The organism is Streptococcus sp. HMSC064H09, assembly GCF_001812625.1.
Taxonomy (GTDB): domain Bacteria; phylum Bacillota; class Bacilli; order Lactobacillales; family Streptococcaceae; genus Streptococcus.
Map to the genome: position 1 here is coordinate 1 of NZ_KV809620.1, position 46182 is coordinate 46182.

Consider the following 46182-nt stretch of genomic DNA (forward strand, 5'->3'; position numbering starts at 1 on the left):
ATTTTTTCTGTCTAACTTTTGGGGTGCAGTTCAGCTGACTTGGGTGTTTTTTGATTTTTAAAAGTTATTATACAGCTATTCATTGATTATGCGCTAAACATAATATTCTACAATTTAAAAATTTCAAATACCTTAGCTAAAACTTGTCTGTATTTCATAGTACTTTTCTATAACCATCCTTACCCACACTATATATAGAGGGTAAATGTTTATTTTTTGTTATTAATACCTATATATAGTGTTTTTTTGATATATAGAGAGAGATTTCTTCCTAAACCACTATATCTAGTGTTTTGTACAAAAAACAAACACAAGATATTGTATTTAATTAGGGTATTTTGCTTGATTTTTTTCTATAAAAATAATAGAATAAACACTGTCAAGGAAAGTTTTGAGCGCAAAAAAAAAGGACTGTCTCCACAATCCCTTATGCTCGAATGATTGTAGTCTCCATAAATTCAATCACCCAATTCCCAATTAGTATTCTACACTTTTATATCATAGAATGCAATAGATTGATTTGCTAAAAATTTAATTTGATGATATGAAGTAGATTTTCCAAAATTGAATTTTACTGATTACAGTCTTCCTTAATTTAACGAAAGGTGGACAACATATGTATTATGTAATCGTCATTTTACTACTGGTGTACTTAATCAAGAGTTGTTAAAGTAAGCTTAGTAAGCAAACAAAAAAGACTTGTTAAGTCTTTTTTGTTTTGCCCTGTTTTTCGTATTACCTAATAGTTACCATTAATTAACAGAACTCTCCAATGAACTTCGTAACCATTAACAATATTTAATCACTTCTTCTTATCTATCTTGATAACCCTATAATAGCCAGTTATATTCCTCCTCAAATACACTCACAACTTCGTGTAGTCCTTCTAGCGTTGATATTATATCAAAGTCCTTCTCTCTAGAGTTCCTCTCAAAAGAATACACTGATAGATTGAATAGCACTTCTTCAAACACACTTAATCCATTTTGTAAATATCTACTCATACTTACTATGGTAAAGCTTTCCTCTTTTAAGTGGTGTTCATTTAATGCTTCCTCTAAAACAGACTTTAATAACTTATAATCAATTTCTAGACTTTTAAAGAGTCCTTCTTCTCCCAATTTTAAATATATACTATCTGTAGAAAAACAATCTTTTGAAGGCTGCATTGTTTGAAACGTAGACAAGCTCCAAAACTGTTGATAGAACCTTTTTACATATTTTTCTGAATTGTCTTCATTCAAAGATATCAAATTTGAAAAATAATTTCTTGTCTGATTCCTAACAACTTCTTTAGGTCTCATAGTCTTCTCAATATCTCTTAGCCATAGCTTAAACGATATTTCATCCATATCGTATTGATTAATAAATGTTGACGCAATTGCAAGTAACGAAGTGCTTTCTAATATATCACCAAGATACTTCGCATTTCCCTCATTGTAAGTAAAATCAAATAAATCTTGATATCCATAGTCAATCATTTCAGCATAATCATAGAGCTTACCTACATTATTTTGTTCGAACCTCGTGAAGAATTTTTCGATTGCTTTGATCTCTTCTCTTTTTATTTCATTGAATAGCCACGGAATAAAATCATTTCCCTTATTAAAGCAGTTATATACCTTTTTTAGAAGAAGAATACAGTCTCTAAACAACAATCTCAAACTTAGATCTAACTCTTCGTTCTTATATAAAATAAGATAACCATCATCTCTAATTATTTGGTTTAATTTTTTATTAAATCCTAACACTTTCAAAAATTTTTTTAGGGTAGTAAAATACTTCTCTTTAAACTCATTAATTTCCATAACTAAACGTGGTGATTTTAAGAAATAACTATCAAAATTAATGCTTCCTGGCGAATACAAATATAACGGATCCTCAACCTTCCCAAATAAATTAGCAATTTTATTATGATTTTCATTTGTAGGATAATCCAACCCTTTTTTCCATCTTGAAATTTGAGCTTCACTTACTCCCAATATATTTGCCAAATTTTTCTGTACAGAATATCTTCTATTTTGATTTCGACTGATCAACCCCAAAACAATTAGATTATCAAAGATCTCTCTATGTTGATAATCGACTAACCATCTTTTACTACCTTGAATATTATCATAATCCAATATATAGTTTTGAGCCTTTTCGTTTAAATAATCAATAAATATTGAAAAATTTATACAAAACTTATATTTTCTTTCTCCAATAAGTTCAGAATCTATATGGGAAAAAGTCCCTCTCTTAGAAAGAACAGATTCGATATGGTTTTGTAAAACAAACACTATTTCTCTCAATTCTGCATCTTTCCTAACTATATTCTCCTGGAAATAATTAAAATCTTGTAAATAACATAAAAAATTGCATAATGGCTTTACATGAATTTTTGATCTCCCTTTTTTCCAATTTGTGATAGTATTTACCGATATACCCATTTCACTAGCAATTTGCTTACTTGTTATTTTATATCTTTTCTTCAAGATTAATAGGAATTGTTTAAATTTTAAACTAAATTGTTCATTCATATAAATATAATATCACTAAAATCACAAAAATAAAAAAACACTTAATTAGACTATAGTCTAATTTGTTAACATTTCTATTGATATGAAATATCAATAATATATATGTCCTACCTGATGCGCATCAAATGGACGGATTGAAACTCAAACATAGACTCATTTAATTGTCTCAATCTATGTAAAAAGTTTCACCGTTTTATTTGGTGTGCTTTTTCATACCTTTATCGGTCAAGCTCTACTAGTTTCTTTCCGTCCCTGGACGCAAAGGAAAGAAAAATGACTTACTCAAACGTAATTAAAAAACTCTACACTAAATTATTAGGGAAAGCTATTAAACAAAAAATGACAGATTTAAAAATCTTACAGAATCAAATTGCATATGACTACTCAGCTGATGATATCGAACTTCTTTCAGAAACAACTGTTGGTCAAATTATCAAGGGAAAAAGAAATCTTAGTTTCAATGCCTCGCTTGCCTTCCAAGTCTCTCTTAATTACAAAACACCAAAAGAATTGTTTTTCCCAAGCCAAGACTTTGAATTACAACTAATCGAAGCCATTATTATGACGGTTATAACAGATTCTTGTTTTGAGCAAACTATACTAAAGAAAACTCTAGTAAATAAACTCAATGGACAAATAAACCACTCAACTATATCTAAATTCATAAACATCTATCGAAAGCCATTATTACAATCATTGTCTCAATTTATTCCGGAATTTCCTGAAGAAGAAACTTCCTACCAAATCGCCGAAAAATTAACTGATTGGCTTTCAGAATTAGCGTGTCTTATATCATAACATCCATTATAAACTATCAAAAATTATGACAGTTTATCTAATTCAATTATTATAGACTATATTTGTTCTTAGCTAAGACAAAAATAACTATATAGAGGTAACACAAATGAAAACACGTAACAGAAAAACTGGCTACTCAGCCAACACTGCAAATGAATACATTGATAACAAACAGGCCATTTACTGCCTAAGTACTGAACTAGAACCACAGGTTAGATTTGAAGATAACCAACCAACTGGCGAGATAATCGCTTATAAGGCTTGGTTCACCCAGAAAGGACTCCCCCCTTTCACCGTGAAATTTGAATCTGAGGTAACACTTCCTTCCTACTTGAATATCGTTACCCTTGACAATCTTATGGCTTGCGAAGTTGGCTTCAATGTTTATTTTAAAGCAGACGGAATCACGGAGGTTAAGTAATGACAAAACGAGAACTAGAACAATACCTTCTCCAGAGTCTTAACATGGGGCTCGGTACTCTAATGCAAGGTGAGACAAGCTACACTAACAGTTTTGACTGCAAAATTATGGACGAAGGTTTTCTATTTCTTCCTCGCTTGCCTGCTGGCTATATTATCGACGATGAACTCTACCAAAAAATCTTCCTAATTGCTAATGCATCACTGTACCCACGATACACGCTATTAAAGCAAAACTCCGCTTATTTTATGGCTTTGGATACTGAAGATATTCATGTTCAACGTGGCTTATTTTTTCCTTGGAAAGTCGGAATATCTGAGCGTCTTATCATCTCTGATTTAGATGATTTTGCCAAAAAACATAATGGTGATATTATCCCAATCATGAAAAATTTGACACTCGATTACAATAAGGTTACTTCAATAGCTATTGCTGGAAACAGTGGCTCAGGAAAATCATATGCTCTTACTTATTTTCTCAGTCATCTAAAACAAATTTCCGAACTAATTATTATTGATCCAAAATTTGACACACCTTCACGCTGGGCAAGAGAGAATAATATAGCTATTATTCACCCTCAAAAGAATAGGTCTAAATCAGATTTTGTTTCTGAAATTAATGAAAATCTAAGTGCTAGTCTTAATATTATTCAACAAAGACAAGAAATATTATTTGATAATCCCAAACATCAATTTGAACATTTAACCATCGTCATTGATGAAGTGTTGGCATTATCTGAGGGAGTCAATAAAACTATCAAGGAGTCCTTCTTCTCTCTTCTATCTCAAATTGCTTTGCTTGGACGAGCCACAAAAATTCACTTATTTTTAGTTAGCCAGCGATTCGATCATAATTCAATCCCAATTTCTGTGCGAGAACAGCTAAATGTTCTAATTCAAATTGGTAATATTAACAAAAAAACCACTCAATTTTTGTTTCCTGACCTTGATCCGGAAGGGATTGTCATACCGATAGGAAATGGAACCGGACTAATTCAAATCATTGATAACGAACATCCATATCAAGTTCTGCCACTACTCTGTCCAACATATTACACTAAAAAAGGAATTCTATAGTTATGAAAAAAACATTCTTTCAAAAGTCCTATAACATTATCTCAAACCTCTCTCTTATTGGTCTAATAGGTATCATCTTTTACTTATTTTTAAGGATGCTTCATCAAGTTATTGAGTTATACGAACTACCACATTACAGTGATAAATTTATTCTCATTAATGAAAAGATAGAAATGGTTAAACAAATCATCTTTGTAATCTCAATTTCAATCTTAACCATTACGTTGACCCTACTTATCATCGAACTAAGTCATAGAATCGTCAAAGATTCCCCATGGAATTATTTCAAGTCAGTTTATCAAACCATACGTATTCGTCAGTTTCTAAAACAAGATGAACTCTCAGAGACTATTACATTCAATGAAAACCAGACTGTTACACGATTAAATCCCATCTTAAGAGAATTTAATCAATCTGTTTCTAAATGTAGCATAGACATTCATAGTGACGAAATAACAGTTTTCATGAAGATTCCAAGAACCCAACAATCACAAAAACTCTTAAAAGATATGGAAGAGCATATCAAGGAAGAAATTTCTAGTTATAATCCAAACTATTATTTTTCTACACCGGTAAGAGAGAGAAATAGTCTTTGGTTCAAAGGAACTAAAAGATAATAAAAAGGCGGTGCTGGGCTCACGTAGTGGAAGCCAATAGCATCGCCTTTTTAATAAAGAATCTTATCATGTAATGGGGCTACTACGACCCCCATTACATCAATAATCAATAATCATAAACTACCAAAATCAATTCTCCTAAAAGATAAGATATAAAGAAATGAGGTAATTGACTATGGCGAAAGAAAAACGGTCTAATAAATGGGCTTTTCTCCTCTATCAAGAAAGTGCACCTAAAAATTATATAGATATCCTTGAAAACTTGCATATTCCTTTTGTACTAAGCCCCTGGCATGATAAGGATATTAATAAAGAAACAGGTGAGTTCAAGAAGTCTCATAAACACGGTGCACTATTCTTCGACTCACTTAAAAGCTACTCACAAGTATCGGAATTATTAACAGAAAATCTTAATACACCTGCTCACGTGGAAATCGTTATGTCCCCTAAAGGATTGTATGATTATTTTATTCATGCCGAAAACCCTGAAAAAACACTGTATAACATCGAAGATGTAGAATCTGGATGTGGTTTTGAATTGGATAAATTTCTCATTAGCAATAACAACGATGAATTATTCTCAACTATTATTGATATCATTGAAGAATACAATTTTACTGAATTTAACAACCTTGTGAAATATGCGCGTGATGAAAATCCAACTCTCCTAGGATTAATTATCAATAAAACTTACTTTTTTGCTAAGTATCTTGACTCACGTCGCTACTCTGGAATTGGAAAATTGGAGGAACAATATGGAAAATAATGAAGTATCAAAACTAATTAAGATTGAACAACTGCTAAACTGCTTGCTCTCTATAATCAAAGATCAGCAAAATAACCACGGTCTTGTTACTCAAAAAGAATTGTTAGCAATCCTTCATGTATCTCCAAATACACTTAAATCATGGGAAAATACGGGGCTAAAAAGATTAGAACCACCGATTGAAGGAACACGTACAGTCTACTATAAAATGGATGACGTAATAAAATATTTAACTCCTTAATCTCAACATTGTGCTAAAATAAAACTATCACATAAAATATTTGTGAGGTTGTTATTTTAGCCTTTTGTATATCCGAATAAAAGAAGGCTAATATGCAAAAAGAAATTATCATTCATAATAATAAAAAAGTAACTAAAACAACAAAAAATAACGGTTCAATCAGTTTTACTCAACGTGGGGTATATATAGGAATTGATATAAAATCTGGAAAAAAAGTTACTGCTTCTATTACCGCGAAAACTTTAAGAAGTCTTGACCGAAAAATAATTCAGGCTAGACTTGATTTTGAAGCCAAAGGTTCTACCTTAAAAGAGACTTTTGTAATCAATAATTTTGAAGATCTAGCAGAAGCATGGTTTACAAGCTTTACAACATGGGTATCCTCTCAAAACACCATCAATCGTGTCAGAGGCTATCTTGACACCTACATTATTCCAAAATTTGGAGAATATAAACCTGAAGCAATCAAATCAGCTGATATTCAGTTATGGATTAATAAGCTTGCACAACAATCAAAAAAATCTGTTGAATCTGGCGTAAAAAAATCTAAAAAAGGTCATGCCAAGGATTTTGGAGCGGTTGTCTATAAATTGAGAGATATCTTTGATTTTGGTATCACTAATTTTGAACTCTCGGTTAATCCAGCGAGAACTATTAAAATCCCACCTAAACCAAAACCTCCCAAAGAACGAATTATGGTGCTTCATGAAGAAGATTTAACTACTTGGTTACATTTTCTGGATAACTTAGCTGATACTAGGGCTAACAGACGATTCAAAGTAATATGTGATACTCTCCTAGCTTCTGCTCTTCGGATAAGTGAACTCCTCGCTCTCACTATTCAAGATCTTGACTTTGATACCAATGAAATAATCGTCAATAAAACTCTGATGTGGAAGAGAGGAAGCAAGAAGTTAGGAATTAAAGGTGAGGTTATTTGTAAACATAGTGCTAAAACAGACTCAGGAAATCGTCGAGTTGCTGTTCCTAAACAGACTTTGAAAGATTTACAAGCATTTCACAATGAGATGAATCTTTATTTTGATAAACACAGCTTGCCTAAAACAGATTTGATATTCCCAACAATCTACGGAAATTATATGTGCGATAGAAATGAGCGTACCACACTGAAAAAGCGTCTTACTAGTCTAGGTTTACCAAATTATGGATTTCATCTTTTCCGCCATACACACGCTTCTTTAATGCTGAATGCAGGTGCTAACTGGAAAGAGCTACAAGCAAGGATGGGCCAGAAATCAATTAAGACAACTATGGATACATATGCTGAGCTTGCCCCTAAAATGAAATCAGAAGCTGTTGAAATCTATCTTAGGGAAATTTCCAAACTTACATCTTAATAAGATGACTACATTTTTGACTACATTTTCTGTTGAAGAATAACAAAACGTTGATATTACAGCGTTTATAGCATGCTAAAATAACAATACCAAACCTTTTACTGAGGTAAAATAATTGAATTAAAAACCATGAAAATAAGATTTTCATGGTTTTTCTATTACTCAAAGAGGATCTCCTATGACAAAAATAGAAACATTTAGATGGCGTATGTGGCATGTTTATCTCCTTATTTTTATCACTATTCTACTTACAGGTACATTCGTTCGCCATGGTTATAGAATTCAAGCCGCTTATTCCTTAGACGATAGACTTTACGACTATACTAACAAAAAAGTTACTGTAACATCCTTTCAAAACGTCAAAATTGGAAACTTTAACGTTTTAGGTGTTAAGTTTGAAAATGAAAAAGCACTGGAGAGAGGTCAATTAGCCGTCGGTCGAACCTATCTAGCCTTCCAAGAATCAAGGTATAAAATATCAAAACACAGGAAGGACTCTAAAAATTATGATATTATTCACTTTTATCAGCTTGGTAAAGACACTGGAAAAGGACACACTATTAATGTACTAGACCTTGCTAAGAAACTAGGATATGATAATCCCGGTTCCATGGATAATACCATGTACTCAGATGGTAAGGATGAGTTTGTGAAATTTTCATCCTATGATAACGAAAGAGTATTCTATGTCAATTTACGCACCCATGAGGCAACTAAAACCAAACCAGAAAGAGTCAGTCGATACCACGGATTTGCTAAACCTTACCGCTATCTCCTTTCAAAGGATAATTTTTCTATAGGTTATAAAGATGATCCCCTCACTATCAACTCCATGCCCCTTATCTGGACCAAAGAAAGAAATTTTGCTGATTACAAAAATCAAGATGACAACAAATACAGTGACCAATCGCTCAAAAAAAGATTTAGCTTAATCATCGTAACAACTGACTCACTTAATCTGGATGATGCTATTAAACTGCAAAAAGAGTTAACACCAGATAAGGAGGATATCTATTGGTATTTTACAAGCACTAACACAACTACTGGGCGCCTCGAGGAAGTTAAAAGTCAAAAAGATTACAACCTACTAGTTAAGGAGAGTCAGAACTAAGATGGTTAAAAATAGCTTCAAATACTTTAAAATTACTATGCCCTTGATTTTATTGTTGACCATGATTGCTATCTTTTTCTATTACAATGCTCAAGAAAATATTAAAGGTTTTTATAAAACTCGTGGATTTCAAGGAAAGATACAAATAACTGGTATCGGATGGGCAGATAAAATTACTTATCGTATGAATGAAGAAGATGAGGTTAAACATTACCTGATTTTCCATATTGATTATCAAGAGACTATTAATAACAAAACAGCACATGTAAAGACTCAACTGCCTCTCCATATTCAAGATTTACTCTATCCTTACATTGCCAGCCCAACAGAAAGCGACTCAGATTTTAATCGCCAAAATAGTGAATATAAGATTTTACCTGATGAAAGGGAATATTGGGACGATTTTGTTAAAAAGTCTATTAAAATCAACCCTAGAAATCAGAAATTCATCAATGATATCTCTGAAGCTCTAAGCACCGAGAAAGATTTAAAAAATATTATTGTTCAAATAGAACCTGTACCATACACGACGCTCTATACTTATGAAAGGGGACATTCTAAAGCACTAGGTGGCTATTATGATTTTTCACTTAAAGATGCTCTACGAAGCAAAAAACTTACTGTTCAATTGAGTTTTCCTTCTGGTTCCACGACTAAAGAAATTGACTTACATTCGCAATTAGAACAGGTACTTAAAAACTCTGAACTACCAGATGGATGGTATATCTTAAATCAAAATAACGACTTTCCAAAAGAGGTACATATTGATGGCAATCAAATTAGAATTAACTGAAGAAAAAACTCAGAGAGAATTATCTGAGGAAGAATGGGCTTTCCCTATTTGGAGATGGGCGGCTTTCTCACTATTTGACACCCTAATCCTAGTTAGTCCCTTGACAAGAGAATTGATTTATCCGGGGGGGAGTGATTCTCGTTTTTACCTAGGTAAATCATTGGGTAACTTGATGCTAGATGATACACAACGCTTCATCTTTATTATTATCATTCTAACTCTGTTACTACCTGCTTTTGCCTTAATCATAGAAAGCCTATTATTTTCAAAAGGATATCCTCTACTTTCAATAATATGTAGCTGTCTAATTTTTGTTAGTGCAACAGTCCTATTTGTCTATAGTCTCAGTATTGTCCCAGATTTTTGGAGCTTTACTATTTATAGTTATATGCTTTACCTTCTCTTCAACATAGGTAACTCCCTAAGAAAGATCAATAGAATCATCAATCTTAGGCAGAATAACACCAAAGCATAACAGCCTGTATCCACCTCCCCTTCTTTTTAGCATAGGAATGACACAAACGAAACAAAAAGTCATTGTCCACTCTGAATTTGACCACCTAGCTAAAAGCTTCGATATTAATTTTGAAAATCATTTTAGGAATACTCTAGACTCATGTCCCAGAAATAAATTTCACTCCTTTGGTACCAAATTAACAATTTAAATAATAGTAAAAAGATCAACATATTACCGTTGATCTTTTATTTTTACTCTAAGCCTTTTAAAATATCTGTAAATCTATGTGTAAACATAGCTGTCATCCCCCATATATTCTCTGTCAAGTTCCTGTAAAAAGGAATATGACGTTCACTGTACCCAAAATTATATTTTTCTCTATTTTTTACCAAGAAAAATGGGAAACCTTTCGCATCACTCAAAGTAGAAGTGACTTTGTAATAAACCGGATCTTCTGTCAACAACGTGTCAACACAAACTGTAAACAACCGTTTCACCTCTTCATTTGGATGAATATGCTCCCAATTTTCTATATTTATCTTTCCAACAAAGCAATGGATGGTTCTCCCCTGATGAATCAGATAATCAAGCTCTCCCCAAATGTCAATTTGATCAGGAACTAGGTTTAATTCTTCACAAGTTTCTCGTATAGCAGCTTCCTGAAAAGTCTCACCATTTTCGACACGCCCACCAGGAAAAGAGACCTCACCTGGTTGAGAAATATGCTCACTTCGTACTTGGTAAAGAATTTGATACTTATCAGTTTTTACATCATATATCAGGGGTAAAAGCACCGCATAGCGTCTTTTCTCCCCTAGTGGCTTCGGCTCGTAACGAGCTAGTTTATCTTTAATAGTCATAAGAACTCCTTGACTTCATATTATCATAAAAAAGAAGATATCCATATTATATAAAATTTTTATATATAAAATGTTGACATATATTTCTAAAAGAGATACACTCTATATGTAAAATAATTATATATATTTTTTATACATATCCTAGAAGCAAAGGAGCACACTATGTATTTTCCAACATCATCAATACTGATAGAGTTCTTAATATTAGCTATTATCGATAGAGAAGACTCTTATGGCTATGAGATTAGTCAAACAATAAAGCTTGCGGCTAATATTAAGGAGTCAACACTTTATCCTATTCTAAAAAAGCTTGAAAAAGCAGGCTATATGACCACCTATAGCCAAGCGTATCAAGGGCGTAAACGTAAATATTACAGTATTACCCAAGAGGGAAAAGAGCAACTTCAATTTCTTAATGAAGAATGGTTAACCTATAAAGAAACTCTGGACGGTATTCTAGAAGGGAGATTAAGACATGACAAAGACTGAATATATAGCCAAATTAACAAAATATCTACGAAAATTACCACAACAGGACTACGAAGAAGCTATAGAATATTTCATGGAATATTTTGAAGAGGCTGGACCTGAGAATGAAGCTCGGGTTATTGCAGAACTGGGTACACCTAAGGAAGCCGCACATGAAGTCATTAGTCGTCTTCTAGAAGAAAAGATTGTTGAGGACAAGAGCAGCTTACGCAATAAAACAACTATCCTTTGGATTGCGATTCTAGCTGTTTTAGCCAGTCCAGTCGCCTTACCAATTCTACTATTCTTCTTAGCTATGATAGTGACACTTCTTATGATTATTTTCGCAGTTATAGTGACTGCCTTAGCTCTTACTTTTGCTTTACTCATTAGTGGTGTTTACACTTTCTTTACAAGCTTCTCTCTCTTAAGTGTTTCACTAGCTTCAACACTGTTTGGAGGAGGTCTAGGTCTATTGATGTTTGGAGGAGCACTCTTACTACTTTTGATTTCGTTTGAAATCTGTAAACTTATTGTAAAGCTAATTACCCTATTGATTAAATGGCTCATCAAGAAAGGAAGAAAATCATGAAAACTTGGAAAAAGATCATCCTCGGAGTGTCCCTTATCTCTCTATTTTTAGGAGGAGGATTCGTAGCTTGGGGTTATAGCCAAGGTGGCTTAACAGATTTACAAAATCAAACTATAAGTGAGCAAGATTATGTCAAGAAAGAAGTTGAGGACTTCAATAAAATTGATATTAAAAGTAGTAGCTACAATGTGCTTATAAAAAATGGTGATGTTGACAAAGCAACGCTTTCTTACTACCAAAAAACAAAAAATCCAATTGACACATCTGTAAAGGATGGTCAATTGACTATCAATGATAGCAACTCTGAATTAGATTCAACTTCTAACAAACATATTAACTTTTTCGGATTAAAAGATTTAGTGATGCTTTCTACTCTCAACGAGGAAGTCAGAAAGAAAACCATTATCATTACACTCCCTAAAAAACAAACGATTGATTTTTTAAAGGTTGATTTAGCAACTGGAAATCTAGATTTAAGTAATAGCACCATCAAACAAGCAGATATCAATCTAAATGTAGGGGACCTAACTTTCACTAAAATGATTGTCAGCAACCTAAAAGCTAACCTTGATGTTGGTAGTGTTGATAGTAATCATACACTTTTTACTAACTCAGATTTATCTATTGCAATGGGAGATTACTCTGGAGATAACCTAATTTTCAATGGTCACAATAAACTTGATGTTACATCTGGTGATATTGAACTAGCTCTTAAAGATTACACGCTCAATGTTCAAGCCGATAGTCATTCAGGAGAGGTAGACATCACAAATAACCTTAAAATCTCAAAGGATAACTCACTAACCATTACCTCAGACCTCGGTGATATAACTGTTGAATAACATAAAAAGCCAGCTCACATTAGAGCTGGCCTTTAGTTTATTCATTTTCAGACTTTGGTCTATAAATAATAATACCTACAACTACAAAAATAAGTAAGAAAATGAATAACATACGTACTTGATCTGAGATCTGTCCTGTCATTGAAATAGTTTGACGAAGACCTGATACCGAGTAGGACATTGGTAAGAATGGTTGGACGACCTTAAAAAACTTAGGACTAAGTTCAATTGGATAAGTTCCTGCACTAGAACCTAACTGCAAAAGGAGTATAATCATGGAAGCAAATGCACCATATCTATCATCCCAACCCACAAGGGCTGTAACCAGCGCCATTAAAGTACATGCTGCAAGGAGAATCATACCAAATGTAGCTAATGGATGATTTGGTTCAACTCCCACAAATCGAATGGCAATATAAAGCGCAATAGCAGCCATAGTTGTAATAATACCATTGATAAGTAACTTATTCTTAGCCCAATCAAAACGGCCCGTAAATTTTCTTCCTGTCAAGCTCTTAGCAAAGATAACATTAGTTGAAAGAGCGACAACCATAAGAGAAACAGAAATCATATATGGAGCCATTCCCACACCATTAGTGTCAACCTTATCCTTATCAGTTTTCTTCTCTTTGAGCGGAGCACTCACCATTTTTGCATTGTCTGAGTTTACAGAAACAAGAGAGAGTTGCTGATTAGCTTTGTTTAATGAATCAGATAATGTAGAAAGGTTAGTTGACAGACTTGTCAAACCATTTGTTAAGGTGTTTCCTCCAGTTGCTAATTGTTGAGCACCTGCATTGAGAGCACTTGTACCACTTTGAAGAGTAGAAAAACCAGTCATTAAACTACTACTGTTAGCATCTAGAGTTTGAGCGCCATTAGCAATTGTTGACACAGCACCAGTATAAGTTGACAAACCAGTTGAAAGTGCGCTTGCACCTGTTGCTAGAGTACTTTGAGCGGTTGACACACCTGAAGCCACTTGAATTGCTCCTGGTGATAATTGATTGACAAGTACCGAATTGACATTAGCAATATTAGCTTGCATTGATGATACCGTTGATGAAGCTACAGGAAGAAGAGCATTCGCCGAACTTGCAATGCCTGAAATAGATGTTTGTAGAGAAGCTAAACTGCTTGAATCTCCGCTACTAGTTGTTGTCGTACCTGTCAAGCTAGATAAGGCCGTTGACATGCTTGACACTTCTGATGCAATAGTTGAAGCGTAACTACTAGCCGTAGATCCTGCGTTACTAATTGCCGATGTAATCTCTGCTTGTTGATCTGCCGTCAAGGTTTGATAAGCAGCTGTTCCTTGTACCGCAGCCAAATCGTTCGCTTTGTCAGTGGCACTAGCTGTAGCTATAGAACTAGCCGCAGAAGAAATATTTGAAAGATAAGTCGCTATCGAACTTGTATCTACTGATGTTGTTGATGTTCCACTAGGTAATGATGTGTTACTTACCGCTGTATTGAGATTTTGAATTGCTGTATTTAAATCGGTTAAATTAGTTGACAAGGTTGACAACTGTGCTTGCTGTTCTTCAGATAAACTTGTTGCCGTAGCCATTTGACTGAGTGCAGTTGACAAAGAATCTGCACCAGTAACTAAGGTACTCATAGCATCTGCTCCTGAAACAAATTGACCTGCAGCAGAATTAACAGCCTCAGAGTTAGCGTTTAACTGTGACAAAGCACCTGACAAAGTTGACACACCTGAAGTATAGGCAGATGCACCTGAACTCAAGGTATCAACACCTGTAGCCAATGTCTGTGTAGAACCAGCAAGAGTTCCTAGACCACTTGATAAAGTCTGACTCCCAGACTGAAGTGCGCCTGCACCTGCGTATAATTGACTAGCTCCATTCGCCGCAGTTCCCATACCACCCTGTAATTGAGTCATACTCTTAAAGACAGCTCCAACATAAGTTGACGTAATATTTTTAGAAACGGTATCCTTTAACTTAGACATGGCAGAATCGCTCATTTTTGAAGAAACGAAGCTATGCCCTGCTGTTGTCTGATAAGAAATTTCAAGTTTCTTAGGATCATTTGTCAAAAGACTTGCTGCATTACTTGAGAGATTTTCTGGAAAAGTGATTACCATATAGTAGTCACCATCATCAATTCCTTTTTTGGCTTCATTTTCAGTCACAAAATGATAGTCTAGATTTTTATTTTTAGACATATTGTCTACCATATCATGACCAATATTTAGAGTTTTATTCTGGAAACTAGCACTCTTATCTTTGTTCACTACGGCTACTGGCATATGCTTTACATTTCCATAAGGATCCCACATAGAAGATAAAAAGATTAGATTATATAAAGCGGGTATCAATGAGACACCAATAATAGTTATCCAGAGCTTTGGACTTTTAAGAAGCGCCTTTAATTCTGCTAACATATTTCTCCTTTTTAGACATTGTGTTTATTTTTATGATATAATCAATTATAAACTCATTTACATGAAAATCAATGTTAAATAATTAGTTTTTGGACACATAGTCTAAGAGTGTATAAAAGGAGATTTGTATGTCAAAAGATCAAAGGCGAGCTCAAACTAAAAAAGCTCTTTTAGATGCTTTAGTAATATGCTTAAAAGACCAAGATTTCAATGATATTACTACCATTCGTCTGGTTCAAACAGCTGGGATTAGCCGTTCGAGTTTTTATACCCACTACAAAGATAAGTATGAAATGATTGATAGTTATCAGAAAGAGCTTTTCCATAAACTAGAGTATATCTTCGATAAATACGAAGGAAAGAAAGAGGGAGCCTTCCTCGAAATCTTTGAATTTCTTACTCGTGAAAAGCTCCTATCAGCTCTATTGTCTACCAATGGATCAAAAGAAATTCAAGATTTTCTGATACATAAACTTCAGCGTATGATAGCTGAGGACTTCATTGTCCCTACTGCTGAAGAAAGATCTCTAAAAGGATTTGAGAAAGACTATACCAGTATTTATTTTGCGCACGCTATTTTTGGTGCTTGTCAAGCCTGGATAAATAAAGGAAAAAAAGAATCCCCCCGAGAAATGACAGATTTTCTTCTACGATTTATTCCACAATAAAACAACTTCAAAAGCATAAAAAGCTGCAAACCATTTCAACAGTTAAAGCAGCTTTTTCTTTTACAATAAAATCCTTAAAATAAGGAAATGATAAGTGAAAGTAAGGTCAAGATTGCGGGTCCACCTTGCGTTAAAATAATTTTCTTATTTGCAGTTATAGCACCATAAATAGCAGCAAAGAAAACATTGAGTACAAAAACAGTTACAAGTAGCTGACTACTTGTGAAAATCCCATACAAGAGGAATACAGCAATCAAACCATTGTAAATCCCTTGATTTTTAAATAAGTTTGTAACAGAATCACGTTGAAGTTCTTCTTTACTCATATTGAAAACATGACTAGTCGTGTCTGAATGTGTCGCAAAAGTTTCCAAATACATGATATAGAGATGCTCCAAAGCAACAATCCCAGCTAAGATTAGTGTAATAATAGACATAGTAGCCTCCTTCTTAAATAACTTTGACAGTATATCAAAAGTAAACTTTTAAAACAACATGTATGCTTCATACAATTTGAAATATGGTAAAATAAAGAATGAAAGAGAGGTTCTTATGACAAAGACAGAAGTAATCCAACGTCTCCAAAAAGATTTGGGAATTCCTAGATTTCAGGCTTATATAGAGGATAAAGATTACTCCGAAGAGGAGTACGACCAACTAAAAAAAGATTTTGAAAGCTACTTCACCAACTACGTTTCAAACGTTTCAGCAGATTTTGAAGGCGGATTGGATAATAAATAATTTATACCTCAAAATCATCTATCATCATGTTACGAATCCCTTAGTCACTTGTATCAGACTAGGGGTCTTTTTAATATTCGAAAACAAAAAAGCCCATAACAACGGGCTTTTCGATACAATAATCTTAAAATTAAAGCATTTTGTTGTAGAATTCAACGACAAGTGCTTCGTTGATTTCTGGGTTGATTTCATCACGTTCTGGAAGACGTGTCAATGAACCTTCAAGTTTTTCAGCATCGAATGATACAAATGCTGGACGTCCGATAGTAGCTTCTACTGCTTCAAGGATAGCAGGAACTTTAGCTGATTTTTCACGAACTGAGATTACTTGACCAACTTCAACGCGGTATGAAGGGATATCAACACGTTTACCATCAACAAGGATATGACCGTGGTTTACGAATTGGCGTGCTTGACGACGAGTAGTTGCAAGACCAAGACGGTAAACAACGTTGTCAAGACGACGTTCCAAAAGAACCATAAAGTTGAAACCAAGTGTTCCACCTTTAACTTTAGTAGCTTGTACGAACAAGTTACGGAATTGTTTTTCACCCAAACCGTATGAGAAACGAAGTTTTTGTTTCTCAGCCAATTGCAAACCGTATTCTGAAAGTTTTGAACGGTTGTTTGGACCGTGTTGACCTGGTACGTAGTTACGACGTGCCAATTCTTTACCTGTGCCTGTAAGTGAGAAACCAAGGCGACGTGATTGTTTCCATGATGGACCTGTATAACGTGACATTAATAATGTCCTCCTATAAAAAATATTTTTAGGAAATAACGTTTTAGATAAACCTGATTCGTTCAGAAAGACTTCGCCCAAACAGCAAAGGTTACTTTTCTAGCCGACTTCCTGTTGACGAGCTTCATTTTATCCTGCTATTATTTCACATACCTAAACATTTTACCACGAAAAAAAGCCCAAGTAAAGGCTTTTTCTTATTTATTTTCGATTTCAGCTTGTTCCTCATGACTCAAATAACGAATGAGAGTCTTCTCAGTCAAAATATCTGAATAAGTGTAAGATTCAACATAACTATTATTAATAGCTCCTGCTTGGGAACTGAAGTCTTGATATTCAACAATAAACAATGATGGATAAACTTCTGTCAATCGACCAATTTTATTCTTTTCACGTTTACGCCCATTCTCTAGGGTCAATTCTACTAGCTGACCTTCATGTGACTTAATAGCTTCCTTGATGTTTTTCATCTTAGCAACATCTGCAAATGCATCACTCATATATATATCTCCTTAAATCTGAAAATTATGATTCCTCAAACTGAGCAATCGATGAAAATTTATTGTATTCTTTTTGGAATAGTAACTTGACTGTTCCACGCGCACCAGCACGGTTTTTTTCTAGGATAACTTCGATGGTATTATCTTCAATCGCATTTTCTGGTTCTTCACCCTCTTTTCGATAGTAATCATCACGATACAAGAAGGCGACAATATCGGCATCCTGCTCGATAGATCCTGACTCACGGATATCAGATAATACTGGACGTTTGTCCTGACGTTGTTCAACCCCACGAGATAACTGACTCAAGGCAATTACAGGAACTTTGAGCTCCTTGGCCAGGATTTTTAACTGTCTTGAAATATCTGAAACCTCTTGTTGGCGATTTTCTGGTCGTGTACCTGTAATCAACTGCAAGTAGTCAATCACAATGAGACCAAGACCACCCTCTACTTCTTGTGACAATTTACGGGACCGTGCACGAATCTCAGTAATCTTTATACCAGGGGTATCATCTATGTAAATAGGTGCCTCAGCCAGTGCTCCTTGAGCAATCATAACATTATTCCAATCTTGCTCTGTCAATTGACCTGTACGTAAAGCATGAGAATCAATCATCCCTTCAGCTGCCAACATACGATCAACCAAGCTTTCTGCACCCATCTCTAATGAAAAGACTGCAACAGCTTTATTTTGCTTGGTGCCAACATTCTGAGCAATGTTCAACACAAAGGCTGTTTTACCAACTGCGGGGCGAGCTGCTAAAATAATTAATTGATCAGGGTGTAAACCTGTTGTAATCTTGTCAAGGTCACGGAAACCTGTTGGTAATCCAGTAACATCTGATGTTTGCTGGGAACGCATCTCCAAGGTATTAAAATTGACGTCAAGAACTTCAGATATTTTACGGAAACCACTACGATTACTATGCTCTGAAACATCAACCAAGGCTTTCTCAGCATTCGCAATAATTTCATCAGATTCCGTTGCGCCCTCATATGCTTGGTTGACAGTCTCTGTCAGCCTATTTATAATACGTCGAAGCATGGCTTTCTCAGCCACAATCTTAGCATAGTACTCAGCATTTGCGGATGTTGGGACACTATTGACCAAATCTACAAGATAAGAAATACCCCCTATATTTTGGAGGTCATCTTGGTCATCTAAAATGGTACGTACTGTCGTGGCATCAATGGCATCATTTCGATCCGACAGCGTTACCATTGCTTTAAAAATGACACGATGGGAATACTTGTAAAAGTCGTCTGCTTCGATAAATTCTCGAACTGTAATCAACTTTTCCGGGTTAATGAGAATAGCCCCTAGAACAGACTGTTCCGCTACTAAATCATGAGGTTGTACTCGTAATTCTTGAGCCTCTGCCACAATTATTCCCTCCTTTACAAGATTTACTTATAGTGTCAACGAATTACTCAGCACTATTTTTTATGTTAAGTTTAATTTGTGCGCTCACTTCTTTATGAAGCTTTACAGGAACCTCAATCAGACCAATCGCACGAATAGGATGTTCAAGTTCAATATGACGTTTATCAACTTTTATACCAAATTGTTTTTGAAGTCCTTCTGCAATCTTTTTGGCTGTAATTGAACCAAAAGTACGTCCGTCTGGTCCGACCTTCTCAGTAAATTGAAGACGATTTTCTTCTTTTTCAAGTTGCTCTTTAACTTGCTTCGCTTCAGCCAACAACTCTGCTGCATGTTTTTCTTCAGATTTTTGCTTGCCTTTCAACTCACCGATAGCTTGGTTTGTCGCTTCCTTAGCAAGATTCTTTTTAATCAAGAAGTTTTGAGCATAACCTGATGGTACTTCTTTAATTTCGCCTTTTTTACCTTTACCTTTAACGTCTTGTAAGAAAATAACTTTCATTTTAGTCCTCCTTGGGAGCCAACTCTCCCATAATAGTTTCAATCAATTTATTTTTTGCTTGAGCAACACTACAGTCTCGCAATTGGCAGGCAGCTAAGTTGAAATGGCCACCACCACCCATTTTCTCCATAATACGTTGTACATTAATCGTTTTATGACTTCGAGCAGAGATATTCACAGTAGAATCGCTTGTCCTAGCGACAACAAAAGTTGCTTCGATACCTGCCATGGAAAGCATCGTATCTGCTGCCTTAGAAATCACAACATTATTATAACATTTAGGATTATCACCTGAGGCAACAATGATATCATCTGTAATACGTTCACCTGCTAGAATTAACTCATTGATTCGTCGATATTCTTCAAAATCAGTAGCAGAGATTGTTTGGATTTCTCCACTATCACTTCCTAAACTACGTAGATAAGAGGCGACATCAAAGGTTCTACTAGTCACACGAGTTGAGAAATTTTTAGTATCCAGCATGATACCTGCCATAAGGATAGAGGCTTGGATTTTACTCAAACGTTCTGGGGCACCTTGGAATTGCAACAACTCCGTAACCAATTCACAGGCTGAGCTTGCCCCACTTTCAATAAAGGTCAAAACAGCATTTTCAGGAAAATCGTCATCTCGACGGTGATGATCTACCACAATAACTTCATTAAATCGATTATAAAAATCCTTAGACAAAGTTAAATTGATTTTAGAATGGTCAACCATAATTAGTAATGAATGTTGGTTGACTAACTCTTCAGCCTCTGAAAGTGTAATAAGAGGTGATTGACCATCTTCTTTTAAGCGTTCGACCGCACGCTCAATATCTGCATTCATAGCCGTATCATCGTAAACAGCATAGCTTTTTCGAACAATTTGACTAGCAAAATGAGCCATACCGACAGTGGCCCCTAGAGCATCCATATCGAGATTCTTATGTCCGACAACAAACACTTTTTCGACTGTTTTCAACTTATCTGAGATTGCAGTCATCATAGCCCTTGTTCTTGTACGAGAACGTTTTACTGTTGAGACAGATCCTCCTCCAAAATAAAGAAGTTCCTTGTGATCATCGTTTTCCTTGACAACAGCTTGATCTCCACCGCGAACTAGTGCGATGTTCAGATTCTGCAAGGCAACCTGACCGATTTGATCATGCTTAAGCGTACCGAACGAAATTCCCATGCTCAAAGTCAGTGGTAAACCACGCTCTTGAGCCTGCTGACGAAAGTCATCCAAGACAGAAAACTTTTGATCCATGAATTCTGTCAAGACACTGTAATTGGTGAAGAAGTAAAAACGATCGCCTTCAATACGTCGATAATGAATATGCTTAGCCTTAGCAAACTCAGAAATAAACCCTGCCACGAATGTGTTAATTTTTGAAACATCGGCATCGGGTAAACTTCCTGTCACATCGTCGTAGTTATCAACTGAAATAATACCGATAACAGGACGAGTCATATTTGGATCAGCATTTTCATCTTGATCATAAACATTGTCAATAAAATATGTCAACTTATTGTCAAAATCCACAAAAGCGGCATATTTATTGTCACCAACGGTTATCACATTCGAAGGCGAACCTTTTCGTTTCTGGGAAATAAAATCCGCAATCAACTGTTTATTGAAATTTCCATTTTCATCCGAAAGTACTAGCTTCGCATAGGGGTTGAACCATTCAATATGATCGTTCTCATCAAAAGTAATAACCCCAACAGGCATCTTTCCGAGAAGGGTCTTCAAAGAATCTTCAACATCCTGATTCAGTTCATCTAATTGCTCTATTTCTAAGGACTCATATGTTGTCTTTTGGTAATGCAATAAGGCAACAACTACTACCATAATAATAAAAAGCGCAAAAATGAGGGCAGACTCCGATTTTAGTACGCGAACAAAAATAGTAGCAATTCCAAAAAGAATTAACCCAATCATTATAAGATGAATCGTTGCAAAGTGAAATCTTTTCATATAAAACCTCTTAATCCAACAATTATAACATAAAAAAGCCTTAATTAAAAGGCTTTTAAACGTGTTACCACCGTTAATCTACTTTTCTGCGGGCCTTATTATTGCCTTCAAGATAAACCATCAGAATTGAGATATCTGCTGGATTGACCCCTGAAATACGACTCGCTTGACCAATGGTCTCAGGATTGATTTTCTTAAATTTTTGACGAGCTTCAGTAGCAATAGAATCAATAGCATCCCAATCAATATTTTTAGGAATTCTCTTTTCTTCCATACGCTTCATCTTAGCTACTTGATCCAAAGCTTTATTGATATAACCTTCGTACTTGATTTCAGTCTCAAGCAACTCTATAATCTTAGCGTCCAAATTTTCTGCAGCTGGACCCACAAACTGAGTAGCTGTGGCGTAATCAATCTCTGGTCTACGCATAAACTCTTTAGCTGTCATGGCATCTGTCAATGGCTTAAAGCCTAGAGCTTGAATTTTCTCATTCGTTTCTTTAATTGGTTTTAATTTTTCTTTTGACAAACGTGTCAACTCGCTGTCAAACTGATTTTTCTTAATTTCAAAGATATTCCAACGTTCATCGTCAACCAAACCAACTTCTCGACCAATAGGTGTCAAGCGCATGTCAGCATTATCATGACGTAATATGAGACGATACTCTGCGCGTGATGTCAATAAACGATATGGCTCCAAGGTTCCTTTCGTGACAAGATCGTCAATCATTACACCAATATAGGCATCACTACGTTTGAGAATAAGCTCAGGTTTACCTTGGACTTTCAGAGCTGCATTGATACCAGCAACTAGACCTTGACCTGCTGCTTCCTCGTATCCAGAAGTTCCGTTGGTCTGTCCTGCTGTAAAGAGACCTGAAATTAACTTCGTTTCAAGTGTTGCACGTAATTGATGAGGGAGCACGATATCATATTCAATCGCATAACCAGTTCGCATCATCTCTGCCTTCTCGAGACCTTTAATTGAGTGAATCAACTCTTTTTGAACATCTTCTGGCAGACTAGTTGACAGGCCTTGCACATAGACTTCTTCAGTCTCTCTTCCTTCAGGTTCAAGGAAAAGTTGATGGCGATTCTTATCGGCAAATCGGACAATTTTATCTTCGATTGATGGACAATAACGAGGTCCTACACCCTTGACAATACCTGAAAACATTGGTGCACGGTGTAAATTATTATTGATAATATCGTGGCTCTCTTGATTCGTATAAGTTAGCCAACAAGGTATTTGATCCTGAAGATAATCTTCATCTTTCGACAAGAATGAAAAATGATTTGGCTTTTCATCACCTGGTTGAATTTCAGTTTCTTCGTAATTAATTGATGATGCCTTAACACGAGGAGGGGTACCCGTTTTAAATCTTCCTATTTCAAGGCCAAGATCCCTCAGGTTATCTGCCAATGTAACAGATGCAAGGCTATTATTAGGACCTGAAGAATATTTGAGCTCACCTAGGATAATTTCACCACGCAAAGCCGTTCCTGTTGTTACAATAACCGCTTTTGCTCCGTATTTTTGATTTGTGGCTGTTCTGACACCAACTACCTTACCATCTTCAACAAGAATTTCATCAACCATTGACTGACGGAGAGTTAAGTTTTCCTGACGCTCAACTGTATGCTTCATCGTCATAGCATACAAGGCTTTATCTGCTTGTGCACGTAAAGCTCTGACAGCAGGTCCCTTACCAGTATTCAACATTTTCATTTGAATATAAGTTTTATCAATATTTTTACCCATCTCTCCGCCGAGGGCATCAATCTCACGGACAACAATACCCTTGGCCGATCCTCCAATAGAAGGATTACATGGCATAAATGCTAGCATCTCTAGGTTAATAGTCGCTAATAAAACCTTACATCCCATGCGGGCTGCAGCTAGGGAGGCTTCTACACCAGCGTGACCAGCACCAACAACAATTACATCAAAATTTTCATCAAACTCGTAAGACATTTTTTAGATTTATGCAGTGATTTACAATCAACTGCCCCATCCTTTCTTTATTTTTTTCCTACAAAAATAGCCAAAACTCCAGAAAACTGTACGCAAAAACGTACAATTCTCATGAGCTTTGACCATCATGACTATTGTTAAAGTTATTTTATCAAATCAAATCATTTTGTCAATGCAAATCACTATTTAATCAAGGTCTGCACACTGACGATAATCATCTGTATTCCTATCGAGAATAGTAAAAGTCCCATCATTTTCGTTATAATTTTCATCAAATTTTTTCCCAAGAAGCCTGCAATTTGTTTTGCACTTCTTAGTAGGAGATAAGTGATTACACATAGTATAGCAAAAGCAACTACGGTTATTAGTTGATTCCGCAAACCTCCATTAGCCAAGCTTAAGGCAGTTGTAATTGTTCCTGGTCCTGCAAAAAGCGGCATTGCAAGAGGAGAAATAGCAATAGACATTGGATCTGAATTTACTGCTTGCTGCTCCATTCCTTTATAGCTAGGTGAATGATTACCATTAATCATATGATAACCGATAACGGCCACTAATATTCCACCAGCAATTCTGAAAGAAACAATTGTAATTCCAAATACTTTAAAAATGAAATCTCCTGAAAAGATAAAAACAGTTACAATAACAAAGGCAATCAAAAGACTCCTAAAAGCAATTTTTCGTGAAATTTTTTGGCTATCATCTGCTACTAAAGCCATGTAAGCAGGAAGATTTGAAATTGGATTCATTATAGCGAAAAATGCCATAAATGCAAAAAACAATTGTGAACTCATCGTTATTACTTAACTCCAGTTAGATATACTGACAAACTTTTCCGTCTTTATACGCTTGGTCAATAATACCGCCGCCCAAACATTCTTGACCATCATAGAAAACAACAGCTTGACCAGGTGTAATAGCACGCTGAGGTTCAGCAAAAATAACCTCTGCTTTATCACCCTTAACCTTTACAGTAACTTTACTATCAGGTTGACGATAACGGAATTTTGCTGTGCATTCTATTTCAAATTCTTCTGGCATATCTCGAGTAAAGTGAATCATTGAAGCATCAAGTGAAGTTGACATCAACGACTCATGGTGGAAACCTTGACCCACGTAAAGAATATTTTTAGAAAGATCTTTCCCTACTACAAACCAAGGAGCATTATCTCCACCTTTTTGACCACCAATACCCATACCACCACGTTGACCAATGGTGTAATACATGAGTCCGTTATGTTCCCCCATATCACGACCATCGACAGTCATCATACGACCTTTTTGAGCTGGCAAGTACTGACTAAGAAACTCTTTAAAGTTCTTTTCACCAATAAAACAGATTCCTGTCGAATCTTTTTTCTTGGCTGTTGCAAGACCTGCACGTTCAGCAATCTCACGAACTTCTGGCTTTTGTAGATGTCCTAAGGGAAACATCGTTTTCTGCAACTGCTCTTGCGAAAGTTGACTAAGGAAGTAGGTTTGATCTTTATTATTATCTGCACCACGCAACATATGGACAATGCCGTCTTCATCGCGAACAACTTGAGCGTAATGTCCTGTAGCCACATAATCTGCTCCCAATGTCATCGCATAATCTAAGAATGCCTTAAACTTGATTTCCTTATTACACATAACGTCTGGATTAGGGGTACGGCCTGCACGGTACTCTGCTAAGAAATACTCAAATACACGATCCCAGTACTCTTTTTCAAAGTTGACAGAGTAATAGGGGATACCAATCTGATCAGCTACTGCTGCTACATCTTTATAATCTTCGGTTGCTGTACACACACCAAACTCATCTGTGTCATCCCAGTTTTTCATGAAAACACCGATTACATCATAACCTTGCTCTTTTAAAAGTAAGGCTGTCACTGATGAATCAACGCCACCACTCATACCGACAACAACACGTGTTTTTGAATTATCAGTCATAGATAACTCCTCCCATCAAATAAAAATTAACATAGACTTGAAGGGTCTAGTTATTCAAATATCGATTTGAAGGTCGATTTTGAAGCGTAAAAGCACGCAAGCTTAATTATATCATGATTAAGGAATAATGCAAAAAGGTTACCACTAGGCAACCTTTTTTATACTTATTTTTGTGTAAAGCCACTGTAAACCTATTACTCCCAGAACTATTATTGGAATCACTAACGCTACAAATAGCCATCCTGGCTCCTGATAACTTAACACAAGTTTATTCTGTCCTTTTTGTGATGAAACGGTCGGTGTACCAATCGTTGACAAACTATAGTCATCCTTGTCTAGTTCTTTACCATTTAGCGTCAAGATGGAATCTTTATAAACAACTATCGGTAGATTCAGTTCCTCCCCTTCAGCAGCTGGCCAAGTTAATACAAGATAACCATCTTCTACTAGCTTTTCTGCCTTCTGATTCGTAACGATATTTTTATAATAAAGATCGTAAGTATTCTGCTCACCTATTTTCCCATAAATCGGTACGTAATCTGGTGTGGGTTTGACAACTAAATTTAAAAACTGTGACAATTCACTGTCATTCATGGTAAGACTTATCGTCTGGTAATCTCCTTCAACGTAAGTATGTTTAACAATGGAAATAAGTTCACCATCTTGTGCCGCCGTTTTTACACGATCGGTAGTATCCATCATATTCTGAATAAGACCAACGCCCGCAAAGGCAAAGAGTAAAACAGCAATACTTTTTCGCCAGTTTACAAATCGCGTGACCGTTAACCCTGTAATTGCTAAAAGTAAAATAGTCGCAGGAACAAAAAATCTAAATGGAAATTGAATCAATTCAGCAATTGTATTTCCATTTTCTACTAGATACTGCCATGGAAAAAGACCTGTCGATAAGAAGAAAAAGATAAAATAAATAAAATGCAGTATTTTTTTCCATTTAGCAAATTTCTTCCAATTCAAAACAGCGTAAATAAACTGTAAAATGAGTAACACCATTAAGGAAATTGGGGTATATAGCCAGTATCTTGCCGTTCCATCTATCCCATTCTTACCTATTTCTCTATTTATAAATGGATCTAAAAGGTGATTAGACCCTCTCAAATATAGGAGTACTAACCAGACATTGACAGTCAGTAAGAGGAACAGAATGACTGCTATAACGACTTGCACGAAGGTTTCCTTTTTCTTTGCGATAGGAGACTTTACAAAAGTGTAAAGATAAAAAGGAAGATACATCATCACTAGCATCAAAGCACTAAGTACGTGAACCTGAAAAATCAATGCCATAGATAAGGCAAGTCTAATTGGTTCTACTTTTTGATAAAAGACATAGTGAATTGCTGGAATAAAACAAAAAGGTAGTAAAGCTGCTCCCCAACTAGAGAACCCCTGACGCATCGTCCAGTATTGAATAGAGAATGTTGTCGCATAGAGTAAACCTAGTGACAAGGCAATTGTTGTCTTAACTTTACACTGCTTGAGCAAAGCATACATTGAGGACTCAGACAGTATATGTAGTAATACCCTTGACACAATCTGATAACGAAACCAAGTGCCACTTATTAAAACAAGCCCTCCTTGTAAATAGGCAAAAAAAGGACCGTAAAGAGCATTGACAATGCGGCCTGACTGTTGGAATCCATATAAAGATAAAAAGTAAGAAAGGTTACCATTTTTTAGTTGCATAGCAGCTTCATAGAATCTGTTATAGTGAAAGATGGAATCTGAACCTAAAATGACTTTTCTTGTAAATAGTTGTGGTGTAACCAATAACACAGCAAAAGCTATAATAATAAGAGAAACCCACAACTTTTCTCTTGATTTAAAAATTTGTTTCATTGCTATACCTTTCATTCCTATTATAACAAAAAGCTCTATAAAACATATTACCCACATCCAAATTAAAAAGCTGAGAGTATGCTCCCAACTTCTATTAATATTAGTAATTCCAAGCTGACAAACCTTGTGCGTTATAGGCATTCAAGGCTGATTGAATTTGATCCTCAACCGTTGCAGTAGAGCCCCATCCAGGCATTGTCTGAAAAAGACCTGATGCACCTGAACCATTTGCTGCAGTATGGTCACCATTTGACTCACGCGCAATAATTGACTCCCAAGTTGACTGAGGAACACCAGTAGCAGCTGCCATCTGTGCCGCTGCATAAGAACCAACTTCTCCTGCAGTGTTACCATTTGAGAGAGCAACTGACCCACTACCACTTGCAGCAACCGAAGGAGCTGTCCCAGTATTTTGAGTCGACGTAGTATCAGTACTCGTTGTAGCAGTGCTTGTAGTAGCAGTATCTGACTGAGACTTTTCAGCTGCTTCTACCGCTTCTCCTGTTGTTTCTGACTGAGGCTTACTTTCTTCAACCTTTTCTTTATTAGCCTTATTATCTTTACTTGAGCTAATTTCTGTTGATTTTACTAAATCTGCTGTCGATTCTGACGTTGTTGATGCTGTTGAAGGCGCTGGTGTAACAGAATCTGAAAAGGCATTAACCAACCCTTTATTAATTAGTGTAGACAGTGATACTGCCAAAATGACAATAAAACTTGTTACAATTGCTACTGGTACCGCCAATGATTTCTTCGCTGCAAATTTGATACGGCGTCCCTTATAACTTTTTTTAAACATAAATCCCTCCTAGTTAATTCTAGTTACATTCATCATAACCTAGTAATATTACTGCCGATTATTTGTATTATGTCTAATATTACAATGATTTATCAATTTAATAAAAAAATGCCAAAAATCTGGCATTTTTCCCTTATTTGTATGAGGTTTTACTAGTTTTCCTCATAAGTCAGTAATAATGATTTAGTACCAACCATTAGCATTCCAGAAAGCAAGAGCTGCAGTCCATGAACCATAACGGCTTGCTACATAATTATCTGCTACTTTCTCTTGATTTTCAGGAGACAAGTCTCCATTCAAATATGATGATGCTAATTGGTAACGTCCATAATATTGCCCATTTTGAGCTGTATAGCTACCGCTTGACTCACGTTGTGCAATTTCTTCTTTGGCAGCTGCCTCTGAAGAAGAAAGATTTGTACTGGTTGCTTGAGTATCTTCACTTTGTGTAGACTCTGTTGATTGTGCTGATTGCGTTGATTCAGCAGTTGCTTCTGTTGTAACTGAAGGTTCTGTAGTTTCTTCAGTAGTTTCATTAATTGTTAAGTTTTGACCAATAGAAATCTTATTGGCATCTTGAATACCGTTTTTTGAAACGATTTCATCTACAGTCGTACCATTCTTCTTAGCAATAGCTGAAAGGGTATCACCTTTTTGAACTGTGTAAGTTTCTGCATTAGCTAAGGCTGTTGCTCCAAGTGTTGCTACTGTAACAAGTCCAAAAAGACCTAATTTTTTAGTGTTAGATGTATTCTTTTTTTGCATGATGATGCTCCTTTATCTATTTATAGTCCAATTCATATTAGTCAAAGATATTAAGTTATTTTATTGTTTATGACTAATAGGTAAATCAACGGGCTTATTCTATATAGGGATTTTTCAATCCAGATTAAGCTGAAGAACTATAACCATGTATCTATGATACCTTGGAAATATAACATCCCCTTGTTAGGGATATTAAAAATATTACAAGTAGGTTGGGATTAGACGAAAAAAGAACACCTACGTGGGCGTCCATCTAAAACTTCTAGGTCTTAAGACCTAGTTTTTATTTATCTCAACAAATTAACTCTTAAGATAAAAAAGCATTAATCCTAAAGCTAAAATAGCAATAATTGATAAGGTATCTCGACTATTCCATGAAAGTCGACGATATTTTGTTCGTCCTTCACCACCTTGATAGCCTCGTGCTTCCATAGCAATCGCCAGAGCATCTGCTCGTTTAAAGCTTGATGCAAACAAAGGAATTAAAATAGGTATTATTGACCGTACCTTCTGAATAATATTTCCTTCACCAAAGTCAACACCACGCGCCTTTTGAGCATTCATAATACGAGTCGTATCATCCATCAAAGTTGGTACAAAACGTAGACTCAAAGATAGCATTAAACCAATTTCATGTGCTGGCACTTTGAAAACAGTAAGTGGTTTTAAAAGTGATTCAACTGCATCAGATAAACTTAAAGGTGTTGTCGTTAGAGTAAGTAGGGTAGAAAAACTAATAATGAGGATAAATCTAAGAAATATCATCCAACCTTGATTTAAACCGACTTCCGTAATCTTTAAAAAGCCGATAGACCAAAGCACACTCCCTTTTGTATTGAAGAAAACTTGAAATAGGGTAGAAAATAAAATAATCCAAATCATTGGTTTAATTCCACCTAAAAAGAAACCAAGTTTTATTTTAGACAAGAAAACCAAGAAAAGTGTAAATAAAGTTATTACAGCATAAGTTAAAGGATTATTAGCCCAAAAGATAATAACAATATAAATCAACATGGCTAATAATTTACTTCTAGGATCTAATCGGTGTATAAAAGAGTCCCCAACAATATAACGTCCAATAATTAACTTATCCATGCGACAACACCTCTACGAATTCCTCGATTGTAATAGGGAGAGTTTCAAATCGATAACCTTTTTCTTGTAGCTGTAGTGCAAACTCTGTAATTTTAGGAACACCTAATTGCTTTTCTTTAAGAAAAGTAACCTTTTGAAAAACATCTTTAGGAGCTCCCGTCAACACTAGTTGCCCTTTTTCCATAACATTCACAGCTGTTGCATAATCGGCAACATCATCCATCAAGTGAGTAACTAAAACAATCGTCATTCCAGAAAGATGTAACTCCTTAAAGAGAGACATCAATTCCTTCCGGCCCTGTGGATCTAGACCTGCAGTCGGTTCATCCAGCACCAGAATATCTGGTTGCATAGCTAGAATCCCTGCAATGGCAACACGTCGCATTTGCCCTCCTGATAAATCAAAAGGATTCTGTCCATGAAATTCTTCCGGGAGTCCAACTAATTTTAGACTTTCAATAGCACGTTGTTCTGCTTCTTCCTTAGAAACTCCGAAATTTTGAGGTCCAAAGGCAACATCTTCTAAAACAGTCTCTGCAAATAACTGACTTTCTGGAAATTGAAAAACTAAACCTACTTTCTTACGAATTGGTTTTATGTCCTTGTTCTTTGATTGACTGGTTATGATAGTATCATCAACTTGAACCTGACCACTAGTTGGTATATATAGGCCATTCAAGAGCTGCATAATAGTAGATTTACCACTTCCTGTATGTCCAATAAAGGCTGTATATGAACCATCTTTTATCGTCGTTGTCAATTCAAAAAGGGCACGCCCCTCAAAAGGAGTACCCGCTTGATAGATATAACTTACATTTTCGAGAGAGATTCCCATAATTGTTCTACCAATTCCTTTTCTGTCAGATAGTCTTCACACTCTATCAGACCTTTATTTCTTAGCTTTTGAGTTAATAATGCACTAAAAGGGATATCCAAACCTAAGTCAACCAACTCTGTGCCTCTACTAAATAGTTCACGAGGACTTGAAACAGACTCCACTTTACCTTTTTTCAAAACCAAAACACGGTCGCTCAAAGCGACCTCATCGAGATCATGAGTAATTGATAAAACAGTCATTCCGTATTCTTTACGGATAGCTTTAATAGATTGAATCAATTCCTGGCGACCTTCTGGGTCCAGCATGCTAGTTGCCTCATCCAAAATCAAAATTGATGGTCTCATAGCTACAATACCTGCGATAGCCACACGTTGTTTTTGACCTCCAGATAATCTAGCTGGCTCTCTATCCTTAAATTCTGACATTCCTACAAATTCCAGAGCCTCTTGAACTCTTGAAGCCATTTCTTCATAGGGAACACCTTTATTTTCAAGACCAAAAGCAACATCGTCTTCAACAGTTGCCCCAACAAATTGATTATCTGGATTTTGAAAGACCATGCCAATCTTATCACGAATATCCCAGACATTCTCTTCTGTTAATTCTTGACCATCAACGATAATCTGCCCAGACTCTGCCACTAATAGTCCGTCAATAAGACGTGCTGTCGTGGATTTTCCAGAACCATTATGCCCTACAATGGATAGCCACTCCCCACGTTTCACGTGAAACGATACATCATCAAGAATATAGGATGGTTGATCTTGATGATATTTAAACTTTAAATTTTTTATTTCAATCATTTGTTTATCGTACTACTTGAAAGTATCCTTAAATAAGAAACCTGCACCTTTGAAATAATCATAGCCTGAGTAAATTGTAAAGAACAAAGCGATATAAAGCATAATTGTTCCAATAAAATGCAAATGACACAATAATAGAATGATAGATAACATCTGAGTCACTGTCTTAATCTTACCAGGCATAGCTGCAGCGAGAACTGTACCTCCGTTTTCCACTAATAAAAGACGAAGACCTGTGACTGCAAGCTCACGACAGATAATAACTGAAACTACCCAGGATGGCGCTTGATTAATACCTACTAGCATAATAAAAGCTGACATTACCAACATTTTATCCGCTAATGGATCTGCAAATTTCCCGAAATTAGTAACAACATGCCATTTTCGTGCCAAATAGCCATCCAAATAATCTGTAATACTGGCAACAGCAAAGACAACCGCCGCAGCAATATGCATGATATTACTTGACGCAAGTGATGTCATCAATAAAAAGATAGGAATCAAAATAATTCTAGCAAGTGTCAATAAGTTAGGTAAATTTTCTTTTTTAAACATTTCTTCTCGATTCTATTGGATTCTTAATGTTAGGTAGCTAGGTGTATTTTTATCTAATTGCGATAAATCAAGTGACTCCCCATTTACCTTTAGAGTTACTTTTGAAGATTGAGCAATAATAATTTGAGTGGGTTTCGTTTTATCAGAAAAATCTAAAGAGTATTTTGAATTTTTCGTTTTTGAAAGGAGGTAACTCTCTGAAGTCTCTGAATTATCTACTGAAAACCAGGTGTCATCATTATTTTCTGATAACTCTACATCTAAAACTACTGAAGAATTTACATTGGAGAAATCAACCATTAGCTGATTTCCTTGAGTTGTCGTTGTTACATTTGCCCCCGAAACGGTAACCTCAGAAATGCTTCGTGACGATTTAGCCTTACTAGCCGTTGATAGATGATTAACTGTAGAGATAGTATTCGGTTTTATCACCTGAGGTTGATTAGAAAGATGTCTAATAATAATATAACCTACTGAACAAATGATAAGTAACGAAACCGCACTAAGAATTAGTAAAGGTAGATAGTTAGACTTTCTTTTTTCTTCACGTTTATGCTTTAAAAAGCGTGACATAGGAGCTTTGGTAGCTAAGCTTTCTTCCTTACGTTCAACTGTTTTCTTTTCTTTTTTTAGTTTTTGCTCGTTCTGCCTCTGCTCCTCAAACAGACGCTTTCCATCTAAACCAACCGAAGTGGCATACTTTTCAAGCGCTTCTTGCTGAATGTCCTCTGGCAAAGCTTTAAGTTGATCCATTTCCATAGCCAGAAGAAACTGAGCTTCGACTCCAGAAATTTTTTCTACATCATATAAACTTAATTCTTTCTTTACACGTGCTGCACGTAATTGCTCACCTAGAGAGTGTAACTTCATTTTTCCCCTTTCTAATATTCTTCTTTGTTTTCGTGTCTCTATTATAGCAAATAATCACTTATTTAGGGAAGACAACAAAATCGGTAATCTCTATATTTGAGAGATAATGATTCAAAAAATCCTTCAAATCCTTGGAAGTAATGCTCATCAGTTCCTGACCAAAATCAAAGTATGTTTTATCATTCTCAAAATAAGCTAAATACTGACTTCCTAAATTCTGGATATTGTCTAGACTACGTAAAAATTCACCATACAAAGCTTTCTTTTGCAAATCCAATGCCTCATCCGTCAACAGTCTTTTTTTATCTGCCGACGTCATCACTTGACGAATTAAGCTTGACATACGGATAGGTTCTGCAGTGTCCATAGTCATAATGACAAATGAATATCGATTAGATACCTCGTATTCAATTGACACAGACTCATCTATTTTTCCTTCAGCATACCAATTTTGATAATAAGGAGACGTCCAGCCAAACAGTAAATTAAACAATAACTGTACCAGTATGTTTTCTCTCATACGATTATCAGTAAAAGGAACACTCTTAAAACCAATGGCTAGCTTTGAGATGAAAATCTCCATTTGAAGACTATCTAATTTTTGGATATCTGACTCAATAGGGTTCTTTTCTTTTTCAACTATTCTCTCAGGCAGTGTAAACTCGCTTTGTTTTTCCTTGACAAAAGTGTAAACATCTTCAACATCAAAATCACCTACCAAGACGAGATGACAGTTTGCTGGTCTGTAAAAGCAGTCAAAGTTATCTTTCAAATCCTTTACAGTAATTTTTTCAATGCTATCAACACTTCCAGCAATGTCTTGTCCTAATATAGTATTAGGATACAAACTTTGTAAGCAACCCAGATATACTCTATAATCAGAATCATCCTGATACATATTTATTTCTTGTTCAATAATTCTTTTTTCATGGTTGACAGCATCTTCGGAACTTGTAAACTTTGATGTAAACTTCAATAAAAGTTCTAAAGACTCCTCAAAGTGGTCAAGGGTAGAGAAATAATATGTTGTCTTATCCAAGGTTGTAAAAGCATTGACATCAGCTCCAAGCTTGACAAAATCCAATGTCACATCCCTTCCCTGCTCATCCTCAAATAGCTTGTGTTCCAGAAAATGAGCAATACCTGCTGGATAAGATTGTAACTCACCATCAATATAAAAGTGATTATCTAGCGCCCCAAAATTCGTTGACAGAAAGGCGGCTTTTTCTAAAAATCCTTTTTTCTTAATAATTGATAAAGACATACCATTATCTAAAATTGCTGAATAAACTTCTTCATCAATTTTTTGATAATAACGTTTCTTCAAAGCAGCCATTCTAAGACACTCCTTCTAAAAAGAACAAACTCTGTAGCTTAACTTGACGCGCTACACGGCAAACATCTTTTTTAGTAACCTTCTCAATCTCATCTAACCAATTCTCTAATGAAAGACTTTTATCGCCAAAAATCACCTTATTAAAACGTTGTTCCACCAATGTTAAGGCATGATCTTCAGAGAGTAGGGCATTCATTCGTATGATTTTTTTGGTTTGATTCAGGAGAGAACTTGAAAAACGTCCTAATTTAATGTAATTCAATTCTCTACTAATTCCTCGCATAGCCTGATTTCTATTAGATTTTTCAATTCCAGCGTAAACTTCTAGTAAACCTGTAAAGACATCAAATTGACTACTAATTGAATAAGCTAATCCTTCCTTTTCTCGAAGCGTTGTAAATAAAGCAGAGTGGGCAAATTCACCAAACATGGCATTGAATACAATTAAAGCAAAGTAATTTTTATCTCCATATTGACATGAAAATTGGTACCCTAATTGTAAAATAGATTGACTACTCTGCCTATGTTCTATCTTTTCTTTCACCACATTGACATAAGGTTGACTATAGCTAAACTGTAAATCAACTTGACGTCCCTCCAAAGGAAAACGATGTAAACCTTGGAGTACTTGATAATCATCAAATTCTCCAACCATAAAGATATCAATACGATCTCTTGTCAACATACTTTGAAATTCTTGATAAGCTGTAAACGAAGTCTCGGCTTCAACAAGTTCTGCTTGACCATATTTGGGAACTTTCAAGCCCTCATTTACAAAATAAAGCTCTCTTCCCTTAACTTCACTGTAATAGTAATTATTCTCTGTGTCAACATCAAGGTAGGTCTTTAAATTTTGTCTTTCTATATCAAATACTTTATTTTGGTATTGAGCTACTCTTGACAATGGCTTGTAAAGACACTCTTCCAAAAATCCTAGAACTTCCCAAAATAATCCATTATTCGTAGGGATAAAGGCATCTTTCAGGTATGTCAACTCTATGTCAACACTATGTGTCAACCCTTTAGTCAACACTCTAGTTGACAACTGTGTTCCATAAAGAGAAGCTAATCTCTCTTTAAAAGACTGTACTGTTGGATACGTCTGATTGGCTGTAGCCAACATTTGTGAAACCAGAGCTCGTTTAGCAATTGTTTGTTTATTCAAAGAACCTGTCATTCGAAAAACAATACGATTAGTTTTATATTTTTGTGTTGGAATGAAGTGTACATAGACACCATCAGCAATTTTCATTGATAACCTCTAAAAAGTTTATGCTTCCAATTATACCATTTTTATGCTATCTTATCTCAAGAGAAAGTTGAGGTACTATGGAATATAAATTATTTGATGAATACATCACACTGCAGGCACTTTTAAAAGAATTAAGTATCATTCATAGTGGCGGAGCTATTAAAGGTTTTTTAGCTAACAATACCGTTTTATTCAATGGTGAGGATGAAAAACGTCGTGGAAAAAAACTTCGTTATGGGGATGTTATTACTATTCCGTCTGAGGAACTTGAAATAACGATTATAGCTCCTACAACAAATGAAATTGAAGAGCATCAAAAAGAAGTCGCTGAAAAAGCACGTGTTGCTGCCATTGTAAAAAAAATGAATCAGGATAATAAAAAGAAACAAAAGGCACATCCGTCAAAAGAAGGCAATAAAACTAAACGAAAACCCGTTCGTTTCCCAGGAACCTAACTATGTGGCTCGAAAATATTGATATTCAACACTTTAGAAATTATACTGAAGCCTCTGTGAGCTTCTCACCTCATCTCAATATTTTTCTTGGTCGCAATGCTCAAGGAAAAACAAATATTCTTGAGGCCATCTATTTTCTAGCATTGACACGTAGTCATCGGACCCGTTCAGATAAGGAACTGATTCAATTTCAGCAAAATACTCTCAAACTGAATGGCATCGTGCATCGTCATAGTGGAAAGCTACCTCTGGAAATCAGTTTATCTAATAAAGGTCGCATAACAAAGGTCAACCACCTCAAACAAGCTAAATTATCCGATTATATCGGTCACATGACAGTGGTACTCTTTGCTCCTGAGGATTTACAACTTGTAAAGGGATCTCCAAGCCTAAGACGTAAATTTATAGATATTGATTTAGGACAGATTAAGCCTGTTTACCTTTCAGACCTATCAAGTTATAATCATGTACTCAAGCAACGTAATGCCTATCTCAAATCTACTGACAATGTAGACATTAATTTTCTCTCAGTGTTAGATGAACAGCTTTCCGATTTTGGAGCACGCGTTATCGAACATAGACTAGAATTTATCAAGCAATTAGAGGAAGAGGCAGATAGACATCATAGTAATCTCTCAAATCAGATAGAGCGCCTTAAAATCTCCTACGAATCTAATATCCCATTCGGGAATAACAAAGTTATTCGTGAATCATTTTTAACCACGTTAAAGCAAAATCACAAAAGGGATATCTTCAAAAAGAACACTGGTGTTGGTCCACATAGGGATGATTTGACATTTTACATTAATGACATGAACGCATCTTTCGGCAGTCAGGGGCAACAACGTAGTCTCATTCTTTCTTTAAAAATGGCTGAGATTGCTCTGATAAAAAAAGTAACAGGTGAATTTCCAATTCTTCTCCTCGATGATGTCATGAGTGAGCTTGACAATCACCGTCAACTCAAACTGTTAGAAAGTATTGACGAAGAGGTTCAAACCTTCATGACGACAACTTCACTTGATCATCTGAGTAACCTACCACCCGATTTAAAGACCTTCTTAGTCAAGAATGGTATTATTTGTGAAAAACAAGTCGATTAAGCGACTTTTTTCTGTTTTCTGTGCTTTACATATATGACAAGTGATGTTAATAAAGTGTAAACAGAAACTCACCCAAACCCTTTATTGACAATTTTGTTTGTGTAAATATATTGTAAACCCTAATGTAAACAAAAAGTACTTATCTGAGATAAGTACTTTTATGTTTTTTTAATGAGCTGAGTAGTTAGGCGCCTCGTTTGTAATTTGAACATCGTGAGGGTGACTTTCAATAAGTCCTGCACCTGACATTTCAACAAACTGAGCTTTGTCATGTAAAGCCTGGATATCTTCTGCACCTGTATAACCCATCCCTGCACGGATACCGCCAATCAATTGGAATACGATATCAGCAGCAGAACCCTTATAAGCTACACGGCCTTCAATTCCTTCTGGAACAAGTTTATTCGCTTCATTAACTGCACCTTGGAAGTAACGATCGCTTGATCCCTTCTTCATCGCTGCAATTGATCCCATACCACGGTAAGATTTGTATTTACGACCTTGGAAAATCTCAGTTTCACCTGGTGCTTCATCAGTACCAGCAAACATAGAACCAAGCATTACAGCATTACCACCTGCTGCAAGAGCTTTTACAATATCACCTGAGTATTTGATACCGCCATCAGCAATGATTGTTTTTCCGTATTCACGCGCAACACTAGCTGAATCGTAAATAGCAGTGACTTGAGGAACACCTACACCCGCAACCACACGTGTTGTACAAATAGAACCTGGTCCGATACCTACTTTAACAACATCGACACCTGCTTCATAAAGTGCACGCGCACCTTCAGCTGTTGCGATATTTCCTGCAATCAAAGTACGGTCTGGGAAGTGGGCACGAATTTCAGCAATTTTACGAAGAACACCTGCTGAATGACCATGTGCAGTATCAATGACAATAGCATCTGCGCCTGCTTCAAAAAGAGCTTCTGCACGTTCAAAGGTATCAGAAGTAACACCTACAGCACCTGCTACCAAAAGACGACCGAACTCATCCTTAGCTGCATTAGGAAACTCGATAACTTTTTCGATATCCTTAATAGTAATAAGTCCTGACAAACGACCTTCTTCATCAACTAGAGGTAGCTTTTCAATACGATGCTCATGAAGAATACTTTCAGCCGTTTCAAGATCTGTTTCAACTGGAGCAGTGACCAATTTCTCAGAAGTCATGTGTTCTGAAATTGGAGTATCGTAATTAGAGATAAAACGCATATCACGGTTTGTGATAATACCAACCAATTTACGATTTTCAAGTGTCTCAACAATCGGAACCCCTGAGATACGGTAACGTTGCATCAACTCTTCAGCTTCAGCAACTTTATTTTCAGGCGTTAGGAAGAATGGATCAATGATGACACCATTTTCAGAGCGCTTTACTTTTCGAACTTCTTCAGCTTGTTCCGCAATAGACATGTTTTTGTGAATGACACCCAAACCACCTGCACGAGCAATTGAGATAGCCATCTTACTATCTGTGACCGTATCCATGGCTGCAGTGATAATTGGGATATTTAATGTCAAATTTTTAGCCAATTTCGTCTTCAAGTTGACGTTGTTTGGTAGAACATGACTTTCCGCAGGAATAAGCAATACGTCATCAAAAGTGTAACCTTTTTTCAAGAATTTAGTGTCCCAATTTGACATTATAATCGTCCTCTTTTCTCAAAGTTTTGAGGTACAAAAACCCCAGCCTATTTTTTAATTGTTAATATCATATCATGCTAAAATGATTTGTCAACAGATTTCGCATAAGATTCTAAGAAAACCTTTTTCCAAATAAAAATAGGGCTCCAGATTATCTTGAGTCCCTACTTTTTATTTCTTAGAAATACTTAATTCCCATCGCTTCTTTTACTTCCGCCAATGTTTGTCCAGCAACTTCACGCGCTGCTTGACTACCTTTTTCAAGCATACGGAAAACTTCTCCCATATCCTTGGCATATTCTAAACGACGTTCACGAATTGGAGCCAACTCACGTTCTAAGATTTCTAGAAGATAACGTTTTGTCTTCACATCTCCTAAACCACCTCGTTGATAATGTTCTTTCATTTCAGCAATTGTAGTAACATCCTCTTCGCGACCAAAGATATCAAGATAATGGAAAACCATATTACCTTCAATTTGGCCTGGATCTTCCACACGAATATGATTTGGATCCGTATACATGCTCATGACTTTTTTACGAACAGTGTCTTCATCATCTGAAAGGAAGATACCATTACCCAAGGATTTTGACATCTTAGCATTTCCGTCTAGACCTGGAAGGCGTCCTGCAGCTTCATTTTTAGGGTAGATTCCCTCTGGCTCAACCAAAATATCACAATGATAAGTATGATTGAAGCTACGTGCAATTTCACGTGTCTGCTCAATCATTGGCTTTTGGTCATTACCTACAGGAACATAATTTGCTTTAAAGGCTGTGATATCAGCTGCCTGAGAAATTGGATAAACTAGAAAGCCTGTTGGAATAGATTCTCCGAAGCCTTTTTGAGCAATTTCCGTCTTAACCGTTGGGTTACGCTCTAAACGTGCCAATGAAACTAGGTTCATGTAATACATAGTCAACTCAGCCAACTCAGGAATCTGACTTTGAATGAAAATAGTCGACTTCGTTGGATCCAAACCTACAGAGAGATAATCTAAAGCAACATTCCCAATTGATTCTTTGATAATCTCTGACTCTTTGGCGTGATCCGTAAGGGCTTGCTGATCAGCCAAAAAGACAAACATGTTATATTTATCTTCGTTTTGTAAAAGGACACGATTTTTTAAACTACCAACATAGTGTCCTAGATGAAGTTTCCCTGTTGGACGGTCTCCCGTCAAAATAATAGGTTTCGTCATATAATTACCTCTCTAATACAAAAAAAAATCCCCACGCAAAAACATGCGTGAGGGCGTTAATCACTTTTGATACGCGGTACCACCTCAGTTGATAACTCTTTCTGAAGCTATCATCTCAAACCTTCTCAACAAAGAAGTTGCACGATAAGGGGTGCCAAACCTAACGTTTATGTGTTCACGTTAACCGTCAATTCTCTTCAGCCCATTCATTCCACCTTCATACTGGTTTTCAGCAACCACCAGCTCTCTATAAAAAAGGAAAGAATTACTCTTCTGATGACTATTATTTTACATTGTTTTATCTATTCTTGTCAAGATTATGTTTCTAGTTTCACGTGAAACACAACCTTAGATACAACCAAAATAGTCAATACTTGACGGAAACTTAAAAAGACTTGATAATAAGAATATCATTTCTAGGAGATAATATATGAAACGTCGAATAATAGATATACTTTTAGTTACAATCGGTTCTTTTATAGCTTCGGTTGGCTATAACTCACTTTTAGTTAAGAATAATATTGCCTCGGGTGGTGTCGGAGGGCTAGCCATTAGTTTAAACGCCCTTTTTGGTTGGAACAATGCTAACTTCGTCTTAGCAACCACCATCCCTTTGTTAATTTTATGTTGGTGCTTTCTTGGTCGCGAAGTTCTCCTAAAAACCTTCTATGGATCTCTTATCTTCCCAACTTTTATTAAATTAACCGAGGGCTTACCTACACTCACCAAACAACCTTTGTTGGCTGCTATTTTTGGTGGGATTGTATTAGGGTTAGGACTAGGAATAGTCTTTTACGGAAATTCCTCAACTGGGGGAACTGGAATTATCACACAAATTCTCCACAAGTATACGCCACTCCCACTAGGAATGGTACTACTTATTGTTGATGGAATCATTGTCGCAATCAGTGCTATTGCCTTTCCACCTGATACTGTTATGTACTCCATTCTCTCACTTGGAGTTGTTTCTCTTACAATTGATAAAATGATGGTCGGACTCAATTCATCACGAAATCTTCTAATCATTTCGCAAAATAGTGAACAAATCCTAAACTACATCACTAGAGTGGCTGATCGAGGAGCAACAAAAATTCCAGTTCTTGGTGGACATACTGGACATGCACAAAATATGATTATGACTACCTTGTCAACTCATGAGGTTCCGAAAGTTCAAGAAGAAATCCAAAAAATAGATGAAACTGCCTTTATCGTCATTGTTCCTGCTTCTACAGTTATGGGACGTGGATTTAGCCTCCAAAAAGATTACCAAAAAGTTCCAAATGACTTTATTAATCCCTTATAAAATCGATTGAAATAAAGTCTAATTTCTCGTAAAATAGTAGTTAAGAATAAAAATAAAGGATATTATATGCTTACTGTATCGGATGTATCGCTTCGTTTTAGCGATCGTAAACTTTTTGATGATGTTAATATTGCCTTCACGCCAGGTAATACTTACGGTCTTATCGGTGCCAATGGTGCTGGTAAATCTACTTTTTTGAAAATTTTAGCTGGTGATATCGAACCAACAACAGGACATATCTCTCTTGGTCCTGATGAGCGTCTTTCTGTTCTTCGTCAGAACCACTTTGACTATGAAGATGAACGCGTCATTGATGTTGTTATCATGGGGAATGAACGCCTCTACGATATTATGAAAGAAAAAGATGCCATCTACATGAAGGAAGATTTTTCAGATGAAGATGGTGTCCGTGCTGCTGAATTAGAAGGTCTATTTGCTGAATTAGGTGGTTGGGAAGCTGAAAGCGAAGCCTCACAATTACTCCAGAATCTAAATATTTCAGAAGACCTTCACTATCAAAATATGAGCGAATTAGCTAATGGTGACAAGGTGAAAGTCCTCCTTGCAAAAGCGCTTTTTGGTAAACCTGATGTACTTCTTCTTGACGAACCTACCAACGGTCTTGATATCCAGTCAATCTCATGGCTTGAAGATTTCTTGATTGATTTTGAAAATACGGTCATTGTCGTATCCCATGACCGTCACTTCTTGAATAAGGTGTGTACGCATATGGCCGACCTTGACTTTGGTAAAATCAAACTCTATGTCGGTAACTATGACTTCTGGAAACAATCTTCAGAATTGGCTGCACGCTTGCAGGCTGACCGTAATGCAAAAGCAGAAGAAAAAATCAAAGAACTTCAAGAATTCGTTGCACGTTTCTCTGCCAACGCTTCAAAATCTAAACAAGCGACTTCTCGTAAGAAAATGCTTGATAAAATTGAACTAGAAGAAATCGTCCCATCAAGTCGTAAATACCCATTCATCAATTTTAAAGCAGAGCGTGAAATCGGTAATGACCTTCTAACAGTTGAAAATCTCACTGTTAAGATGGATGGTGAGACTATTCTTGATAACATTAGTTTCATCTTACGACCAGGAGATAAGACTGCCATCATCGGTCAAAACGATATTCAAACAACTGCATTGATTCGTGCTCTTGCCGATGATATTGACTACGAAGGTACAATCAAATGGGGTGTTACTACTAGCCGCTCTTACCTTCCAAAAGATAATTCTAAAGACTTTGCATCCGGTGAATCAATTCTCGAATGGCTCCGTCAATTTGCCGAAAAAGGTGAAGATGATGATACCTTCTTGCGTGGATTCCTTGGACGTATGCTCTTCTCAGGAGATGAGGTTAATAAATCTGTTAGTGTTCTCTCAGGGGGAGAAAAGGTACGTGTCATGCTTTCTAAGATCATGCTTTTGAAATCTAACGTCCTTCTTCTAGATGATCCTACTAATCACTTGGATTTGGAATCAATCTCAAGTCTGAATGATGGCGTCCGTGACTTCAAAGAGTCTGTTATCTTTGCCAGTCATGACCATGAATTCATCCAAACAATAGCGAACCACATCGTAGTCGTTTCTAAAAATGGGGTTATTGACCGTATTGATGAAACTTATGATGAATTCCTTGAAAATGAAGAAGTGCAAGCTAAAGTCAAAGCACTATGGGCTGATTAAACTATAAAAAGATGCAGGTTGGGATATCCCAACCTGTCTTAGTATCATTATGACAAATAAAAAATACCATACGACTTTATTATTTTATCTGGCTGCCTTTTTCTTGCCAGTACTAATCATGATAGGTGTGCTGTATAGCCAAAAAATCTATCCTGGTAGTGAGCGGACTATTTTAACAAGTGATGGTTTTCATCAGTATGTGATTTTTGCAACTGGACTTAGGAATATACTTCATGGAGATGGAAGCCTCTTTTACACCTTTACAAGTGGGCTAGGTCTTAATTTCTATGCTCTAACAAGCTATTACTTAGGTTCCTTCTTGTCTCCACTTTACTATTTCTTTACTGTCAACCAAATGGCCGATGCTTTTTATTATATAACACTGCTTAAGTTTGGTCTTATTGGGCTCTCAGGAGCTTTTAGCTTTAAGCGTCTCTTTACAAAAGTGTCAAGAAGTTTCATCCTATGTCTTTCTACAGGATTTGCTTTGATGAGCTTTGCTACCAGTCAGTTAGAAATTAACACCTGGCTAGATGCCTTTATTCTAGCACCTCTAATCATATTAGGTTTACACCTCTTACTAAGATTCAATAGACGGGGCTTATACTTTTTTAGTCTAACCTGCCTTTTTATCCAAAACTACTATTTTGGATATATGATGGCTATTTTCCTAACCCTTTACACCATAGTACAATTGATAACTATCAAGGGGTGGAAGAGTAAGATTCTTCATTTCATAGACTTTGGAATTGTCTCTATACTAGCTGGTTTAAGTAGTGCTGTCATGCTGCTGCCAACACTACTTGACTTGACAACACATGGTGAAAAATTTACAGGTGCGTCAAGTTTGTTGACAGAGTCTACCTATTATTTTGACTTCTTTGCGAAAAATCTCGTTGGAGTTTATGATACTACTAAATTCGGATCAATCCCTATGATTTATGTGGGAATCTTACCTTTGATTCTTTTTCTACTTTTCTTTATTAGTAGGGAAATCAAGCTATCATTACGTCTAGGTTACCTCTTATTAGTAGCTTTCTTTATCGCTAGTTTCTACTTACAGCCTCTTGATTTGTTTTGGCAAGGAATGCATGCACCCAACATGTTTCTCCATCGCTATTCTTGGCTACTATCTCTCCTAATTGTTCTTTTGGCAGGAGAAACACTCAACCGAATTAGAAAGTTTTCTTTTAAAAGACTCCTCCTATCTTTCTTAGGATTGAGTACCGCTTACTTACTAACTTGGATTTTCCAATCTCACTATAGCTTTATTGAATCAGTCTCCTGGCTATTAAGTCTAGCATTTCTCCTAGCCTATGCTATTCTATTTACTAGCTATTTTAGACAGCAAATTCCTGGGAGTGTTTTTCGCTGTTTCACCTTCTTATTCTGCATTTTTGAGCTTACATTAAGTACTTACTATGTTGTTGGAGCTCTTGGAAATGAGTGGGTATTCCCAACTCGTGAAGGCTATCTGCGAAATATGTCTGCCATTACAAAACTAGTTTCAAAAACTAAGCAAGCAAATAAAACTTTTTACCGTACTGAAAGGTTAGAGGCTCAAACTGGTAACGACAGTATGAAATTCAATTATAATGGTATTTCTCAGTTTTCATCCATTCGAAATACCGCTTCAAGCTCAACACTCGATAGGTTAGGCTTCAAATCTGAAGGGACTAATTTAAACCTACGTTACCAAAATAACACCATTATCGCTGATAGTCTCTTCGGAATAAAATATAATTTATCGAACTTTGACCTTAATAAGTATGGTTTTAATCACATAACTTCTGAGAAAACAATAGGACTTTATCAAAATAATAATGCAAGTCAGCTTGCTATCTTAACTGATGGCATTTACAATAATATTGACTTCACTGTCAATACGCTTGACAATCAAACTAGCTTGCTGAATACTCTATCTGGACTTAACTTAACCTATTTTAAACGAGCTCCATCTCAACTGTTTGATAAGGATGCTAGATCTTTGAATCAGCGCGTGGCTAAAAACGTTAGCAACTCGAATAAAGATTTTGTAACAATCACCTATCAAGTTATTGCTCCACCACATAGTCAACTCTATGTTAGTATTCCTAATATTTCTTGGTCTGATGACAATAACCACACTCTGTCAATTACTGTAAACGGTGTGACAAAGAATCAAGTTACTGACAATACCTTTGATTTCTTTGACCTTGGCTACTTTGAAACAGAATCAATGGTTACCATCAAACTTAGTTTCCCTAGCAATAAAGCAATATCCTTTGATAATCCTAGTTTTTATGCCCTTGATACTCAAAACTATCAGATAGCTATGGATACTATTAATGAACGTGATAGCAAGGTTACTACGTCAAAAAATAAAGTGTTCGTTGATTATAGCAGTAAAACGAATGCGTCACTATTCTTTACCATTCCATATGATAAGGGATGGACAGCGACCATAAATCATAAAAAAGTTAAGATTCAACGAGCTCAAAAGGGGTTCATGAAAGTCGATGTCACTAGTGGAAAAGGAAAAGTTGTTCTAACCTTTATTCCCTATGGACTTAAGACAGGTTCATTGATTAGTCTATTGGCAAGTATCATATTTTGTTGCTACGCTTACTTCATCAGAAAAACAACTATTATTCAAAAAAGCTGATTATCTTAAATTAAATAGGTCTGGAACAAGTGTTCCAGACCTATTTAACTTTGGGTACAAAAAAACTCAAGCTATACAACTTGAGGTGTCTTATCACTCCGCCAGTAGGACTCGAACCTACGACATCATGATTAACAGTCATGCGCTACTACCAACTGAGCTATGGCGGATAAAACTGCTAAGTAGCAAAAATAGTCCGTACGGGATTCGAACCCGTGTTACCGC

General features: G+C 36.0%; 44 protein-coding genes, 1 tRNA gene and 1 other annotated feature. Of the genes, 20 read left to right on the forward strand and 25 right to left on the reverse strand.

The window, feature by feature from the left end:
• Nucleotides 1–830 precede the first annotated feature (830 nt).
• Entirely contained in the window at nt 831–2522 is a 1692-nt protein-coding gene (locus tag HMPREF2867_RS08615) for a helix-turn-helix transcriptional regulator (protein WP_070577096.1), read from the reverse strand.
• 273 nt (nt 2523–2795) lie between these two features.
• Here HMPREF2867_RS08615 and HMPREF2867_RS08620 point away from each other — a divergent pair, with 273 nt between their 5' ends.
• The 10 genes from HMPREF2867_RS08620 to HMPREF2867_RS08665 all read left to right on the forward strand — a co-directional run bounded on the left by HMPREF2867_RS08620 (nt 2796) and on the right by HMPREF2867_RS08665 (nt 10178).
• Nucleotides 2796–3320, forward strand: coding sequence for a hypothetical protein (locus tag HMPREF2867_RS08620; RefSeq protein ID WP_070577097.1), 525 nt, complete (start codon nt 2796–2798; stop codon nt 3318–3320).
• Between the two features lie 106 nt (nt 3321–3426).
• On the forward strand, nt 3427–3741 hold the full coding sequence (locus tag HMPREF2867_RS08625; RefSeq protein ID WP_070577099.1) for a hypothetical protein: 315 nt from the start codon (nt 3427–3429) through the stop codon (nt 3739–3741).
• Nucleotides 3741–4817: an AAA family ATPase gene (locus HMPREF2867_RS08630; RefSeq protein ID WP_070577101.1), complete on the forward strand. Its 1077-nt coding sequence runs from the start codon at nt 3741–3743 to the stop codon at nt 4815–4817. Before HMPREF2867_RS08625 ends, HMPREF2867_RS08630 begins: the two co-directional genes overlap by 1 nt.
• A 2-nt stretch (nt 4818–4819) precedes the next feature.
• Entirely contained in the window at nt 4820–5434 is a 615-nt protein-coding gene (locus HMPREF2867_RS08635; protein ID WP_070577103.1) for a hypothetical protein, read from the forward strand.
• A 175-nt stretch (nt 5435–5609) separates the two neighbouring features.
• Complete coding sequence (locus HMPREF2867_RS08640; protein ID WP_070577105.1) at nt 5610–6200, forward strand: replication protein; 591 nt, start codon at nt 5610–5612, stop codon at nt 6198–6200.
• A complete protein-coding gene (locus HMPREF2867_RS08645; RefSeq protein WP_070577107.1) occupies nt 6190–6441 on the forward strand; it encodes a MerR family transcriptional regulator in 252 nt (83 codons plus the stop codon). Before HMPREF2867_RS08640 ends, HMPREF2867_RS08645 begins: the two co-directional genes overlap by 11 nt.
• 92 nt (nt 6442–6533) lie before the next feature.
• Nucleotides 6534–7799 (forward strand): tyrosine-type recombinase/integrase, encoded by a 1266-nt coding sequence (locus HMPREF2867_RS08650; RefSeq protein WP_070577109.1) that lies wholly within the window; start codon nt 6534–6536, stop codon nt 7797–7799.
• Nucleotides 7800–7977: 178 nt separating this feature from the next.
• Complete coding sequence (locus HMPREF2867_RS08655) at nt 7978–8910, forward strand: hypothetical protein (protein WP_070577111.1); 933 nt, start codon at nt 7978–7980, stop codon at nt 8908–8910.
• 1 nt (nt 8911) lies between these two features.
• Nucleotides 8912–9703, forward strand: a complete 792-nt coding sequence (locus tag HMPREF2867_RS08660) for a hypothetical protein (protein WP_070577113.1) — start codon at nt 8912–8914, stop codon at nt 9701–9703.
• Nucleotides 9678–10178 carry a hypothetical protein gene (locus HMPREF2867_RS08665; protein WP_037599346.1) on the forward strand — a complete coding sequence of 167 codons (501 nt, stop codon included), beginning with the start codon at nt 9678–9680 and terminating at the stop codon, nt 10176–10178. Before HMPREF2867_RS08660 ends, HMPREF2867_RS08665 begins: the two co-directional genes overlap by 26 nt.
• Before the next feature lie 233 nt (nt 10179–10411).
• On the opposite strand, the gene HMPREF2867_RS08670 is transcribed toward HMPREF2867_RS08665, so the two are convergent.
• The gene (locus HMPREF2867_RS08670) at nt 10412–11020 is read right to left on the reverse strand and encodes an NUDIX hydrolase (protein ID WP_037599348.1); all 609 of its coding nucleotides are present in this window, start codon (nt 11018–11020) and stop codon (nt 10412–10414) included.
• Between the two features lie 162 nt (nt 11021–11182).
• On the opposite strand from HMPREF2867_RS08670, the gene HMPREF2867_RS08675 reads away from it, so the two are divergent.
• From HMPREF2867_RS08675 to HMPREF2867_RS08685, 3 genes are read left to right on the forward strand one after another with little or no spacing between them, the layout of a single operon-like run.
• Nucleotides 11183–11509, forward strand: coding sequence for a PadR family transcriptional regulator (locus tag HMPREF2867_RS08675; protein ID WP_037599350.1), 327 nt, complete (start codon nt 11183–11185; stop codon nt 11507–11509).
• Nucleotides 11496–12080, forward strand: coding sequence for a DUF1700 domain-containing protein (locus tag HMPREF2867_RS08680; RefSeq protein ID WP_037599351.1), 585 nt, complete (start codon nt 11496–11498; stop codon nt 12078–12080). Before HMPREF2867_RS08675 ends, HMPREF2867_RS08680 begins: the two co-directional genes overlap by 14 nt.
• The gene (locus HMPREF2867_RS08685) at nt 12077–12922 is read left to right on the forward strand and encodes a DUF4097 family beta strand repeat-containing protein (RefSeq protein ID WP_080611657.1); all 846 of its coding nucleotides are present in this window, start codon (nt 12077–12079) and stop codon (nt 12920–12922) included. The genes HMPREF2867_RS08680 and HMPREF2867_RS08685 overlap by 4 nt, the downstream gene beginning before the upstream one ends.
• Nucleotides 12923–12959: 37 nt before the next feature.
• Here HMPREF2867_RS08685 and HMPREF2867_RS08690 read toward each other — a convergent pair whose 3' ends face one another.
• Entirely contained in the window at nt 12960–15329 is a 2370-nt protein-coding gene (locus tag HMPREF2867_RS08690; protein ID WP_070577117.1) for a YhgE/Pip domain-containing protein, read from the reverse strand.
• A 128-nt stretch (nt 15330–15457) separates the two neighbouring features.
• Here HMPREF2867_RS08690 and HMPREF2867_RS08695 point away from each other — a divergent pair, with 128 nt between their 5' ends.
• Nucleotides 15458–15997 (forward strand): TetR/AcrR family transcriptional regulator, encoded by a 540-nt coding sequence (locus tag HMPREF2867_RS08695; protein WP_070577119.1) that lies wholly within the window; start codon nt 15458–15460, stop codon nt 15995–15997.
• A 74-nt stretch (nt 15998–16071) separates the two neighbouring features.
• Here the strand turns inward: HMPREF2867_RS08695 and HMPREF2867_RS08700 are convergent, their stop codons facing one another.
• Nucleotides 16072–16434, reverse strand: coding sequence for a DUF1304 domain-containing protein (locus HMPREF2867_RS08700; RefSeq protein ID WP_070577121.1), 363 nt, complete (start codon nt 16432–16434; stop codon nt 16072–16074).
• A gap of 115 nt (nt 16435–16549) precedes the next feature.
• Here HMPREF2867_RS08700 and HMPREF2867_RS08705 point away from each other — a divergent pair, with 115 nt between their 5' ends.
• The gene (locus HMPREF2867_RS08705; RefSeq protein ID WP_003095232.1) at nt 16550–16738 is read left to right on the forward strand and encodes a hypothetical protein; all 189 of its coding nucleotides are present in this window, start codon (nt 16550–16552) and stop codon (nt 16736–16738) included.
• 130 nt (nt 16739–16868) lie between these two features.
• On the opposite strand, the gene rpsD is transcribed toward HMPREF2867_RS08705, so the two are convergent.
• From rpsD to yfmF, 18 genes are all read right to left on the reverse strand, one after another.
• Nucleotides 16869–17480, reverse strand: coding sequence for a 30S ribosomal protein S4 (rpsD, locus tag HMPREF2867_RS08710; protein WP_002885833.1), 612 nt, complete (start codon nt 17478–17480; stop codon nt 16869–16871).
• A gap of 197 nt (nt 17481–17677) precedes the next feature.
• A complete protein-coding gene (locus HMPREF2867_RS08715; protein ID WP_070577122.1) occupies nt 17678–17980 on the reverse strand; it encodes a Veg family protein in 303 nt (100 codons plus the stop codon).
• Nucleotides 17981–18005: 25 nt separating this feature from the next.
• A complete protein-coding gene (dnaB, locus tag HMPREF2867_RS08720; protein WP_002892156.1) occupies nt 18006–19367 on the reverse strand; it encodes a replicative DNA helicase in 1362 nt (453 codons plus the stop codon).
• A 43-nt stretch (nt 19368–19410) separates the two neighbouring features.
• Nucleotides 19411–19869: a 50S ribosomal protein L9 gene (rplI, locus tag HMPREF2867_RS08725; RefSeq protein WP_002885729.1), complete on the reverse strand. Its 459-nt coding sequence runs from the start codon at nt 19867–19869 to the stop codon at nt 19411–19413.
• Nucleotide 19870: 1 nt separating this feature from the next.
• On the reverse strand, nt 19871–21835 hold the full coding sequence (locus HMPREF2867_RS08730) for a DHH family phosphoesterase (RefSeq protein WP_070577125.1): 1965 nt from the start codon (nt 21833–21835) through the stop codon (nt 19871–19873).
• A 73-nt stretch (nt 21836–21908) separates the two neighbouring features.
• Nucleotides 21909–23810, reverse strand: a complete 1902-nt coding sequence (gene mnmG, locus HMPREF2867_RS08735; protein ID WP_070577127.1) for a tRNA uridine-5-carboxymethylaminomethyl(34) synthesis enzyme MnmG — start codon at nt 23808–23810, stop codon at nt 21909–21911.
• Between the two features lie 182 nt (nt 23811–23992).
• Nucleotides 23993–24604 (reverse strand): MarC family protein, encoded by a 612-nt coding sequence (locus HMPREF2867_RS08740; RefSeq protein ID WP_037599362.1) that lies wholly within the window; start codon nt 24602–24604, stop codon nt 23993–23995.
• A 19-nt stretch (nt 24605–24623) separates the two neighbouring features.
• The gene (mnmA, locus tag HMPREF2867_RS08745) at nt 24624–25745 is read right to left on the reverse strand and encodes a tRNA 2-thiouridine(34) synthase MnmA (RefSeq protein WP_060972944.1); all 1122 of its coding nucleotides are present in this window, start codon (nt 25743–25745) and stop codon (nt 24624–24626) included.
• A gap of 144 nt (nt 25746–25889) precedes the next feature.
• The gene (locus HMPREF2867_RS08750; RefSeq protein WP_070577157.1) at nt 25890–27599 is read right to left on the reverse strand and encodes a hypothetical protein; all 1710 of its coding nucleotides are present in this window, start codon (nt 27597–27599) and stop codon (nt 25890–25892) included.
• Between the two features lie 100 nt (nt 27600–27699).
• Nucleotides 27700–28398, reverse strand: a complete 699-nt coding sequence (locus HMPREF2867_RS08755) for a transglycosylase SLT domain-containing protein (RefSeq protein ID WP_060972945.1) — start codon at nt 28396–28398, stop codon at nt 27700–27702.
• Nucleotides 28399–28581: 183 nt separating this feature from the next.
• Complete coding sequence (locus HMPREF2867_RS08760) at nt 28582–29163, reverse strand: aggregation-promoting factor (RefSeq protein ID WP_037602391.1); 582 nt, start codon at nt 29161–29163, stop codon at nt 28582–28584.
• Nucleotides 29164–29463: 300 nt separating this feature from the next.
• The gene (locus HMPREF2867_RS08765; RefSeq protein WP_002892171.1) at nt 29464–30258 is read right to left on the reverse strand and encodes an energy-coupling factor transporter transmembrane component T family protein; all 795 of its coding nucleotides are present in this window, start codon (nt 30256–30258) and stop codon (nt 29464–29466) included.
• Complete coding sequence (locus HMPREF2867_RS08770; RefSeq protein WP_070577129.1) at nt 30251–31093, reverse strand: energy-coupling factor transporter ATPase; 843 nt, start codon at nt 31091–31093, stop codon at nt 30251–30253. The genes HMPREF2867_RS08765 and HMPREF2867_RS08770 overlap by 8 nt, the downstream gene beginning before the upstream one ends.
• Nucleotides 31069–31899, reverse strand: coding sequence for an energy-coupling factor ABC transporter ATP-binding protein (locus HMPREF2867_RS08775; RefSeq protein ID WP_002892176.1), 831 nt, complete (start codon nt 31897–31899; stop codon nt 31069–31071). The genes HMPREF2867_RS08770 and HMPREF2867_RS08775 overlap by 25 nt, the downstream gene beginning before the upstream one ends.
• A gap of 12 nt (nt 31900–31911) precedes the next feature.
• Nucleotides 31912–32454 (reverse strand): CDP-diacylglycerol--glycerol-3-phosphate 3-phosphatidyltransferase, encoded by a 543-nt coding sequence (gene pgsA / locus HMPREF2867_RS08780; RefSeq protein WP_070475423.1) that lies wholly within the window; start codon nt 32452–32454, stop codon nt 31912–31914.
• A 12-nt stretch (nt 32455–32466) separates the two neighbouring features.
• Nucleotides 32467–33324, reverse strand: coding sequence for a helix-turn-helix domain-containing protein (locus HMPREF2867_RS08785; RefSeq protein ID WP_070577130.1), 858 nt, complete (start codon nt 33322–33324; stop codon nt 32467–32469).
• Nucleotides 33325–33382: 58 nt separating this feature from the next.
• Nucleotides 33383–34660 (reverse strand): EF-P 5-aminopentanol modification-associated protein YfmH, encoded by a 1278-nt coding sequence (yfmH, locus tag HMPREF2867_RS08790; protein ID WP_070577132.1) that lies wholly within the window; start codon nt 34658–34660, stop codon nt 33383–33385.
• Between the two features lies 1 nt (nt 34661).
• On the reverse strand, nt 34662–35912 hold the full coding sequence (yfmF, locus tag HMPREF2867_RS08795; RefSeq protein WP_070577134.1) for an EF-P 5-aminopentanol modification-associated protein YfmF: 1251 nt from the start codon (nt 35910–35912) through the stop codon (nt 34662–34664).
• Nucleotides 35913–35989: 77 nt separating this feature from the next.
• Here yfmF and yaaA point away from each other — a divergent pair, with 77 nt between their 5' ends.
• The gene (yaaA, locus tag HMPREF2867_RS08800; protein ID WP_002892188.1) at nt 35990–36367 is read left to right on the forward strand and encodes a S4 domain-containing protein YaaA; all 378 of its coding nucleotides are present in this window, start codon (nt 35990–35992) and stop codon (nt 36365–36367) included.
• A gap of 2 nt (nt 36368–36369) precedes the next feature.
• A complete protein-coding gene (gene recF / locus HMPREF2867_RS08805) occupies nt 36370–37470 on the forward strand; it encodes a DNA replication/repair protein RecF (RefSeq protein ID WP_060971642.1) in 1101 nt (366 codons plus the stop codon).
• A gap of 168 nt (nt 37471–37638) precedes the next feature.
• On the opposite strand, the gene guaB is transcribed toward recF, so the two are convergent.
• Nucleotides 37639–39120, reverse strand: a complete 1482-nt coding sequence (guaB, locus tag HMPREF2867_RS08810; RefSeq protein WP_070577135.1) for an IMP dehydrogenase — start codon at nt 39118–39120, stop codon at nt 37639–37641.
• 178 nt (nt 39121–39298) lie between these two features.
• Nucleotides 39299–40321: a tryptophan--tRNA ligase gene (gene trpS, locus HMPREF2867_RS08815; protein ID WP_070577137.1), complete on the reverse strand. Its 1023-nt coding sequence runs from the start codon at nt 40319–40321 to the stop codon at nt 39299–39301.
• Nucleotides 40322–40367: 46 nt separating this feature from the next.
• Nucleotides 40368–40607, reverse strand: a binding site (T-box leader).
• Nucleotides 40608–40751: 144 nt separating this feature from the next.
• Here trpS and HMPREF2867_RS08820 point away from each other — a divergent pair.
• The 3 genes from HMPREF2867_RS08820 to HMPREF2867_RS08830 all read left to right on the forward strand — a co-directional run bounded on the left by HMPREF2867_RS08820 (nt 40752) and on the right by HMPREF2867_RS08830 (nt 45957).
• Nucleotides 40752–41624 carry a YitT family protein gene (locus HMPREF2867_RS08820; protein ID WP_037599377.1) on the forward strand — a complete coding sequence of 291 codons (873 nt, stop codon included), beginning with the start codon at nt 40752–40754 and terminating at the stop codon, nt 41622–41624.
• Nucleotides 41625–41690: 66 nt separating this feature from the next.
• Nucleotides 41691–43313 carry an ABC-F family ATP-binding cassette domain-containing protein gene (locus HMPREF2867_RS08825; RefSeq protein WP_070577139.1) on the forward strand — a complete coding sequence of 541 codons (1623 nt, stop codon included), beginning with the start codon at nt 41691–41693 and terminating at the stop codon, nt 43311–43313.
• A 49-nt stretch (nt 43314–43362) separates the two neighbouring features.
• Entirely contained in the window at nt 43363–45957 is a 2595-nt protein-coding gene (locus HMPREF2867_RS08830; RefSeq protein WP_070577140.1) for a YfhO family protein, read from the forward strand.
• Nucleotides 45958–46053: 96 nt separating this feature from the next.
• Here HMPREF2867_RS08830 and HMPREF2867_RS08835 read toward each other — a convergent pair.
• Nucleotides 46054–46127, reverse strand: a tRNA-Asn gene (locus HMPREF2867_RS08835).
• Nucleotides 46128–46182 lie beyond the last annotated feature (55 nt).

Excerpts from the sequence above, each read along its gene's own strand:
- HMPREF2867_RS08615 (WP_070577096.1), bottom strand. The coding sequence starts at position 2,522 with ATGAATGAACAATTTAGTTTAAAATTTAAACAATTCCTATTAATCTTG.
- HMPREF2867_RS08620 (WP_070577097.1), top strand. The coding sequence starts at position 2,796 with ATGACTTACTCAAACGTAATTAAAAAACTCTACACTAAATTATTAGGG.
- HMPREF2867_RS08625 (WP_070577099.1), top strand. The coding sequence starts at position 3,427 with ATGAAAACACGTAACAGAAAAACTGGCTACTCAGCCAACACTGCAAAT.
- HMPREF2867_RS08630 (WP_070577101.1), top strand. The coding sequence starts at position 3,741 with ATGACAAAACGAGAACTAGAACAATACCTTCTCCAGAGTCTTAACATG.
- HMPREF2867_RS08635 (WP_070577103.1), top strand. The coding sequence starts at position 4,820 with ATGAAAAAAACATTCTTTCAAAAGTCCTATAACATTATCTCAAACCTC.
- HMPREF2867_RS08640 (WP_070577105.1), top strand. The coding sequence starts at position 5,610 with ATGGCGAAAGAAAAACGGTCTAATAAATGGGCTTTTCTCCTCTATCAA.
- HMPREF2867_RS08645 (WP_070577107.1), top strand. The coding sequence starts at position 6,190 with ATGGAAAATAATGAAGTATCAAAACTAATTAAGATTGAACAACTGCTA.
- HMPREF2867_RS08650 (WP_070577109.1), top strand. The coding sequence starts at position 6,534 with ATGCAAAAAGAAATTATCATTCATAATAATAAAAAAGTAACTAAAACA.
- HMPREF2867_RS08655 (WP_070577111.1), top strand. The coding sequence starts at position 7,978 with ATGACAAAAATAGAAACATTTAGATGGCGTATGTGGCATGTTTATCTC.
- HMPREF2867_RS08660 (WP_070577113.1), top strand. The coding sequence starts at position 8,912 with ATGGTTAAAAATAGCTTCAAATACTTTAAAATTACTATGCCCTTGATT.
- HMPREF2867_RS08665 (WP_037599346.1), top strand. The coding sequence starts at position 9,678 with ATGGCAATCAAATTAGAATTAACTGAAGAAAAAACTCAGAGAGAATTA.
- HMPREF2867_RS08670 (WP_037599348.1), bottom strand. The coding sequence starts at position 11,020 with ATGACTATTAAAGATAAACTAGCTCGTTACGAGCCGAAGCCACTAGGG.
- HMPREF2867_RS08675 (WP_037599350.1), top strand. The coding sequence starts at position 11,183 with ATGTATTTTCCAACATCATCAATACTGATAGAGTTCTTAATATTAGCT.
- HMPREF2867_RS08680 (WP_037599351.1), top strand. The coding sequence starts at position 11,496 with ATGACAAAGACTGAATATATAGCCAAATTAACAAAATATCTACGAAAA.
- HMPREF2867_RS08685 (WP_080611657.1), top strand. The coding sequence starts at position 12,077 with ATGAAAACTTGGAAAAAGATCATCCTCGGAGTGTCCCTTATCTCTCTA.
- HMPREF2867_RS08690 (WP_070577117.1), bottom strand. The coding sequence starts at position 15,329 with ATGTTAGCAGAATTAAAGGCGCTTCTTAAAAGTCCAAAGCTCTGGATA.
- HMPREF2867_RS08695 (WP_070577119.1), top strand. The coding sequence starts at position 15,458 with ATGTCAAAAGATCAAAGGCGAGCTCAAACTAAAAAAGCTCTTTTAGAT.
- HMPREF2867_RS08700 (WP_070577121.1), bottom strand. The coding sequence starts at position 16,434 with ATGTCTATTATTACACTAATCTTAGCTGGGATTGTTGCTTTGGAGCAT.
- HMPREF2867_RS08705 (WP_003095232.1), top strand. The coding sequence starts at position 16,550 with ATGACAAAGACAGAAGTAATCCAACGTCTCCAAAAAGATTTGGGAATT.
- rpsD (WP_002885833.1), bottom strand. The coding sequence starts at position 17,480 with ATGTCACGTTATACAGGTCCATCATGGAAACAATCACGTCGCCTTGGT.
- HMPREF2867_RS08715 (WP_070577122.1), bottom strand. The coding sequence starts at position 17,980 with ATGAGTGATGCATTTGCAGATGTTGCTAAGATGAAAAACATCAAGGAA.
- rplI (WP_002885729.1), bottom strand. The coding sequence starts at position 19,869 with ATGAAAGTTATTTTCTTACAAGACGTTAAAGGTAAAGGTAAAAAAGGC.
- HMPREF2867_RS08730 (WP_070577125.1), bottom strand. The coding sequence starts at position 21,835 with ATGAAAAGATTTCACTTTGCAACGATTCATCTTATAATGATTGGGTTA.
- mnmG (WP_070577127.1), bottom strand. The coding sequence starts at position 23,810 with ATGTCTTACGAGTTTGATGAAAATTTTGATGTAATTGTTGTTGGTGCT.
- HMPREF2867_RS08740 (WP_037599362.1), bottom strand. The coding sequence starts at position 24,604 with ATGAGTTCACAATTGTTTTTTGCATTTATGGCATTTTTCGCTATAATG.
- mnmA (WP_060972944.1), bottom strand. The coding sequence starts at position 25,745 with ATGACTGATAATTCAAAAACACGTGTTGTTGTCGGTATGAGTGGTGGC.
- HMPREF2867_RS08750 (WP_070577157.1), bottom strand. The coding sequence starts at position 27,599 with ATGAAACAAATTTTTAAATCAAGAGAAAAGTTGTGGGTTTCTCTTATT.
- HMPREF2867_RS08755 (WP_060972945.1), bottom strand. The coding sequence starts at position 28,398 with ATGTTTAAAAAAAGTTATAAGGGACGCCGTATCAAATTTGCAGCGAAG.
- HMPREF2867_RS08760 (WP_037602391.1), bottom strand. The coding sequence starts at position 29,163 with ATGCAAAAAAAGAATACATCTAACACTAAAAAATTAGGTCTTTTTGGA.
- HMPREF2867_RS08765 (WP_002892171.1), bottom strand. The coding sequence starts at position 30,258 with ATGGATAAGTTAATTATTGGACGTTATATTGTTGGGGACTCTTTTATA.
- HMPREF2867_RS08770 (WP_070577129.1), bottom strand. The coding sequence starts at position 31,093 with ATGGGAATCTCTCTCGAAAATGTAAGTTATATCTATCAAGCGGGTACT.
- HMPREF2867_RS08775 (WP_002892176.1), bottom strand. The coding sequence starts at position 31,899 with ATGATTGAAATAAAAAATTTAAAGTTTAAATATCATCAAGATCAACCA.
- pgsA (WP_070475423.1), bottom strand. The coding sequence starts at position 32,454 with ATGTTTAAAAAAGAAAATTTACCTAACTTATTGACACTTGCTAGAATT.
- HMPREF2867_RS08785 (WP_070577130.1), bottom strand. The coding sequence starts at position 33,324 with ATGAAGTTACACTCTCTAGGTGAGCAATTACGTGCAGCACGTGTAAAG.
- yfmH (WP_070577132.1), bottom strand. The coding sequence starts at position 34,660 with ATGGCTGCTTTGAAGAAACGTTATTATCAAAAAATTGATGAAGAAGTT.
- yfmF (WP_070577134.1), bottom strand. The coding sequence starts at position 35,912 with ATGAAAATTGCTGATGGTGTCTATGTACACTTCATTCCAACACAAAAA.
- yaaA (WP_002892188.1), top strand. The coding sequence starts at position 35,990 with ATGGAATATAAATTATTTGATGAATACATCACACTGCAGGCACTTTTA.
- recF (WP_060971642.1), top strand. The coding sequence starts at position 36,370 with ATGTGGCTCGAAAATATTGATATTCAACACTTTAGAAATTATACTGAA.
- guaB (WP_070577135.1), bottom strand. The coding sequence starts at position 39,120 with ATGTCAAATTGGGACACTAAATTCTTGAAAAAAGGTTACACTTTTGAT.
- trpS (WP_070577137.1), bottom strand. The coding sequence starts at position 40,321 with ATGACGAAACCTATTATTTTGACGGGAGACCGTCCAACAGGGAAACTT.
- HMPREF2867_RS08820 (WP_037599377.1), top strand. The coding sequence starts at position 40,752 with ATGAAACGTCGAATAATAGATATACTTTTAGTTACAATCGGTTCTTTT.
- HMPREF2867_RS08825 (WP_070577139.1), top strand. The coding sequence starts at position 41,691 with ATGCTTACTGTATCGGATGTATCGCTTCGTTTTAGCGATCGTAAACTT.
- HMPREF2867_RS08830 (WP_070577140.1), top strand. The coding sequence starts at position 43,363 with ATGACAAATAAAAAATACCATACGACTTTATTATTTTATCTGGCTGCC.